The sequence below is a fragment of the Burkholderia aenigmatica genome (assembly GCF_902499175.1).
Taxonomy (GTDB): domain Bacteria; phylum Pseudomonadota; class Gammaproteobacteria; order Burkholderiales; family Burkholderiaceae; genus Burkholderia; species Burkholderia aenigmatica.
Window position 1 is genome coordinate 1 of sequence record NZ_CABVQC010000004.1, and the last position, 57671, is coordinate 57671.

Consider the following 57671-nt stretch of genomic DNA (forward strand, 5'->3'; position numbering starts at 1 on the left):
TCAAAACGTATACGCGCTCGACCGATATAGAGCCATTGGCAGCATGACCGAGACGACAACTAGCTTGACTCGCGCCGGTCGATGACCGGACGGCTTACGGTCAGGGCTTGGCCGACGAAGTGGAAAAGGCTGTCAAGGCGTCAGGCGGCGTGGTCGTGGACCGTGAATACGGTACGGACAAGACAACTAACTGGATGGCTGTTCTTACCACCATCAAGAACCACACACCCTCAGCCATCATGTTCTCCGGCGGGGACACGCAGGCCGCTGCATTTGCACAGCAGGCTCGCAAGCTTGGAATCAAGGCAAAACTGATTGCTGGCGATGAGGCATGCACCCCGCAGTTCATCACACTTGCAGGCGCAGCGATGAACGAGGATGTGTACTGCACGCTTGCGGGCGTGCCACGTGCTCGCATGCCGCAGGGGGAGGCATTCTTCAAACGCTACCAGCAGCGCTTCGGCGTGCCGGTTCAGTTGTATGCGCCGTATTCATACGATGCGACGATGGCACTCGCGAACGCGATGCAACTGGCGGAATCGACTGACCCGAAGGCGTATTTACCCAAGCTCCGCGAACTTCGGATGGACGGCGTTACCGGGGCGATTCAATTTGACGCGAGCGGCGATATTCGTAATGGCGCGATCACTGTCCGTCGGTACGGTAATGGTGAGTGGCGCGATCAGAGCGTCGTAAGGTAAGCGCAAATCTCAAGTTTGGAGAGCGCTCAAACGGAGGGGACCACGCGAACTTGCCGGCGTGCACAATCCTCTCCGTCCTGTACTGTTCCCTGGGACCTCATGCTCACGATCGTGAGAGGGTAACCCTCTTGGAGGTGAGGATGGCCGTGTACGCGATCAACAACGTTCGCATTGGCCAGCCGGCGCAATCGGCGGGTGGGTGGGGCGAAATTTCCTTGCAAATCTACGCTAAAAAACGCGCCAAAATTCAGTGGGTTTCGAAATATTATTTTCACGGAGACGGTGCATCAGCAGAACTCCCCACCGTGCATTGTCAAGATGAATATGTCCCCGTGCATGTGCCCGGCACGATCCGTTGATTTCGGATCGGAGCGGCCCACGGGCGACTCCCGAACTGCCGTCACCGAAGCAACTGATGATCGCCGTGGTTAGGGCAAGTTTGATTTCGAATTCCAAGGATATTGTGAGTATGGAAAGCACACTGCAATCAAAATTGAAGCATTGGAGACATCACTTTCATCACAACCCCGAGACCGGGTTTGAAGAAGTAGCGACCTCGGACTACGTTGCCAACCTGCTAGAGAGCTTCGGCCTCGAGGTCCACCAAGGCATAGGTGGAACCGGCGTCGTGGCGAACCTCAAAGTCGGGGACGGGACGCGTGCGATCGGCCTGAGAGCAGATATGGACGCGCTGAACATTAAGGAGAACGCACCCGGGCGTGCCTATGCGTCGTGCATTCATGGGAAGATGCACGCATGCGGGCATGATGGGCATATGGCGATGGTGCTTGGAGCAGCGCGCTTGCTATCGGAACAGCGCGATTTCGACGGTACCGTACGATTCATCTTCCAACCGGCTGAAGAGCATGGCAAGGGCGCAAAGGCGATGATGGACGATGGCCTGTTCGAGCGTTTCCCCGTCGACGCAATCTTTGGCGCCCACAACATGCCCGGTATGCCCGCAGGGTCATTCTCGACGCGGCCTGGCGGCATCATGGCCAGTGAAGACAACTTCGTCATTCATATCAAGGCGCGTGGCACGCATGCGGCCCGTCCGCATATGGGAGTCGACCCGATCGTGCTCGCCGCGCAGATCGTGCTTGGCTTGCAGACGATCGTTTCACGCAATCTTGATCCGAGCTTGCCGGCAGTGATTTCGTGCACGGAGATCATTACTGATGGCTTGCGGAATGTGATTCCGTCTAATGTGACTATCAAAGGTGACACGCGCAGCTATTCGCCGGACGTGCAGAAACTGCTCGCGACGCGCATGCGTGAAGTCAGCGAGGGAGTTTGCCGAATGCACGGAGTTGAATGCGACTTCGAGTACACACACGAGTTCGCACCGACCGTGAATTCACCCGAGTACGTTGATGTCGCAGTGGCGGCCGCGACCAAAGTCGCCGGCATCCAAAATGTCGATCCGAACGTTCAACCGATGATGATCTCGGAAGACTTCGGCGCATTCCTTCAGGCTGTTCCGGGTAATTTCATCTTCATCGGCAACGGCGGTACGGGCGAAAAGGGCGGGGTGCCTCTGCACAACGCGACTTACGACTTCAACGACGATATTCTGCCTATCGGGGCTCGGTATTTTGCTGAAGTTGCACGCCTGGCACTCGCCGGTGTCTGACCAAGAGAAGTGAAAAGCCGAGACAGCGTCCCGGCAATGGCGACGTGGCCAGCATTCGACGCATGGAAAGTGAGAGTCCAATGAGTGATGTGACTGGTACCCGTGAAGGTGCGATAGCGGCCGCACTTGCGTGTTTCGATTCGGGTCAATTCCGTCGAGACCTGGATCGCCGCGTAGGTTTCCGGACTGAGAGTCAGGAACCGTCGGGCGCTGCGCAGCTGCATGGATACTTGATCGATGAAATCGCTCCTACACTGCAGCGACTCGGATTTGCGTGCAGGATCGTCTCGAATCCGTCCGGGATTGACGCACCGGTGCTGCTTGCGGTTCGCCAAGAGGGCGACGATCTTCCCACCGTTGTCACGTATGGTCACGCGGATGTTGTGCGCGGCTACGACGAACAATGGGATTCCGGTCTTGAACCGTGGAAAATCGTCGTGGTCGGGGACCGCTGGTATGGTCGAGGAATCGCCGACAACAAGGGGCCACATTCGGTCAATCTTGCAGCACTCGAGGCGGTGATTGACGCACGTGGCGGCAAGCTCGGCTACAACGTGAAGGTGATTTTCGAGGCTGGCGAAGAGATCGATTCGCCAGGCCTGGACCAGCTCTGCGCGGCGGAGAAAGCATATCTGGCCGGCGACCTCTTTCTGGCGTCCGACGGGCCGCGCGTTTCAGCGGAACGACCGACGATTTTTCTCGGGTCTCGCGGTGAATTGAACTTCGATCTCGAAGTGAACCTGCGTGACGGCGGACATCACTCCGGCAACTGGGGAGGCGTGTTGCGCAATCCGGCGGTCGAACTTGCGCACGCGATAGCGAGCTTTGTGGGAAAAGACGGTCGTATCCAGGTTGACGGACTGCTTCCGCCCCCGGTGTCGCCTGCTGTGCGCGAGGCACTCGCCGACATCGAATTGGGCACGGACGACAATGCACCTGCAATCGACGCCACATGGGGCGAACCAGGTCTTACACCGGCCGAACGTGTACTAGCATGGAACGCTATCGAGGTGCTCGCGTTCAAGTCCGGCAATCCGGATGCTCCGGTAAACGCTATCCCGCCGACGGCACGGGCTCATTGCCAACTGCGCTTTGTCGTCGGAACCGACTGGGAAAATGCACAGCACTATCTTGAGTCTCACCTAAGCCGGCACGGCTTCGCGAACGTGAAGGTGTTCGTCAAGCCAGGTGTCGCGGCTACACGGCTTGACCTCGACAATCCTTGGGTGAAGTGGGCCTTGGTGTCGATACACAGTACCTCCGGAAAGACGCCCGCGCTCATTCCCAATCTGGGAGGCACGGTGCCCAACGCAGTATTTGCGAAGACGCTTGGTTTGCCGACGGTCTGGGTCCCACATTCGTATCCTGCGTGCTCGCAACACGCACCGAATGAACACTTCCTTGGTTCGTTGGGGCGAGAGGCGTTGGCTATCATGGCCGGCTTGTGGTGGGACCTCGGCGAGGACGGGGCTCGAATTGCCTCGACGCTTCGCCAATAGGGTATTGCGGGAGACAACGCAGACGTGATATCTGTCGACAATGCCCTGCATTCAATCGCGTATCGACATGCGCATTGGACGGACACCGTGCATCGCGCGCGATGTCCCGCCGGCATGAACGGCTGGACGCGAATGAGCGGAGATTTAGCGCAGCTGGACCACGCTATGGCTTACCCGGCACGATTCGTGTCAGATTCCGGGGGCCAGTGAGTTGCCGCCTGGCCCCCGTAGTCGCGGGCGCTTAGCTACCTTGCAGCCGGATATCGCGCGACGACGCGCCTACATACACAGTGCCGCCCGGCACGACCTTCCAGCCGTTGCGCGACGTATCCCACACGCTCTGCATCCGCGGCAACACGGTCACGTGGACGTGCCGCGCCTCGCCCGGGTTCAGCTGGATCTTCTCCCAGCCCACCAGCCGCTTCGGCGGTTCGTCCTTGTACGGCACGCCGAGATAGACTTGCGGTGTTTCCGCGCCTGCGACTCGCCCGTCATTGCGCACGGTAAACGCGACGTTCAGCGAGCCGTCACCTTGCCGCGACACCGACAGCCCCGAATACGCGAAGTGCGTATACGACAGCCCGTAGCCGAACTCGAACATCGGCTTGATGTTGCGCGCGTCGTACCAGCGATAGCCCATGTTCAGCTTCTCGGCGTAGACGGGATCGTTCTCGAACGCGCCGTTCTGCCCCCAGGTCGGCGTATCCTGGTCGCGCGCCGGGAACGTGACGGGCAGCTTGCCGGACGGATTGACCGCGCCGAACAGCACATTCGCGATCGCCTTGCCACCGGCCTCGCCCGGATACCACGCCTCGACGATTGCCGACACGTTGTCCTTCCACGGCATCAGCACCGGATTGCCGCTTTGGACGACGACGATCGTGTGCGGATTGGCACGCGCAACCGCTTCAACGAGCGCGTCCTGGTTCGACGGATTCGCGAGGCTCAGGCTTTGCAGATCGCCAAATTCCTCGCCAGCCGGTTGCGCGACCACGACGACCGCGACGTCCGAGCGGCCCGCGAGCGCCGCGGCCTGGTCGATTTCCTGCTGCGTGTATGCGCGGAACGGCGACTGCTGGTCGCTGTTGCCGGAGAACGTGACCTGCGCGGCCGGCGCGAGCGCGCGGATCGCCGACACGATCGGCACGTCGACCTTGAGCCACGGATTGCGCCACCAGCTGCAGCCCGTAGACGAACCGAATGTCAGGCCGCCACAGCCCGCGAACGAACCTGATACTGGAACGCGCGTATTACCGGAGCCGCCGCCGGACAGCACGGCCGCATCGGCGTGGCCGCCGATCACGGCGATGCGCGACAGCGCCGACGCCGCCAGCGGCAACTGGTTGCCGTCGTTTTTCAGCAGCACGATCGACTGCTCGGCGACGCCCTGCGCAAACCGGTTCGCGGCCGCGAAATCGATCGTGCCGCCGCCCTTGGCCGGATCGTCCATCACGCCGACACGGATCATCACTGAGAGCTTGCGGCGCACCATGTCGTCGAGGCGCGCGGTCGAGACCGAGCCGTTCGCAATCGCCTGCTTCACGGCGGCCGGCGTGAAGTACGTGCTTGGCGCGACGTCTTCTTCCTCGTCGAGCCCGGCGTTGATCGCGGCAGCGGTGCTGTGCGTTGCACCCCAGTCGGACTGCACCTGGCCCTGGAAGCCCCATTCGTTCTTCAGCACGTCGTTCAACAGGTGGGGGTTCTCGCACGCGTACGCGCCGTTCAGGCGGTTGTAGCTGCACATCACGCTGCCCGGCTGCCCGCGCTTCGCGGCGATCTCGAATGGCATCAGGTAGAGCTCGCGCAGCGTACGTTCGTCGATCTGGCTATTGCCGCCGTAACGGTTATGTTCCTGTTCGTTGCCGGCATAGTGCTTGATGGTTGCGATGACTTTTTGTCGCTGAGTGGACCGGATCCGCTCCGAGAGCAAGTCGCCGGCAAGCAGTGGATCCTCGCCGAGATATTCGAACAGCCGACCGCCGCGCGGCTCGCGCGCGAGGTTGGTGCCGCCGCCGAGACCCATGCCGAACCCTTGCGCGCGCAACTGGATCGCGACCTGCTTGCCGTAGTCGTACGACAGGCGGCGATCCCAACTCGCGGCGACGGCGATCGTCGCGGGGAACGTCGAGCTGGTTTGCCAGCCGCTACCGGAGCCGATTGCCGAATCGACCATATCGAGATCGGGAATGCCGAGCCGCGGCACGCCCTGGATGTAGCCTGCACCACCTCCGGGAACCTGAAACATTCCGTATTTCGAATGGATGAATTGAAGTTTCTCGTCTAATGTCATTTTTCGCACGAGCAGGTCGGCGCGTTGCTGCGCGGCGGACGACGCGAACGCGTCGGTGACATCGCCCTGTGAGTTGAATTCAGCGTTGGCCGCGTAGGCGTTGGTGCAGAGGATCGCTGCCAGCACGGCGGCCGGCCAGAGTTTGTCCCGCATATTTCTCTCCGTATTGATGTTGCTCGTTGTTCGTTGTTCGAATGAGGTTCTGGAGTTGCACGCGTCTGATGGATTCGCATCGAACGCATTCGGCTGACAATGCGGGGTGATGTGGCGTCGGCATGCCAGATCAGGCGAGGAGCCGCTACGGCCGGTTAAGTCCGAACGGTTGATGCGGGTGCCTACGTACGGGCCGCCCGGCGTTGCCGAATCGGATGTAGCGATTCTCTGCAGTGGCCAATGGTAGGTGTGTAGTCTCGCTACGGCAATGGTATTTCTACTGACGAGTAGGTTTTTTATTTTTCGTGGTGGACCGACGAAAAAATGACGGTCGTCGTTTCCGATTACGTCGCGTGGAAGAGTAAGAAGTACCCGTGCAGGACTCTCTTCGGAAGTATGCCGGTGCACAACGCTAACTTACTGTATGCGCGAGACCAGTACCGTCTAGGAACGTTCGATGACGACGCCGGCGTGCTGCAGGCCGACGCGTTTGCAGCTACGCTGAGTTGTACCGCGACGACTGCGTCCAAGAAGCTGCCTGCATGGCGCACGCGCGTCGTAAGAGCCACGACCTGCATGCCGTGCGTCCCAACGACGTGACGGAAGAGGCTCTGCGCCGGATCTGCGTGCTCTACAAGATCGAAGAGCAGATCCGCGGCAAGAGCCACCTGATGAACGACTTAGCGTGCACCAGGCGCGAGTGGTGCCGCTGCTTGACGACATGAAGCGGTGGTTTGAAGCGATGCTCGCCACGCTCTCTGCGAAATCCGACACGACTAAGGCGATTCGGTACGCGCTGAAACGCTGGCCATCGTTCATCTACTACTGAAGCGACGGGCGTGCGGAGATTGACAACCTGATCGCCGAGCGAGCACGGCGCGGCGTCGCCCTCGGCAGGCGGAATTACTTGCTCGCGGCGCCGACTCCGATGGCGAGCGTGCCGCCGCAATGTATAGCTCGATCGGCCCGGCATGGCTGAACGGTCTCGATCCCGAGGCGTATCTCGCCTATGTGCTCGAGCGCATCGCCGACCATGCGATCTACCGCATTGACGAGTTGTTGCCGTGGAACGCGGCGCCGTCGTTGCGGTCCACTGCTCACGCCGAGCTCATCCGCTAGCATCGCGATTCTCCTGCCGTCAACGACCTACGCTACGGCGCTGATCGAGTGCTTACGAGGTGTCTTGGATCGCTGCGAAAGTGGATGGGGCTTGTTTCTTGACTATCGGCGCAGAGGGCCATGGATATTCACAAAGTGGCTATCGCACGTCTGTATTCTTATTTGAATGGGGTGGAAGACATGCTCTGATACGCTCGCGGCCAACCCGCTATCGAGAACACGTGTTCAGCGCTCCCGCGCGGTGAGATGTAGCGAGTACTGCTGATATACAGCCTGCGCCACGGCCAACAGTTTCGGGCGTGCCAGTGGCCCGGATACTGCAAACCCAAGGCCCTGGTCTACCCAATAGAACGCCATAGGGCGTGGCCGATCAATCTCAGAAAATGCTGCGACCCGGACTCCGATGTCCGGCGGCAACATCTCGACACGGAAGGCGGTGTCTCGGTCATTCGGCATGCGGCGCAACTGGACCGAGATGCGTGTGCCGGTTTTGTCTTCATACATTAGCATGGCCGCCGGGGCATCGGCTGCCACAGTCTGGCGCCCCCCGATTAATCGGTAACCCAGCGGAGCCAGATCGGGAATATACAAGTGGGCATCAAGTCGCTTCGACAACCATGCGACTAAATGAGCTTCGTCACCAGCCGGAACTTCCACCATGTGTTTGCGTTCTGGCGCATATACAACGTGAGATACGAGCGCATCATTTGCAAAACGCTGCATCGGTACTGACTCATTTAGGGCGCCTCTCCCCACCCAACCTGCGCCGATACCGACAACAAGACACCCGATACTCATTGCCAATATCCTCAGCCTGCTTTGAACGTTGGCATTGCTGGACCACCGCGCCTTCCGTGCCGCCACGAGGATTGATGGTGGTATGAGATGCTGTGGAAGGGGCTCGTTCAGGAGCGGATCGAGTTCACTACGCAGGAGTGCATCGTTCCGACGCCAGGCTGCTACGTGGGTGGCGGCATCAGGGTTCGCCGCAAGATATGCTTCGATCGCTTGCCGGCGCGCGGCCGGCAAGCGACCGTCTGCATATGCGTTGAGATCGTCGACGTGAACAGAAGTAGCGGGCATGATCGAACTCATTTTACGCGACGTAATATGCTGCGACCGCTTGATGGCACTGGCGTACCTTCAAGCGCCGCCCTCATGCGTTCGCGTGCTCGTGACAATCGCGACATCACCGTACCTAGCGGTACTCCCAAAACCACGGCAGCCTCACGATAAGCAAGTTGCTCGAGTCCCACCAGCAGCAGCACCTTTCGTTGATCATCAGGCAGTGATGCGAGTGCGCGCAGGAGATCGCGGCGTATGCTTGGATCGTCGTCCACAGCGATCTCAGGCGGCATGTCTGTAGTCTCCACTCGGTCTGGACGACGCACTGCGCTCAGATGCAGACGATGCATGATCGTCAATAGCCACCGGAACAGTCCGTCGTTATCGTTCTGGGCACCGAGTGTCGACGATAGCTGGAAGCGTAAGCGAAAGCGCCAGGCGCGTTCCAGCGTGTCCTGGGTGAGGTCGTCGGCGCGGGCGGCATCGCCCGTCAGACCGCGCGCATACCGCCGAAGTCTTGGAGAGAGCGCGATCAAGCGCTCAGCGAGGTCTGACATTGATGGGCGACGTGTGCTTACGGCTTTGCGGTATGCCAGACGTTCATGAAACCATCGCCCGTGACCTGACCAGGCGCCTTATCCAGCGACCAGAGATAGAGCGGCTTACCGTGATAGGCCCATTGCTTCTTACCGTCGTCGCGGACGATAAGGGTGTAATCACCCCCAGCCTTGGCGGTATCATCGGCTGTCAGCGGAGGCCACTTGATTGCGCAGTTGCCGCTGCATGCACTCTTGCCAGCGACCGTATCGCGATCGAAGGTATACAGCGTCATTCCGTGAGCGTCCGTCAGGACACCATCAGCCGTTTTGACCGACATTGGGGCCGACGACATCTCGACGTTGTGGCTTGCGCAACCGCTGAGAGTCAGGGCGGCTGCTGTTGCGCCGACGGCAATCAACTGCCGTGCGATCGAGAGGGGACAGGACTTGCGTTGGCTCACTTCTTCTCCTTGGCAGTGGGGCGTATCGATCACGCCGAATCACGCAGTAAACGCGCGGCAGAGCGCATTTATTCCACTCCTTCTATTTTTTTACTCCAGGCGAGACGCTACGCCGGCCGCTTGTATCGCTGACTGTAGTTGACGCGAATTTCTCAGTATTCGGCGCTCCCTTCAGCCAACCTCCGCCTGTCGTGTGTGGTCTCGAACGCGTTCTCGGCTGTGCAGGATGCCCAGATCACGTGAGCATCCTGGGGCCTTGAGGGTGAGCACTCAGGGGAAACGTGAGGCTGCGCATGGCGATAGGTAGTCCGCCGGGACATGCGGAAGAAGACGAACTGCACGGATTAAATGCGATGGGACCGGTCCCGTTTGCCCCGCTCGAAGCGGGACATCCTGATCGAAGTTATTGCATCATGAACGCGGGACGCGGCGAGGTTCCGTTCACCACGAAACTCGGGCTTGGTTACTCAACCGCCCTGCAGCCGGATATCGCGCGACGACGCGCCGACATAGACTGTTCCGCCCGGCACGACCTTCCAGCCGTTGCGCGACGTATCCCACACGCCCTGCATCCGCGGCGACACGGTCAACTGACAACAGTCACTGGATGTAGAGGTGGATATGGCGGGGTTCGGCCCAGCAACCGCGATTGCTCAGCGGCTACGACTTCATCGTGCTCGCAGGCCATTCAACAAGATGGAAGTGGCTTGGCGAGCGATCTCTTCTGCGGTCATTTCTCCGTCTTCACGATACCAGCGGCCAATCCAGCTCAGCGCGCCTGCGACAACGAAGCCACCAAGCTTGGGCTCGATAGGGGCGAAGGCTTTCTCCTCTATGGCCTTCTCGAGAAGAATCCGGAACTCGTGATCGATGTCTGCCTTGAGCCTGCGAAGCTTGACCCGGTTCTCCGGAATCAAGGATTCTTCGCCGGTGCGAATCACGCACATACCGAAATCCATCGTGACGATCTTGGCGTATTCGAGCATGGCCGCTTCAAACTTCTCGACTGCGCTGCCCCCCGTCACCGTGATATTGCGGATCGCCTGTTGCATCATGTCCAGACCCATGCGTACGCATTCGAACAGGATTTCGTCCTTGTTCTTTGCATAGTAATAGACCGTCGGCTTCGTTATGTGGAGCCGCTCGGCGACCTCATCCAGAGACGATGCATGAAACCCCTTTTCATTGAAAAGACGTGCGGCGGTTCGAAGAACGGCTAGCCGTTTTCGTTCTCTCTCGCTTTCGCGAGCTTCAGCCTTCTTCCACGGTGAAGCGGTAGCGCCCATGAAGACTCCCTCAGATCCGTCGTCTCCGCCTCCGTGACTGTCTGCCTTGCACAAGGCAAGAGCAGATCGAAACACGGTGACGGTAGCCGCAGTATGCGAATGGCGGATACTACCATGACGTCGAATCTATACTTTCGGGTAGTACTGGACTCAGTGAGTCTTCCCGGGCGAGGTTTTGCCTGCCCGGCATCACGTGGCATGGGCTTCGGTGAGGCGCTGTTGCGAGTGCGAGCTCGTTATCCAGGTGGTCACCCGGATAACGAACCAATTGGTGTCTTACTCGGTGACGAATGTGGCAACCTGATCCAGCGGGGCCCTTTCGGTTCGAAATGCATTCGCGGGATGCGAAGGATCAGCGTAACCGAAGGAGATGCCGCAGACCACGCGTCGCTCCGGCGGGATGGACAGGATCTCGCGCAGGACGTGCGCTTTGGACGCAAGGGCGGCTTGCGCGATCGCAGACACACCAAGGCTTGCTGCAGCGAGCATGAAGTTGTTCACGTATGCGCCGCAATCGAGAACACCGTAGGTTCCGAGCAGCGCTTCGGTCGTGATGACGGCCACGTGTGGCGCGCCAAACAGCCTGAAATTCTCTTCGGCTTGGCGAGCGGAAGCCTCCCGGTCTCCCGCGGCGATACCGACGCTCTCATACAACTGCAACCCGCAGGTGCGCCTGCGATCGCGGTACACGCCACGGTATTCCGCAGGCGGCGCGATTTCCCACTGATCGTTGGGTAACGCGGATGCTGCCTGTAACGCGGAGCGAAGCCGATTCGTGGCGGCGGGCCGGGTGACGATGATGTGCCACGGCTGAGAATTGCACCAGGACGGCGTGCGTTGTGCGATCGAGAGAATCGCGTCGATCGTTTCGGCGGGCACCTCCTGGGAGAGATAGCCGCGGCAACTGAATCGAGCGTCGAGAACGGATTGCAGAGCGTCGAAAAGGGGCGTGTCTGTCATGGACTCTATCGCGCATGCGCGCGTGTGTTCGTGTCGGGGAATCTCATTGGCCTTTGAAGACCGGTCTGCGTTTCTCGAGGAAAGCAGCAATACCTTCTTTCGCGTCGTCGGTTTCGAGCACTCGCCGCATCCGTGTGGCCTCTCTGTCCATCCCGGCCTGGTCGGCAGAGCCGTCGGTCGCGGGAAGGCTGTCGAGGATGCTTTGATACGCGATGGTGCTGAACCCTGCCACCTCGGTTCCTAGCGTGATCGCATGGTCCAGCAGGGCAGTGCGGTCTTCTTTTACGTAGCTCACGAGCCCCCACATCAGGGCTTCCTGAGCATCCAGCACTCGTCCGGTCAGCATCAATTCGGCGGCGCGTGAGCGACCGACGACGGCCGGCAGGAATTGAGTCCCGCCGTAGGTCGGCATCACGCCCAAGCGAATTTCTGGCATCGCGAATGTGGCATTTTTCACCGCGGTCCGAACGGTGCACGCAAGGGCGAGTTCCAGTCCTCCGCCGAACGCCGTACCATTCATCGCAGCGATAGTGAACAATGGTGATTGAGAAAGGCGCAGCAGCAAATTGCGAACGCGGTCGTTCTTCTTGGCTTGCTGATCCCACGTCTCGATAGCGTTGTCTTTCAGATCGCTACCGGCGCTGAAGGCACGTTCTCCTTCGGCGGTAATCAGCAGAAATCGCGTGCCATCCAGTTCCGCTGCGTCGAGACAAGACTCCAGTCCGTCCCAGACGACTCGATTGAGTGCATTCAACCGATTGGGGCGGGTAATGGTGAAGACGGCACCGGACTCGATGCGCTCAAATCGAAAATCCAAAGTTGCTCTCCGCGGAGCGGGCGCCGCCGGACGGCGCCCGCGAAACACCAGCGACGTTACTTGCCGCTGCCGAACACGCCGGCCATGAGCTCGTAGCGCGTTCCGTTGAATTGCATCAACTGCAGCTTCTTGATCGGATAGGCGTCCGTCGGCGACGTCTGCACATTGATCCCGGGTTGAAGCATCGGCAGGGTCACGTTCAGGCTCAGCGCCTGCTTCATCACATTCTCTCGCGTGAGGTTGTCGCCCGCCTGCTTCAAGGTTTGCACCAGCGTCTGGGCAATCGAATAGCCGAGCACGTTCAGCGTGTCCGACACATCGCCCGCAGGGTAGTACTGCTTCATGAAGGCCGCGTAATCCTGATACTCCTTCGTTGCCTTCGTGGCCGGATCCGTCGGATCCCTCAGATAGGTCGCACTGATCACGCCCTTGGACGCACCAAAGCCAGCCGGCTTGAGAACCGTGCCCACGGAACTGGCGGAACTGACGACATACCGAGTCGGTTGCCAACCGATTTCAGCCGCCTTCTTGATCGCCATGGCCGAGAACTTCGGCGTGGTCAGCAGAATCAGCGTATCGGCGCCCGAGCCCTTCATCGACACGATCTGGCTGTCGACCGTAGGATCGGTCGTCTCGTACGTCTGGTACGAGACCACCATCGACTTGGCCTTGTTTCCCAGGCCGTCGACGATGCCTTGGTAATAGTCCTTACCGAAGTCGTCGTTCTGCATCAGGATCGCGACCTTGGCATTCGGCTGGGTTTGCAGGATGTGCTGTGCGTATGCGACGGCCTCGGCGTGGTTGGTGGGCTGCCAGCCGATGGTCCACGGGTTCTGCTTGACTTCACCGAAGCGGGTGGCACCCGAGCCGACGAAGAGTTGCGGTACCTTCTTGATCGTCAGGTATTTCTGAATCGCGAGGTTGTTGGCCGTCCCGAGCGGCAGGAAGATCGCGAGTACTTGATCCTGTTCGACTAGCTTACGAGCCTGCTCGACCGTCTTGGATGGCGTATAGGCATCGTCAACCGAGACGAAATTGATCTTGCGGCCATTGACACCGCCTTCGGCGTTGATCTTTGCGAAATAGGCGGCAGCCGATTTGCCGATCGTGCCATAGGCCGATACGGGGCCCGAGTAGGGCAGGATGTTGCCGATCTTGATCTCGGTATCGGTGGCGCCGGGATCGTATTTCTTTTGCGCGTAGGTTTCGGTCGTGGCCAGCATCAGTGAAGCGGCGGCCAGGCCTGCGATAAACGTTCTGCGGTCGATTCGGACGGTCATGGTGTCTCCTGGGATGCACGGTGCGGATGCACCTGGGTTTTTTCTGCTAGTAGTCCCTTGGCATCCTAGGCGCGGCGCAGCCGGCACCCCATCGTCGGAAGCGACGAATTGCACGTCCGCTGACAAGCTGCTCAGCGGACGATGCCCAACCGGCGCGCGATCGCCACAGCCTGCGTGCGGCTGCGGCTGTTGAGCTTGGTGTTGATGTTGCGAAGATGTGTGCGTACGGTACTGTCGGAAATGAACAGCTTTTCGGCCATCGCAGTATTGGAGTAGCCCTCAGCGAGCAGTTGGAGAACGCGAATCTCCTTGCGCGTAAGCGGTTCGGCGGGCCCGGATTCAGCGTGGCCGGTGTCGGCTTCGTCGTCGGTGCCGACCGGGCCCAAGCGGTCGGCCAGACGCTGGACGTACTCCTGCAGGATCGGGTCTTGAACGGAGTCCACCGAACCCGATTGCATGCGATGCAGGAGCGGCGCCACGATGGGGCCTTCATCCAGCAGCAAGCGGACGAATCCCTCGCGACAGGTTTCCTGCAGGAGCGGATTCGCCCAGTTCATCGCTCGACCCACGTCACCATTGCGAAAGAAGGCCAGCGCCAGAAACAGGCGGAGCTTGAGGGCGCGATGCTGGCGGCCGGACTGCTGGGCAAGTCGCAACTGGGCTTCTAGGGGCTGCACCAAGGCATTGGGATCGCCAGCATGGAGATCAAGCCGCATCTGTGCGATGAATGAATCATCGACGTCTTGTGCGGGCTTCGTATCGGAATTGAGGGCGTCCAGCGCTAGGGCCCGCGCCAGTTCCTCGCGCGCTGCAACAGCATGGCCTTGTAACGTCAGAAGTCTCGAACGCTCCAGCTTTGCGCTGGCAGTGACGCGTGGCAACTGGCGCTGATGGCCCAGGTATTCGAGCTCTGTCAACGTGAGGAACGCGGTGTCTACTTCGCCGCGCAAGAACGCAAGGCGCGCGCGCAAGCGGTGACTGGAGATCATGTGGTCGGGCAGCCCGACATCCCTCGCCAAGGGCAGGTAGACGTTCAGCAGGCGTTCGGCCGCCACGAGGTCGTCGGCTTCGTAAAGCGCCCCCGCATAGGGTACGCCGGCCCATGCATTGCCATGTGCGTAGTTGTAGGCAGAGGTGCTCGACGTAGCGGTGACCGCCATGCGAAAGCGAGCCGTAGCCTGGCGCAGGTGACCTTCGCGCAGGTCCAGCATTCCCCCAACGGTCTCGGTGTACATCCGGTTGAAGGCTCCGTCTGCCTGGGCATGGCGAGCGTCCTCGAGGAAGCGGTGCGCTTCCTTCCGCTCGCCGATGACCGACAGGATATGGGCCATCGCATTGAGCAGGACGCTGTCGACGAACGCATTGCCGGTCGGTAGTCGAGCCAGGCCGGAATGTCCCGCTTCATGGGCCTCTTCGTAGCGATCCATCATCGCCAGCAGCACCGGAAGGAGTGCCCGGACATGGGCCTGAACCTGCGGATCGTCGCTTTCCTGACAGCCTGATTCTTCGAGCCACTTCATCGCGGTCCACGGGCCCTGACTGAAGCAGCGTGCCCATACCGCGATCACCTGCAGCCGCGGTCGAGCGCGCAACAATTCGGGCGTAATCGTGGTAAACCAGCGATCGAGCAGGCGCATGCGGCCTTGTTCGAGGAGTCCGTGCGCATGGTGCTCGAGCAGTTCCAGCGCGTGCGGATAGTCGCCACCGGCAATGGCGTGGTCGATTGCGGGCACGGGCCGCTGCTGCGACTCGTACCAGCCGGAGGCGGACAGGTGCAGGCGCGCGGCATCGTCGGGGCGTTCCCGCTCGAGCTGACGGCGCAGGAAGTCCGCGAACAGGCTGTGGTATCTGAACAGATCGGGCGCATCCTCCACCGGGATAAGAAAAACATTGCCGCGGTGCAGCGACTGCAGCATGGCATCGCAATCGATCTGTGGAAGCAGCGCTTGACACACGGGCGCGCTAAGGTGATGCAGCACGCTCGTGCGAAGCAGAAACTCCCGAACTACGGGCTCTTGCTGAGAGAACACCTCTTCGGTGAGATAGTCGGCCACATCGCGGTCCGATGCGGACAGTCGCGCGACGACATCCGAGGATTGGTCTGAACGTTGCAGCGCCAGCGATAGCAGCCAAAGGGCCGCTACCCAGCCTTCCGTCTTCCCAAGGACGCGGTCCAGGGTTTCCAGTGATAGTTCGGCCCCTCGCAGCCTGAAGAACTCTGCGGCCTCCGAAGGCGAGAAACGCAACGAATCCGTTTCGAGTTCCAGTAGCAGGCCCCGCGCGCGCAAACGACCGACGCCGAGGTCGGGCAGGTTGCGCGAGCCGATGATCACTTGCCCGTTGCGCGGCAACTGCTCCAGCAACTCTCGCACCAGGCCGAGCACGCCGCCTTCCCGGATAACCTCGAAATCGTCCAGGAATAACGCGTACGGGGTTTGTTCCGATACCAGTTGAGCCAGCGGATCCTGCGCAGAGGCACCTCGCTCGAGGCCCATTTGGCCGAGTGCGGCTGACAAGCCGGCCAGAAAACGCGGTACGTCGTTGTCGGCTGCATCCAGCGTCAGCCAGGCTGTCGCCAACCCGCGATCTTCGAGGGCTTCACGGATCTGGACCATTGCCATGGTTTTGCCAAATCCGGCGGGGGCACGAACGAGGATCAACTTGACCGCGCTGGCGTTAGCCAGTCGGCCGGCGACGCCGGCGCGCTTCACCTCAGCCGCGCGTTGCACCAAGGGTGCCAGCTTGGCCAGTGAAATCATCGGTGTGGTCTGGTGGGGGAGATTGGCAGACACTGGGGGCGCAGAAGTGGATCGCATACTGGGATGTGTCGAATTGTTGCTTGTGAAGGTCCGGCGTGCACTCGTCTCTTCCGACGATGGTAACGCACCAAGTGCGTCCCTAGACTACGAAGCGCAGTGGACGGATGGCCGTCCAGCAGACATTGCTCTCACTATGCATCTTGATTCTTCTATTGCCGCCGTCGTAACCGGTGGCGCTTCCGGCCTTGGGGCTGCAACGGCCCGTCGTCTGGCGACCAGCGGCGTCAAGGTCGCCTTATTCGATCTCAACGCCCAACTGGGTGAAGCGTTGGCCAATGAGATCGGCGGAATCTACTGCTCCGTGGACGTCACATCCGACGAGCAGGTGGACGCTGCTTTCGTCAAAGCGCGTGCTGCACACGGTCAGGAACGCATCATGATCAACTGCGCCGGTATCGGCCACCCCGCGAAGACGGCGAGTCGCGACAAGACCACCGGTACCGGGCGACATTTTCCGATGAAGGATTTCGAGCGGGTCATTCAAATCAACCTGCTAGGGACCTTTCGCTGTGCAGCAAAGTCTGCAGCAGGAATGCTCGGTTTGCCCCCGGGCCCGGACGGAGAGCGCGGCGTAATTGTGAACACCGCGTCAGTCGCCGCGCAGGATGGCCAGATGGGGCAAGTGGCATACGCTGCGTCGAAAGCAGCGATCGTAGGCATGACGCTGCCGATCGCCCGGGACCTGATGGACGACGGTATCCGTGTCAACACCATCCTCCCCGGTATCTTCGACACGCCGCTGATGCAGGCCGCACCCGACAAGGTGAAGGACGCACTTGCCGCTTCGGTTCCGTTCCCCAAACGGTTCGGTTCGCCGACCGAGTTCGCCCAGATGGTCGAAATCACGATTACCAATGGATACCTCAATGGCGAGTGCGTCCGCCTCGACGGCGCGATTCGCATGGCGCCCCGCTGACCAATTCCTTTATTACCGTTGGAGAAGCATTCATGGCTGAAGCATATATCGTCGCTGCCCGCCGCACCGCAGGCGGCCGTCGCAATGGCCGCCTGTCGGGCTGGCATCCTGCCGACCTGGCGTCCGTCGTCCTGGACACCCTGGTGGCGGACACCGGGATCGATCCGGCCGCAGTCGAGGACGTTATCATGGGCTGCGTCGGTCAGGCCGGCGAGCAGTCGATGAACATTGCCCGCAACGCCGTGCTGGCATCCACGCTGCCGAATGCGGTGCCTGCGACGTCGATCGACCGGCAGTGCGGTTCATCGCAGCAGGCCCTGCATTTCGCGGCGCAGGCCGTGATGTCGGGCACCATGGACTGTGTGATCGCAGCGGGCGTCGAGAGCATGACCCGCGTACCGATGTTCACGCCCAGTGAACTTCCGCGGAAGGCTGGCCTGGGCGTGTACAACAGCCCGCGCATGGACGAGCGATTCCCCGGCGTCCAGTTCAGCCAATTCTCCGGCGCCGAGATGATCGCCCGGAAGTACGAACTGACCAAGCGGCAACTGGACGAGTATTCGCTCGAGAGCCACCGCCGTGCCGCCGTGGCAACGCGAGAGGGGCGTTTTGAGCGCGAGATCATCGCGCTGGAAGCCCGTACCAAGGAAAGCGGTGCCACGGGTGAAATGCATGCTGCAGACGAGGGCATCCGCTTCGATGCAACCGTCGAAGCCATCGCTGGTGTGAAGCTGCTGCAGGAAGGCGGCGTCATCACGGCGGCCAATGCCAGCCAGATCTGCGATGGTGCGGCTGGCGTCCTGGTCGTCAGCGAGCGTGCCCTCAAGACCTTCGGGCTCAAACCCATCGCACGCGTGCATCACATGTCGGTGATGGGCCACGATCCGGTCATCATGCTCGAGGCGCCCATTCCCGCGACCGAGATTGCCTTGCGCAAGGCCGGTCTGAAAATTCAGGACATCGATGCCTACGAGGTTAACGAAGCATTTGCTCCGGTGCCTTTGGCCTGGCTGCAAGCGATCGGTGCGGATCCCCATCGACTGAACGTCAATGGCGGCGCGATCGCGCTGGGCCACCCGTTGGGCGCGTCGGGAGCCAAGTTGATGACGACGCTGATCAACGTCCTTCAACAGCGCGGCGGTCGCTACGGCCTTCAGACCATGTGCGAAGGCGGTGGTATGGCGAACGTCACGATCGTCGAGCGCCTCTGATACAGCGCCGCGGGCCGGGCAGGCCCACCCATGGAGACTGGGATGCAACAAAGACAAGAACGCGCGGAGGCGCCTTTGCTCACGGTGGACAGTGTGTCCGTGCGCTTCGGTGGGATCGTGGCACTGGACCGTGTCAGTTTCGATGTGCGTCGGGGTGAAGTTCGTGGCTTGATTGGCCCGAACGGTGCAGGCAAGAGCACTTTGTTCAATTGCCTGTCCCGACTCTATCGCTGCGACAGCGGCACGATCGACTTCGATGGCCATGTGTTGTCCCGAATGCCGAGACATCGCATTGCAAAGCTGGGCGTGGGTAGAACCTTCCAGAATTTGGCGTTGTTTCGGACCATGACGGTGCGTGACAACGTACTGGTCGGCGTCCATTCGCATCACCACAACGGTTTCCTTGCGGACGCGTTTCGACTGCCGGGGGCTGTCGTCACCGAACGCGCGGCCCAAGCACGCGTGGATGAAGCACTGGAACTCGTCGGATTGCAGGCGTTTTCCCATAGGATTGTCGCCGACCTGCCGTTCGGAACACAAAAGCGGGTCGAACTGGCGCGTGCTCTTGCAAGCGAGCCGTCGTTGCTATTGCTGGATGAGCCGGCGTGCGGCCTGAACCATGAGGAGCTCAGCGGTCTCGGCGAACTCATTCTGGACATTCGCAAGCGCCTGAACCTGACGGTGTTGCTGGTGGAGCACCACATGGGTCTGATCATGGGGGTATGCGACCGAATCGTCGCGTTGAACTTCGGGCGCAAGATCGCCGACGGGAGCCCTGAGCATGTGCGCAACCACCCCGACGTGATTCGGGCCTATCTCGGACCGGAAGAAGAGGGGGCAGCATGACTCGGCTCTTGGAAATCCGCGATCTGCGGGCAAGCTATAACGCGTCGGAAGTCTTGCACGGCATCGACATGAACGTGGAAGCTGGTCAAGTGACGGCTCTGCTCGGCGCGAACGGAGCGGGCAAGACGACCACGTTGCGCGCGATCTGCCGCTTCATGGCGCGTACAAGCGGCAAGGTCACGTTTCGTGGGCAGCAGATCGAAGACCGTTCGACCGAACAGATTGCTGTGCTTGGCGTCGGGCATGTGCCTGATGGCCGTGGGACGTTCCTGGGGCTGACGACCAAGGAAAACCTGTACCTCGGGTGTCATGCGCGCAAGGACCGGCGAGCAGTCGAGCAAGACGTGGAGCGCATGTACGACTACTTTCCCCGTTTGAAGGAGCGTCGCGCGCAGCAGGCCGGCACGCTTTCCGGTGGGGAGCAGCAAATGCTGGCGATCGCGCGCGCGCTTATGGCCCGCCCCGCGCTGCTGTTGCTGGATGAGCCCTCCTTCGGTCTGGCGCCGATGATGGTGCGGGACATTTTCGCCATCATGCGCCGCATTCGTGACGAGCAGCAGGTTGCCATCCTGCTGGTGGAACAGAACGCGCGGATCGCGCTGGAGCTGGCAAACACAGCCTATCTGCTCGAGTCGGGCCGCATCGTCAAGCACGGCACCAGCGAGTCGATGCGCGGCGACGATGCCGTGCGTCGCGCCTACCTCGGAGAGTGAGCATGGAGTCCTTCATTCAACAACTGGTAACCGGCCTGTCGACAGGCGGTATCTATGCCTGCCTGGCGCTCGCGCTCGTCATGATCTACCAGGCGACACATCAAGTGAACTTTGCGCAAGGCGAGATGGCGATGTTCTCGACCTTCATTGCGTGGGCGTTGATTCAGGCAGGTGTGCCGTACTGGGGGGCATTCTTCCTCACGATCGTGTTGTCTTTCGCGATGGGGGCGGCACTGGAGTTCATCGTGATACGACCGTTGCACAAGGCGCCCGAATTGAGCGTTGTGGTGGTATTTATCGGACTCCTGGTGATCTTCCACAGCCTGGCCGGTTGGCTGTTCGGCAGCCAGATCAAGGCGTTTCCGAGTCCGTTTCCGAAAGATGCGTGGTTCGGAAGTGAGCTGATGTCGGCTCATCAGGTCGGGACGATCTTCGTTGCGCTGTGCATCGTTGCCGCACTGTTCACCTTCTTCCGCTTTACCACGCTGGGTCTCGCAATGCGCGCCGCTGCGCAAAACCCAGGGTCATCTCGCCTGCTGGGTATTCGTGTGGGCCGGATGCTCATGCTCGGGTGGGGCCTGGCTGGTGCCATCGGCGCGGTTGCCGGAATGATGGTCGCGCCGGTGGTTTTCCTTGACCCCAGCATGATGAGCGGCGTCCTGATCTACGCGTTCGCGGGGGCGCTCATCGGGGGTATCGACAACCCGGTTGGTGCCGTGATCGGCGGGTTCTTGGTTGGGGTGCTTGAAAACTTGATCGGTACCTACGTTGTGGGCACTGAACTCAAGCTTTCGGTGGCTCTGGTTCTTATCGTCGTCGTCCTCATCGTACGGCCCGCGGGTCTGATGGGTCGTCGCATCGTACAACGTGTCTAAGCCATGAATCTGAAGTCCATGACCTCTCATCCCGCTCCCTTTTCGGGACCCGCGCGTAGTCAGCGTGCCCGATTGCCGCGAAGTCTGGTTCTGCTGGCCCTCGCGATCGTCCCCATGTTCATCGCTCATGGGTATGTCCTGTTCCAGATCACCATGGTGCTTTCGTATGCTGTCGCACTGGTCGGACTGAACATGCTGACCGGTTACAACGGCCAGATATCCTTGGGACATGGTGCCTTCTATGCGATCGGTGCCTATACCGTTGCCATCCTGATGGACAAGGCCTCGGTTCCCTACTGGCTTTGCATTCCTGCCGCCGGTCTGGTCTGCTTGCTGGTCGGATACCTGTTCGGTCGCCCGGCGCTGAAGTTGCAAGGGCTCTACCTAGCGCTCGCGACCTTTGCTCTGGGTGTGGTGACGCCGCAGTTGCTGAAGTACAAGTACCTGGAACCGTGGACCGGCGGTGTAGGCGGTATCGTCTTGACCAAGCCGGATGCGCCGTTCGGTCTTCCGCTCGACTCTGATCAGTATCTCTACCTCTTTGCGCTCATCGTGGCAGTGGTGGTTTTCGTACTGGCCCGGAACATGATTGACAGCGGGACGGGGCGGGCCCTGCGTGCCATTCGCGACCACGAGATCGCCGCCGAGTCCATGGGGATTGACAACCGACACTACAAATCCATGACCTTCGGCGTGTCCGCTGCGTTCACCGGTATCGGAGGTGGCCTGTCTGCGCTGGCCGTTCAATTCGTTTCACCGGATTCTTTCACGATGTTCCTGTCCATCTCGCTGCTGGTCGGCGTGGTTGTCGGCGGTATCGGTACGCTTTGGGGTGCGATGTTCGGGGCCGCCTTCATCATGTTCGTACCGAGCGTTGCCGAGACGATTTCCAAAGATGCGGCTTGGGGAATCTACGGTTTGGTATTGATCCTCTTCGTCTTTGTTCTGCCAGGCGGCGTGATGGGGCTGATCACACGCGTGCGCACACGTCTGCAGGGACAAGGGGAGGAGCAAGCATGAGCCACAACCTCGAGTTCGATGCAGGTGTCCTTGCCGACTATCTGCAGACCTGTATGCCGGAGCTTCGCGGCCGGATGGAACTGCAACGCATTGGAGGCGGTCAGTCCAATCCGACGTTCTTCGTCACTTTCGAAAATGGTCCGCGCCTGGTCCTTCGCAAGCAGCCGCCGGGGGAACTGCTCAAGTCGGCGCATGCGGTCGATCGAGAGTTTCGTATCTTGCGCGCGTTGCGTAAGACTGACGTCCCGGTACCCAATGCACTCTTGTACTGCGAGGACCGAGAAATCATCGGAACTCCGTTTTATGTGATGGAGCGTCTTGAAGGTCGGGTCATGAGTAACTACGCGATGCCCGAAATTGACCCGGGTCAACGGCGCAGCTATCTGTTTGCTCTGGCCGAAACGCTGGCTCAACTGCACGCAGTCGATTGGGCCAGTGTAGGTTTGGCCGACTACGGAAAGCCGGGCAATTTCTTCGCGCGTCAAATTGATCGCTGGACTCGCCAGTGGCAAGCGTCCAAGACACAGGACAACTCGGATATCGAACGTCTGATTGAATGGCTGCCGAGCCATATTCCGCCAGGCGACGAAACGACGATTGCCCACGGAGACTTCCGCCTTGGCAACGTGATGTTCCATCCGACCGAACCGCGCGTGATCGCGGTGCTGGACTGGGAACTCTCGACACTGGGCCACCCCTTGGCGGACGCTGCGTACAGCAGTTTGCCATGGCTGACCGAGCCGGACGTGTTCGAAGGCGTCAAGGGCCTCGATCTGCAGACATTGCATCTGCCCGCCCAGCAGGAGTACCTCGCAGCCTACTTGGCCGCTAGCGGCCGAGGGGACGCTGTTCGCCCCTTCCATCATGCGTTTTCGCTTTTCCGCTTTGCCGTGATTCTGGAGGGCATCACGGCACGAGCGAAGGCTGGGAACGCCGTCGGCGATGACGCCGTGGCGGTCGGTCGTTTGTCGTCTCGCTTCGCGCGTTATGCGGCGGAATTGATCGCAATCGATAAGGGAGAGGAATAATGGCTGGCCCCCTTGCAGGATTGAAGGTTGTGGAATTCGCGGGGATCGGCCCGGGTCCCTTCTGCGCCATGGTATTGGGTGACCTGGGTGCAGACGTGGTGCGCATCGCACGGCCCGGCCAGTCACCTGACGCGCGCGATGTGACTACTCGCAACAGACGCACAGTACAACTGGACCTGCGTGCCGCTGGCTCGCAGGAACAAGTCATGTCATTGATCGGTGCGGCAGATTGCCTGATCGAGGGATTCCGGCCCGGCGTGATGGAGAGATTGGGCCTAGGGCCGCAGGACTGCCTTGAAGCCAATCTTCGACTGGTCTATGGCCGGATGACAGGTTGGGGTCAACACGGGCCTTTGTCACAGGCGGCTGGGCACGACATCAATTACATCGCCATCTCTGGTGCACTCAACGCGATCGGTCGGCCCGACGAGGCGCCACCGCCGCCATTGAATTACGTGGGCGATTTTGGTGGGGGCGGCATGCTGTTGGCCGTTGGACTGCTGGCGGCATTGCTGGAGGCGAAGAACTCCGGTCGCGGTCAGGTCGTCGATGCAGCGATGACGGATGGTACGGCGCTGCTGTCAGCTTTCCTGTACGGTCTCAGGGCCATGGGGCAATGGGGAAACCAGCGTGGTGAAAACCTGCTCGACGGTGGCGCCCATTTCTACGATACGTATGCTTGCGCCGACGGCAAGTTCATCGCGATTGGTGCGATCGAGCCACAGTTCTACGCGGAACTGCGCGCAATTTGTGGAATTGATGACCCGTTGTTCGACGGGCAAATGGACGCAGCACGGTGGCCGCTATTAAAGCTGCGCTTGGCAAACGTATTCCGTACACGGACTCGACAAGAGTGGTGCGAGATGCTTGAAGGTACTGACGCCTGTTTTGCACCGGTGCTGGATTGGGATGAGGCGCTGGAGCACCCTCACAACGTTGCCCGCGAGACCTATCTGACTGTAGACGGTGTGGCTCAGCCGGCACCGGCGCCACGATTCTCAAGGACCGTCAACGCGACACCGCAGCCAACTCGGTCTGTGTCGATACAAGAGGCATTGGCAACTTGGAGTGTCAACGCGTTTCCGGGTGCAGCGTGACCGGCGCCGTGCATGAAACCGTCAAATTGTGATGGTGAAATTGCGAGTTCTTGATCTCCATTCCTTGCGGTGCCTTTCGCCTCTCATTTTTTGAGGGGCGGCTTTTTTTGTGGAGAACGATTTGGAGTGCGACTGATTGAGGTGGTTGTCAGGTGGATTTGTCGATCGAGTGGAGTCATTGGTGTGATGAAGTTGTAACCATTGCAGTCGTCTGCCACGGAAGCTGGCCCGGTGCCAGCAGATACCATAGTCATTGGATGAGCTAGATGCATGTCTTAAGCACGATGGCCGTATGCATCGTCTCTTTTCTGCCCGATTCAGTGGTGGCCAGAATTTCGCATCGCTTCTTTGCGGGTGACACGCTGGAGGATGCGGTAAGGCATGTTCGTTTGCTTAACGCTGAAGGCTTTTCCGCGACGCTCGACTATTTTGGTGATGCTCCTGCGATGGGGTATGAGGTTCGCACTTCGGCTGAACCTTACTTCGAGTTGATCGACGCTATCGAGCGTAATAGTCTGGACGCGGAAGCAGCGATCAAGCCGTCAAGTCTCAGCGAAAAGGCAGGGGAAACCAGATCGACAGAACTGGTTGAATCCATCATCGCACGGGCAGGTCGAGCCAACGTCGTCGTACGGATCGACGTCGAAGACGTACGTGTCGCTCATAGGGGGGGCGATGTCACGGATCTGTGGCTGGGTAGGCAACGAAATGTGAGCTTCGCATTGCGTGCCAGTGTTCCTCGCACGGATTCCGACCTCGCGTCGCTTGCAAGGCAACGATTGGACGCAGGAATAAACAATGTGATGCACCGTGAAAGTCCAATCCGCCTTGTTGCGGGTGCGGTTGGCAGTCGAGCCGAACTTGCATCACATTTTCTGCGTCACGTTGAGCGCTGCTTCGAAGCGGATCTGTTTGTCACGATTGCGACCCACGATGAAAAGCTGATCGATGACGTTGTCGCACATGTTCTGCGACGCGGGGTCGATCGGGCTCGCTTCGAGTTTCAGGTGGTGCTCGGCGTGCGCGAAGATCTGCGCGACAGGCTGAGGCAAATGGGATTTCGCGTGCGAGTCTACGTTCCATTTGGCAAGAATCGGTATGGCTACAGTACCCGACTCTTCAACGAGCACCCTGATGCGATGTGGCGCGGGATTGGATCTCTATTCCTCAATCCAGCGCGTGTCGAATACAACCGATGATCTACCGATGCGTCGATCCGGCTGCCGTTCGTCCGGGCAACGTCTTGCGCCACCCTGCCAAACGTGAGAGCGGTGTTCGCAGCCTCAAAATATTCCTCTCGAAAAATTCAAGTCTGAAATTGTCGTTCCAGTTTTGGAATGCTGTCTTGTTTTGGGGAACGCGTGTCCTTTGTGCAGCAAGGCCTCGTCTGTGCAGGGACCCCTGGCCCACTTTTTGCATTAGAGGATGCAAATATCCGCGGCTCCCTTTTGCGATATCCGACTCTCGGACGAGTTGGTTCATTGCGTTGCAGGGGCGTATATCGACTTCAAGTCTGTGAGGTGTTGCAATGAATGTACGCAGTAAGTGGCATGAAACTCGGCAGGATCCGAAAGAGGCTTGTACATATGAGGGTGGGCGGGGTGCTCCAGGACCTGCAACAGGGCATGCCCCGGAATGGGTTCAACGCAATCAACCAAACTGGCCGTGGGCAGGCGCGAGTGTTGCATATGACTGGATGGATCACGCGCCACTTTTCGATATTCGGGACTAACACGGTCTCGTTGCATTAGCGCTTCGTGTCCGTATCGGCGACCGACCAGTCGGTTTCACATTCGGACATCAGGAACTCGGTTGAACACTGTTCGTCTTGATGGCGATACTCAAGCGGCATGATGAGAATGCTGATAGCCGGCGACGGACACGAAGTAACCGCGAACGACGACGCGAGTTTGGCGTATCGGCCAGCAGGCAACTCTGGCGGCGGACAGATCGCGTCGACAGGCCTCATCCAACACTAACGATTCATGGCTGCTGTGACTCCCACCCCCATCCAATCCATCCTGATCGCGAACCGCTCGGAAATCTCGATTCGCGTGATGCGTGCCGCCGCCGAACTGAACATGCGTACGGTCGCGGTGTATTCGAAGGAAGACCGCCTCGCGCTGCATCGCTTCAAGGCAGACGAAAGCTACCTGATCGGCGAAGGCAAGAAGCCGCTCGCCGCGTACCTCGACATCGACGACATCCTGCGCGTCGCGCGGCAGGCGAACGTTGACGCGATCCACCCCGGCTACGGCTTCCTGTCCGAGAACCCCGATTTCGCGCAGGCCGTGATTGACGCCGGCATCCGCTGGATCGGCCCGTCGCCCGACGTGATGCGCACGCTCGGCAACAAGGTGGCCGCACGCAATGCGGCGATCGCGGCCGGCGTGCCCGTGATGCCCGCGACCGCGCCGCTGCCGGACGATCTAGACGCGTGCCGCGCGCTGGCCGCGGAAGTCGGCTATCCGCTGATGCTGAAGGCGAGCTGGGGCGGCGGCGGACGGGGGATGCGCGTGCTCGAGAACGAACGCGACCTCGAGACGCTGCTGCCCGTCGCACGGCGCGAGGCGCTCGCCGCATTCGGCAACGACGAGGTGTATGTCGAGAAGCTCGTGCGCAATGCGCGGCACGTCGAGGTGCAGGTGCTCGGCGACCTGCACGGCACGGTCGTGCATCTGTACGAGCGCGACTGCACGGTGCAGCGACGCAACCAGAAGGTCGTCGAACGCGCGCCGGCGCCGTACCTCGATCACGACGGCCGTCACGCGCTGTGCGAATCGGCGCTGCGCCTGATGCGCGCGGTCGGTTACACGCACGCGGGCACCGTCGAATTCCTGATGGATGCCGACACCGGCCAGTTCTACTTCATCGAAGTGAATCCGCGCATCCAGGTCGAGCACACGGTTACCGAGATGATCACCGGGATCGACATCGTGAAGGCGCAGATCCGCATCACCGAAGGCGGCCGGATCGGCCTCGCCGATGACGCGACGGATGCCGATGGCGCACTCGTCGCGCGTGCGGCCGGCGTGCCGGAACAGCACGCGATTCCGCTGAACGGCAACGCGCTGCAATGCCGGATCACGACCGAGGATCCGGAGAACGACTTCCTGCCCGACTACGGGCGGCTCACTGCCTATCGCAGCGCGGCGGGCTTCGGCGTCCGACTCGACGCCGGCACCGCCTATGGCGGCGCGGTGATCACGCCGTACTACGACTCGTTGCTGGTGAAGGTGACGACCTGGGCGCCGACGGCGGCCGAATCGATTCACCGGATGGATCGCGCGCTGCGCGAGTTCCGGATTCGCGGCGTCACGTCGAACCTGCAGTTCCTCGAGAACGTGATCAATCATCCGGCCTTCATCGCGGGCGACGTGACGACGCGCTTCATCGACAAGACGCCGGAGCTGCTCGCATTCGCGAAGCGCGGCGACCGCGCGACGAAGCTGCTGCGCTATCTCGGCGAGCTGAACGTGAACGGCAACGCGGAGATGAAGGGGCGCACGCTGCCAGCGCTGCCGTTGTCGAAACCCGTGCTGCCGAAGATCGATACGGCGGTGGCGATTCCGGCCGGCACGCGCGATCGCCTGCGCGAGCTCGGCCCCGAGAAGTTCGCGAGCTGGATGCTCGACCAGAAGCAGGTGCTGCTGACCGACACGACGATGCGCGACGCGCACCAGTCGCTGTTCGCGACGCGTATGCGCACGGCCGACATGCTGCCGATCGCGCCGTTCTACGCGCGCGAGCTGTCGCAACTGTTCTCGCTCGAATGCTGGGGCGGCGCGACGTTCGACGTCGCGCTGCGCTTCCTGAAGGAAGATCCGTGGGAGCGGCTCGCGCTGCTGCGCGAGCGTGTGCCGAACATCCTGTTCCAGATGCTGCTGCGCGGCTCGAATGCGGTCGGCTATACGAACTACGCGGACAACGTCGTGCGCTTCTTCGTGCAGCAGGCCGCGAGCGCGGGCGTCGACGTGTTCCGCGTGTTCGACTCGCTGAACTGGGTGCGCAACATGCGCGTGGCGATCGATGCGGTCGGCGAGAGCGGGATGCTGTGCGAAGGCGCGATCTGCTACACCGGTGACCTGTTCGACACGTCACGCTCGAAGTACGACCTCAAGTATTACGTCGGCATCGCGCGCGAGCTGCAGCAGGCCGGCGTGCACGTGCTCGGCATCAAGGACATGGCCGGTATCTGCCGCCCGCAGGCGGTCGCGACGCTCGTGAAGGCGCTCAAGGAAGAAACCGGGTTGCCCGTGCATTTCCATACGCACGATACGAGCGGGATCGCCGCGGCGTCGGTGCTCGCGGCGGTCGGTGCGGGCTGCGACGCGGTGGACGGTGCGCTCGATGCGATGAGCGGCCTCACGTCGCAGCCGAACCTGTCGAGCATCGCGGCCGCGTTGGCCGGTGGCGCACGCGATCCCGGGCTCGATGCCGATCGCCTGCACGAAGCGTCGATGTACTGGGAAGGCGTGCGCCGCTATTACGCGCCGTTCGAATCGGAGATCCGCGCGGGCACGGCCGACGTCTACCGGCACGAGATGCCCGGCGGCCAGTACACGAACCTGCGCGAGCAGGCGCGTTCGCTCGGCATCGATCATCGCTGGACCGAGGTGTCGCGCGCGTATGCGGACGTCAACCGCCTGTTCGGCGACATCGTGAAGGTCACGCCGACGTCGAAGGTGGTCGGCGACATGGCGCTGATGATGGTCGCGAACGATCTCGCCGTGGACGACGTGCGCAACCCGGACAAGGACATCACGTTCCCCGAGTCGGTCGTGTCGCTGTTCAAGGGCGAGCTGGGTTTTCCGCCCGATGGCTTCCCGGCGGATCTGTCGCGCAAGGTGCTCAAGAGCGAACCGCCGGCGCCGTATCGCCCTGGCGACCAGATTCCGCCGGCCGATCTCGACGCCGTGCGCAAGCAGGCCGAGGCCGCGTGCGAGCAGCCGCTCGACGACCGGCAACTGGCGTCGTACCTGATGTATCCGAAGCAGACGGTCGACTACTACGCACACGTGCGTGCCTACAGCGACACGTCGGTCGTGCCGACGCCCGCATTTCTCTACGGACTGCAGCCGCAGGAGGAAGTGGCGATCGACATCGAGCCGGGCAAGACGCTGCTCGTGTCGTTGCAGGGTCAGCATGCCGATGCGCAGGATGGCATCGTGAAGGTGCTGTTCGAACTGAACGGCCAGTCGCGTTCGGCGCTCGTCGAGCAGAAGAGCGTCGTGCAGGCTGGCAAGGAGCAGCATGGCCTGCAGCGCGCCGATCCGGCGAATCCGCTGCATATCGCTGCGCCGATGCCGGGGTCGGTAGTCACGGTAGCGGTGCAGCCGGGCCAGCGCGTGGCGGCCGGCACGACGCTGCTCGCGCTCGAGGCGATGAAGATGGAAACGCACATCGCGGCGGAGCGTGACTGTGAGATCGCAGCCGTGCACGTGAAGCCCGGCGAGCGGGTCGCGGCGAAGGATCTGCTGATCGAGTTGAAAGGAGCGGAGTGAGGCCCGTGGGGCTCTCTTGTGGCACCACTAGTGTAGTGCTCGGTTAAGAGTCGCGTGATTACAAGGCAGATGACGCTGCCCGCCAGACGGGCCGTCATCCGCCGTTACATTGTGTCGGTGAAAGCGAAAGCCGGTACGCACGACCTCTACGATGAAAGACACCGGTGCACTGAAGAAGGCCGTTCAAGAATGCATGCTGACAATGCAAGAAAATTCCACAACGCCCATTCAATTCGCACCAAAATATCCCATGATGTGAAATATTATTCTGTCTCGATGAGGCCCGGCAAACGTCGCCGACTACGCCACGTCATGGAGACAATCAATGAATATTGCTGCATCGTCATCCCCGCATGTGCAACTTGATGGCGCACTGCTTATCAAGCAGTTGCGTGAACTCGGCGAAGTGGGGGCCGACTCGGACGTGGGCGGGCGGACACGCATCGCGCTGACCGACGACGAGCGCGCCGGGCGCGACCTGGTCGTCACGTGGATGCGTGAACTCGATCTCGACGTTCGAATCGATCGCATCGGCAACATTTTCGGCACACTTCGCTCCGAATCCGATGAGGGCAATCGGCGCCCGCTGATGATCGGTTCCCATATCGACTCCGTGAAGAATGCTGGGGCGCTCGACGGCTGTTACGGCGTACTGGCTGGTCTCGCCGTTGCGCGTGCGTTCCGTCACGCGGGCATTAAACCGAGCCGTTCGATCACCGTTGCCGCATTCACTAACGAAGAAGGCGTTCGCTATCAGCCGGACATGATGGGTTCGCTCGTCTATGCGGGCGGCTTGTCCGTCGACACGGCGTTGGATACGGTCGGCATCGACGGCACGCGCCTCGGTGACGAACTTGCTCGCATCGGCTATGCAGGTGATCTGGAGCCGGGCGCCATCGTGCCACACGAATACCTTGAGCTGCATATCGAACAAGGGCCGATTCTCGAGGCGGAAAACGTTCGTATCGGTGTGGTCGAGAATCTGCAAGGTATCTCGTGGCAGCAAATCACGGTGCAGGGGAACGCCAATCATGCAGGCACGACGCCGATGCGCCTGCGCCATGATGCGGGGTGGGTAGCGGCCGCAGTCGCCACGTTCCTGCGTGAGCTGGCGGTCACGACCGGCACGACGCTGGCGACGATCGGCATGCTGCGGATCGAGCCGAACGTTATCAATGTGATTCCGCGCAAGGCAGTGTTCACGGTGGATCTGAGAGATCCGGACGAACTGCGCCTGCAGGACGCGGAGCAGCGCCTGGCACGATTTCTGGTCGAAATCGCGGAAAAGGAAGGCGTCAAGATCTCAACAGAGCGCCTCGTCCGATTCGAGCCTGTCGTATTCGATTCGGGCCTCGCAGATGCAATCGAGTCGTCTGCCGAGCAGATGGGTTTCACACATCGGCGGATGACGTCCGGTGCAGGGCACGATGCACAGATGATCGCGCGTATCGCCCCCGCGGCGATGATCTTCGTACCGAGCCGTGGGGGGGTCAGTCACAACCCGCGTGAGCACACGGACGATGATCAACTCGTCGACGGTGCAAACGTCTTGCTGGATGTCGTGCTCAAACGCCTTTCGGCGAATTGACCACTAATTGCATCCCTATCACTTTCCATTTCTGTTGGAGCATCACGCCCATGTTGACTGCTAATCCGCGCGTCACGCGCACCGATTACCCCGCCGAATTGAAAGCAATCATGAGCATCGAAAAGGCTGAGGAAAGCCGTGCTTGGCTTTTCGGCTGGGACAAGATTGCACCCGAAGCAACGCCACTGCACGAACTGCCGGGTCTGGCGGCAAAGCTGGGTGTCGGCAGCATCAGCGTCAAGGACGAGTCTGCCCGCTCTGTTCTGGGCAGCTTCAAGGCGTTGGGTGCACCGATTGCACTGGTGCGCTTGATCTTGCGCTTGTGGCCCGATCACAATCTTGACCCGCGAGCACTGTTTGCAGGCGATTACCGCGAGTTGCTCACGCACTTCACGGTCGTCAGCGCAACTGACGGAAACCACGGGAAAGGTCTGGCAGCTGCAGCCCAGGCACTGGGTTGTCGTTGCGTGATCGTGCTGCACGCGAATGTAAGCGTTGAGCGCGAAGCGGCGATTGCAGCCTATGGTGCTGAGATCGTGCGCATCACCGGCAATTACGATGAATCGGTCGAAGAGGCGGCACGACTTGCGACCGAGAACGCTTGGCATGTTGTGTCGGACACGTCTTACGACGGCTACGAAGATATCCCGCGCGATGTTATGCAGGGGTACGGAACCATCGCAGCAGAAGTCGTTGAGCAGAGCGATAGCCGGCCGGGCCATCCGGCATTCACCCATGTATTCCTGCAAGGCGGTGTTGGTGGACTTGCCGCGGGGCTGGCGAGCTATCTGTGGGAATTCCACGGGACGCATCGCCCACGTTTTGTCGTCGTGGAGCCGAAGCAGGCGGATTGCCTGTATCAAAGCGCGCTTGAGGGCCGTGCCGCGCGTGCAACGGGCTCGGTTGATTCCGTCATGGCTGGTCTGGCATGTGGCGAAACTTCCCCCCTCGCGTGGAAGTTTCTGCAACCGTGCATTGACGAGTTCATGACGATCAGTGACGACGACGCCGTCAGCGCAATGCGCGTTTTGGCGTCTGGAAGCGAGGGCGACTCACCGATCGTTGCCGGCGAATCGGGCGTGGCTGGTCTCGCTGGCCTTTCCGTATTGTTGCAGGAGCCGGATCTGGCGCGGAAGGTTGGCCTTGATAGCACGTCTCACGTGTTGGTGATCAATACCGAAGGCGCGACTGCACCGGCGACTTACCGTGATTTGGTCGGAGAGACGGCCGAATCGGTACTCGAGCGTCAAGCGGCTTGGCGCGCCAGCACTATTGCCTAAGAGGCGTGCTCGATGCGTCGTTCAATCGCTAACGCGATGGCGGCGCTTCACTCCTCATACCAACAAGATCGGAAGCGCTGCGGTGGCGAAAACTACGCCCCGCGCGCGTCCCCGGAGACAAACATGAAGGAATCCGTCAGCCGAAGTATCGGCCCCATTTCCCTGCTTTTTACCGGGCTCGGCTCAATCATCGGCTCCGGCTGGCTGTTCGGCGCCTGGCATGCGTCGAAGATTGCGGGGCCGGCCGCTGTCGTCGCCTGGATCATTGGCGCCGTCGTCGTAATGGCCATCGCGCTGGCCTACTCGGAGCTGGGGACAACGTTTCCTGAGTCTGGAGGCATGGTCCGGTATGCGCGCTACTCGCACGGTGCGCTCGTCGGCTTCATTGCGGCATGGGCGAACTGGATATCGATTGTTTCGGTCATTCCTATCGAAGCAATAGCTTCAGTTCAATACATGGCGTCGTGGCCTTATCAATGGGCACACGCACTGATGGTCGGCGAAGATTTGACCACACACGGATTGTTTGTCAGCGCACTGCTCGTCATCGTGTACTTCATGCTCAACTACTGGGGCGTGAAGCTGTTTGTGAAAACCAATACAGCAATTACGGTGTTCAAATTTCTGGTTCCAGGTGCGACCATCGTGGGCCTCATCTGGAGCGGCTTTCATCGGGACAATTTCGCGCTGGGCGCAGGCGCTCATTTCGCTCCCTACGGTTGGTCCTCGGTGCTGACGGCCGTCGCGACGAGTGGCATCGTATTCAGCTTCAATGGATTCCAGAGCCCGGTCAGTCTCGCGGGCGAAGCAAGAAATCCGTCGCGAAGCATTCCTTTTGCGCTCGTCGGGTCGATTTTGCTAGCGTTAGTGATCTATGTTCTGCTGCAAGTTGCGTTTATCGGGGCAGTGAGTCCATCCAGCATTGCGGCCGGATGGCATGGTCTGAATTTCTCCTCGCCGTTCGCCGAACTTGCGATTGCGGTCAATTTGAATTGGCTCGCCATGCTTCTGTACGTGGATGCATTCGTTAGTCCTTCGGGAACGGGTTCGATCTACACGGCAACAACCGCGCGAATGATTTACGCGATGGAGCGCAACGGTACGATGCCTCGCGTGTTCGGCACCATTCATCCGCTGTATGGAGTGCCGCGAGCGGCAATGTGGTTCAATCTTGGCGTTTCGTTCGTCTTCATGTTCTTCTTTCGCGGATGGGGCACGCTTGCTGCTGTGATTTCGGTGGCAACCGTGATCTCGTTCCTGACGGGACCAGTGAGCCTGATGGCGCTGCGCAAACATGCCGCCGATTTGCCGCGACCGCTTCGTATTCCAGGCATGTCGATCATTGCACCATTCGCGTTCATCTGTGCATCGCTGGTGCTCTATTGGGCGCGCTGGCCACTGACCGGACAAATCATTCTGCTGATCGTGGCAGCGCTGCCGATTTATCTCTATTACCAGTCGAGAGCGGGTTGGAAGCAATTTCGACTGGAACTTCGATCGGCCTGGTGGATGGTGGCGTACTTGCCGGTGATGGCTCTGCTGTCGGTGTGCGGCGGACGAGAATTCGGCGGATACGGGATCATTCCTGACGGATGGGACCTGATTGTGGTCGCAGTAGTCGCGCTTGTATTCTATTACTGGGGTGTCGCAAGTGGGCAGCGTACGGCATATCTTCGTGAGCATTCATCTGCACAAACAGATGGAACCCAGGATGAGTACGTTCCCCTTCAGGTAGAGCAGGCCGGATGACGGGTGCTCGGTCAACCACGCCAACAGTATTGGCATGGCGATGGGCGACTGAGCAAGATTCGCACTCTAAGTAGCTGGTAAGCCTCACGTGCCTGGTTGGGACGCCAATACAACGACGGACAACGAACCCAGTCAAGGATGGGGCGGTGTCGCCGCTCCGGCTCCAGGCTAGGGCGGGGTCCAAGCGCAGTCGGAACATGCGACACTTTCCGGCTGCGCCGTCGACCGGGCGCGTTGCACTACCTCACACGGTCGGCTGAAGCGGTATGCCCACCCCAACTTTGACCCGACTCATACTGACAAGCGTCTTGAAGCGTTTGACGTTGTTGTTGGCGAAGAAGAGTTTTCTCGTCAGATCGTTGTACTCCTCCATGTGCCGAACCGAGAAAATCAGCACGAAATCCCACTCTCCAGCGACGTAATAGCACTGCTGGATTTGCGGGCAGTGCTCGAAGGTATGCTTCATTGCGTCGAGTAGGTCGATTTGCTCGCTTTCGACCTCGATCATGCTCACGATCGTAAGAGGGTAGCCAACTTTTTCCGGAGTCAGAATGGCCGTATAGCGGTCGATCACGCCATCATCGACCAGCCGACGCAATCGACGATTGACAGCCGCAGGGGACAAGTTCACACGGGTAGCCAGTTCACTTTGCGGAGTATGAGCGTCACGTTGTATTTCCCTCAGCAACTTGAGGTCGTAGTCATCGAGTGTGGTCGCCATAAGGGTGTCAGTCGTGAATTGAGTGAGTTCAATTTCGGATAGTTGCCGAAACATAGGGTGTTTCAGTCGGTGTACGAAACATTATTTCCTGCTAACAGTCAGTCGTCAACGGGCACTTCGTCATCGTCTACTCGATCAGGGGGATACTCACTCCGTGCCGGCTGTAAGGAAATGACAAACCGCACAAGCAAGCATCAGTGGCTCCTGTTTTGTGGCGAGAAGCGCGAGCAGTCCGACACGGGTTTCGAACAGACAGGTGTTGTTCAGTACAAGCTGGTCAAGTACGCGTGCGCGTTCTTCGATCTCGGTATCAAGGTCACACAGGCGCTGGCGCGCATCATTCCCCGTGGGCTGCTTACGGAAACGGCGATGGCTTAGTTCATTACCAGCAGGTATCGGTACGGGGATGCCACTGTGCCATCAAGGAACACTGATGCCGTGCTTCGGCTGCGACATCTCGCCACACATACTGGCTGCAGCGTGGTTGGGATCGGGCTGGCCATGCTGCCGGGTGATCAACGTGCTGTGCGAGGCTCTGCGCGAATCTGACCTGACCGTGTACGAGTTCTGCAATGGCACCGCCCACGATTACCGGCTTGTGTGTCTCGGACTTCGGGCGCACGTGCGCCGCGGCTTCATTAAGGCCGAGGAGTCCGTGCCGGAGGCTGCATGCTCGGATACGAGCGGTGCCGGTGGGGACACTTCGCTCGTGAAGCATTCGCCGGTATCGTGCTCGTTACCGAAGGCAACATAGACATACCCAGGACGACTCGAAAGCCGTTTGTGCCTTCCGCCGATTGACACGATGCTCTCAATCAGCGGAACGAGTTAGGTGACGCCGTTCCGATCGGCGCCAGTCGGGATTTCCACGATTGGCGTTCCCTTGACATCGGTGACGAGGTGGAACTTGAATTCGAGGCGTGCTTGATCGGTGGGGTTCGGGCCAGCTTTTTTTTCGCCTGCTCCAATCGCTCGAATCGAGGATGAATCCACGACCACGCGCAAGAAGTCGATCTTACCCACCGATAGCAAATCGTCCAGAAGCACTTCGTGAGTGATTCTCCTAGGCTTGCCTGTTGCCTATCGCATATCCGTAGCGCGGGTCGAGCCAGTACGACAAGGCCGAGAAGATCGTCACCGACAACCGCGTGCTGTTCCACCGGGTCGCGAACACGCTGAATTACCTCGACATCAAGACGGTGGTCGTGTCGTGCGGCACCTGCTACGACCAGCTCGCGGGTTACGAGTTCGACAAGATCTTCCCGGGCTGCCAGATCATCGACATCCACGAATTCCTGCTCGAAAAGGAGATGAAGCTCGATGGCGTGACGGGCACGCGCTACATGTATCACGATCCGTGCCACACGCCGATCAAGACGATGGACCCGGTGAAGCTCGTCAACGAGTTGATGGGCGCGGAGAAGGACGGCTACAAGATCGAGAAGAACGAGCGCTGCTGCGGCAAATCGTGCACGCTTGCGGTCACGCGCCCGGACATCTCGACGCAGGTCCGCTTCCGTAAGGAAGAGGAGATTCGCAAGGGTGCCGCGAAGCTGCGCGCGATCCCGGTCGTGGCCGGCGCCGGCCGCCGCGGCCGCGAAGGGCCCGGACGTGAAGATCCTGACGAGTTGCCCGTCGTACCTGCAGGGCCTGTGTAAGCGTCCGAGCCGCACCGTAGTGCAGGTTGTTGACCACGCAGATCCGCGCCGCTTTCGGATGCGCTCGGCGCGAGAAGTAGACGGCAGCGACGGCGCCACGTGCCACTTGCCACGGCAGCAGCTCGTCGCGACCACGCCGGAGTCGGCGAGTGGCCATGAGAAGCGCTCTTTCTCGAGGCGCTTTGAGAGCAGGCAAAGACCACCGTCGCACCATCACAAGCACTTCAGAAAATCACCGCGCTCGCCCCGGAACACGAACAGGTACTCGAGTTGTGCGGACCGCTCAAGGTACCCGACTGCAAGCCTCCCAAGAAGTCCCTGGATACCACGACTGCTTCGCCGCTTCCAGGCGACATCGCGGCTCTCGCCGAGGGTACACGCGCCGCGCCGGCTGCCGAGACGGGTGGCCGGCAGATCGAACTGCTTGCGGCAACCGCGCGTGGTGCGCCAAACGTGGCGGAACTGCAGGTCCTGAAGGCGGAATGACTGGGCATCAAGGAATACGATGACATGTACGTCGGCCTGCATCTCGCGCAGGCGCAACGACTGGTCTATGGCAACGAGCAGCCGAAGACCACGTCGATCGCCGTACAGTTGCGCCACACTGCAGATTTGCCTGCCGTGAATGCCCAGCTCGAGACGCTGCTGAACACGAAATTCGCCGGTACGGACACGGAAGTCGTGGATTGCACGGTACTGAATCCATTCTATGGTCAGGCGCTTGCGATGTTCGCCACGCTGTTTGGTTTTGTCGCACTGCTGATCGGTGCGATCGTGCTGTTCACCGTCGGCAACACGATGAGCACGGCGGTGCTCGAGCGCACGGTCGAAATCGGAACGCTGCGCGCGATGGGATTGCGCCGCGCTGCCGTGCGTCGTCTTTTCCGGTGCGAAGAGTTGCTGCTCGGCGTGATTGACGCGGTGCTCGGCGTTGCCAGCGCGGCGTTGCTCGCCGGTGTCATCAACGTCAGCGGTCTGACGTGGACGCCGCCGGGTCGCTCGCCGGTGCCTCTGATCATTCGCGTCTGGGGCGAGAGCGACCTGATCGTCGGGACCGCGATCGGTCTGCTCCTGGTGCCAATGCTTTCCGCGTTGCTACCCGCGCGCCGCGCGTCGCGAATGGAGATCGTCGATGCACTTCGCTATGCATGATCGAACGACCGGATCGGAAACGAATGAAATATCGGTGAAATTGATTCGTCGGCTAATTGTCATGTTAGCCTTCGCCGGGAGTTGCACCGCCATGCTCGCGGCATGCGGTGCACCGACCGAGCAATCGGTTCCCGCCGCTTTGAATCTGTCGTTAACGCAAGCGACCGCGTCAGGTGCGTACGTCGTGACGCTCGAACCGCCAACGACACCGCCGCCGCTGAACCAGATGCATGTCTGGACCGTCAAGGTGAACGGTGCGTCGGGCGAACCCGTGCGCGGTGCGCGCATCGATGTGAGCGGCGGGATGCCTCAGCACGGGCACGGTTTTCCGACGCGCCCTCGCGTGGTCGCGGGCGACGGAAACGGTGTGTATCGGCTGCAAGGGATGAAGTTCAGCATGCCCGGGTGGTGGACAATCACGCTGAAGGTCCGGGACGCGCAGCGCGACGACGACGTGACGTTCAACGTCGTGTTGCCGCCGGCGGTGGCGTCATGACGGTCGACACGGGTGCCATGCTTGATTACGGGATGAATTCCATTCACGGAGAAGCTTCAATGCGTAGAGTCATGCTGTACTGGATGATGTTGCTACTCGCACCGTTTGCGTCGGGTATCGCGAGCATGGCGCATGCGGGGCCGGCGAGTGAAGCCTCGGTACCCGTCGCGGCCGCGCCCGCCTCGGCACGCGCAGACCGGCTGCCCGCTTATCAGCCGCGATTCGGGCGCACGCGCCCGGTCGTCGCCGTCGTCGGCGAAAACTACTATACCGAGCTGACCGATTACGTCGTTCCCTATGGCATCGTTGCCGAATCGGGCGCCTCGGATCTCGTCGCACTTGCCACGAAGCCGGGTCCCATCCGGATGTTCCCGGCACCGATGAACGTCATTCCCGACGAAACGACCGCTCAGTTCGACCAGCGCGTGCCCGAAGGGGCGGACTATGTGATAGTGCCAGCCGTGCATCGCGACAGCGATCCGGCGCTGCTTGCATGGGTTGCCAAGCAGGCGAAGAAGGGGGCGACAATCATCGGCGTGTGCGATGGCGTCTGGGTCGTTGCACGCGCTGGGTTGCTGGAAGGCCGCCGCGCAACCGGGCACTGGTACTCGATGAGCGATCTCCGCAAGAAGTTCACCGATACGCGCTGGGTCGATGGCAAGCGTTACGTTGCCGATGGCAAGGTCGTCACTACGACCGGCGTCACTGCGACGATTCCAGTGTCGCTTGCGCTCGTCGAAGCGCTCGCCGGGCACGAACGCGCGCTGCAGGTTGCCGAACGACTCGGACGCCCTGCTTGGTCGTCCGAGATCGCGAGCGACCGCTTCAACCTCGGATTGCCGGCGATGGCGACGATCGCAACCAATTACGTGTCGTTCTGGTCGCATGAGGATTTCGGTATCCCGATCGCGCCGGGTGTCGACGAAATTGCGCTCGTACTCGAGGCTGACGCCTATTCGACGACGTTCCGCTCGACCGCCTACACGGTTGCCGCGAACCGCGAACCCGTGCGCACCCGGCGCGGGCTGACGATCGTTCCCGATCGCGTGGCCGGTGTCGATGCTCCTTCTCGGATGTTGTCCGCGCCGGTCACACGCTATCCGTTGCATGCGCTCGACGCCTCGCTGAATGCGATCTCGTCGGAATTCGGCAAGCGCACGGCCGCATGGGTCGCACTGCAGATGCAGTATCCGGGCTACTGAGCTGCGCATCGCAGCGTCAACCCGTTCCCCCCAAGCCTGTCGGTTCTCCGCCCGTTCCGGGCGGGAACCAAGCTCGCCCCTGTCATTCCGTATTTGCTCCGGAGATTTCGATGCAGATGCATTCGATGGCGCGCTTGGCCGCCGCCGCGATCCTGGCACTCGCATGCTGTGCCGCACAAGCAGCGCCAGATCCGCAGCGCATCCTCGCTGCGAGCGATGCCGTTCGCAACCCGAGCGAACCATTCACGCTGAATGTCACGCTGACCCAATACACCGACGGCAAGCAAACGGATTCCAATGCGCTGACCGCATAACCGCGGATCAACCCGACAAGCGATCAGTTTCGTAGCCTGATTCGATTTGCCGCGCCGGCACGCGACGTGAACAAGCTGATGCTCAAGAGTGGCAATAACCTGTGGTATTTCGACCCTGCGAGCAAGGCGACGATCCGCATTTCGCCGCAGCAACGGTTGCTCGGGCAGGCGTCGAATGGCGATGTGGTCACGGTCGATTATGCGCAGGGATATCGTGCTCAGGTCGAGGCCGAGGAGGACGTGCAGGATGGCGAGGGCCAGATGCGTCATGCATACCGGTTGAAGCTCGTCCAGAGCGTAACCGACATGACGTATCACTCGATCGAAATGTGGATCGATACGACGGATTCGCGTCCTGTGAAGGCACGTTTCTTCAGAGAAAGCGGCAAGCTCCTCAAGACCGCATTAGATCGACGTTTTCAACAGCAGCTCGGCGCGTTGCGGCCACCGAGATTGTGATCACTGATGGGCTCAATGCGAATCTCATAAGCGTGATGCGTTATGCGGACTATGTTGCGAGAGAGATTCCGGATGCCTGATTTCGGTCCGATTTCATGGCGCGTTTTTAGTCTGAATGATGAAGCGAATCAGCATCGCCCGTATCGCGTTGGCCGGCATGTCGGGCGTATGCCATGCAAACGACGCGGCAGAGGCCGGACCGGCGCTTGCTGACGAGACGCCGGTGCAAAAGGTTGATGTGTCGAGATACACATTGGGTCGATACGCGCACTGTCGCGCGCAAGCGTCGACGTGATGGACAGTGCCGCGCGCGAGGATGAAGTACACATCGGGAAGATCGAACGCCGCGCGCTCGAGCAGATCGGGATGCGAATACACAAACTCGAGTGCCGGGCTGGTCGGACCCACGTGCAGAAGGACCGGCAAGCGATCGGCGCGAGAAATTTGTACAGCGGGTAAAGGCGCTTGCCGCTCGGGCTGTAGCCGCAGGGCGGATAGAGTTTCAATCCGGAGAAGCCGTACTCGACCACGCCTTTCTCGAACAACGCGACACCATCCGCTCCCCAACGCGGATCGATTCCGCCGAATACGTGAAAGCGCTCGCCGTGACGCAACAGAATCGCATGGCGCTCGGCGTACATCTCGGCGATCGCGAGATCGCTTTTCATCACGTACGTGAAATCGTGCAGATGCAGCACGGTCTGTTCGATGCCGGCCGACGTTATGTCGGCCGCGAGTGCATCGCCGAAGTGGTTCTGACTCTGCGCGAGATAAGTGTCGAGCAGTTCCGGTCGCGATTTCCGTACGCCATGGCGACGAGTCGAACATAAACGTTGGCGCAGAAGCCGTCGAGGGACGCGGTCGGGATAAGGCGCGCAGACGGCCTTCGAGTCGTCATGGGCGCGTCTACGTTGACTGCAGAACGATCACGACCAACACCGGCGCATGGTTCACGAGCGAGGTATCGCCACCTGGCACCGCCCGCCGTGGTCACCCGCTCGGCGGCGAACTTGGGAAAGTCAGTAGGGTTGTCGAGCATACACATGCCTCGTTTTGTCATTTCCGTCATCTACGAATTCGCTTCGAATGCCACGCTGACGTTCACGAAGCGTTCCTCAAGCTCGGCTGTTGCTTGATCTGCTGGCACACTCTTCAGCCGGTGAAGAGGTCTCAATGAAACTGTCTCCAAGTCCACGACCGACAGAAGACAGAAGTACCCGTGCTGCCGCTGTTCACGGCCACCATCGTTGATGGGCGAGATCAAAGTGTATTGGTGTCGACGGATACACAGGGCAGGCACGACTCGATTCGCTGTACATGTCATCTCACAATTTGGACAAAAACAATTCGCTCTGTGTGACACGGCTAACGACGTTCGGCGCCGACACCGCGTCACCGCTTTAGCCGATTGCTACGGATTACCTCCCAGAAGAGAGCACACATGAAGAGAAGCCATTTGTCCGCGGCGATTGCTGTGGCATTGTCTGCATCTTGCCTAACGGCGGTTGCAGAGGTTGTGAAGATCGGCGTCGCCGGCCCGCTGACTGGCGGTCAATCGAACTTCGGCAAGGACGACGAGCGCGGTGTCCGGCTCGCGGTCGAGGACCTGAACAAGAACCCGATCGTTGTGAACGGTCAGCCGGTGACCTTCCAGGTAATCTCCGAAGACGACGCGGCCGATCCGAAGACCGGTGTGTCGGTCGCGCAGAAGCTGGTCGACAGCGGTGTCAAGGCGGTGCTCGGTCACTACAACTCGGGCGTGACGATACCAGCATCGCGCATCTACAACAGCGCGAAAGTGCCGATGATCACGGGCGCGGCCTCCAATCCGGCGATCACGCAACAGAACTTTCCATACATCTTCCGTCTCGCAGCCAATGACAACGTGATGGGTGCACGCATCGCTGACTTTGCAGCGAACGTGCTGCATGCGAAGCGGGTGGCGGTCATCGACGATCGCACGGCGTACGGTTCGGGTGTGGCCGACGTGTTCGTGGCAACGGCCAAGAAGAACGGCGTGAACGTCGTGGCACGCGAGTATTCGAACGATAAGGCGACCGATTTCAACGCGATCCTCACGCACATCAAGGCGACGCGTCCCGACGCGATCTTCTACGGTGGCTACTATTCGCAGGCGGCGTCGATCGGCCGGCAGTCGAAGCAGTTGGGCCTGAACGTGCCCGTGCTCGGCGGCGACGGCATCTGTTCGGTTGACATGCCGAAGCTCGCCGCAGGCGCGCTCGACGGTCGCGGCTTCTGTGCGGAAGGCGGCGCGCCGCTGGCGACGTTGAAGGGCGGCCCGGAATTCGCGACGCGATACGAAAAGACGTTCGGCGTGAAAAACGACGTCTACTCACCGGCCTTCTACTCGGCCACGATGGTGGTAGCCCAGGCGATGAAGACGGCGAACTCCACCGACCCGCAAAAGTTCGTCGAAGTGCTGCGCAAGACACAGTTCGCGACGCTGGTCGGCAAGGTTCGCTTCGACCGGACGGGCGAATGGATCGACGCGCCCGTGACGGTCTATAAGGTGTCCGGTGACAACCTGGCGCCGCTTCAGTGATCGACGGGTCGGGATGACGGTGCGCGAACCGGCGCACCGTCGGACCGGCCTACTTGTCCAACGGGTAGACCACTGGAATCTGCGCGGTCAGGTTCCGGTCGAGGTACTGCATGAAACGCCCCTTGAACTGCACCGCGTGCTGGTGCGCGCTTGCCTCGGCCCGATCCGCGTCGCCCGCTTCGAGCGCCAGCACCATCTCGGTGTGGTCGCTTGCCATTTGCTCGGCCGTGATATCTGGGTCTCTGGCTTCGAACTCTGTATAGAGGTGAAGCATGCGACGTCCTTCTTCGAGCAAGCGGCGGTACAGGTCCGCGAAATACGTGTTTCTGCCCGCTCGGGCAATCGCCATGTGGAACTCGTAGTTCTTCTCGATGAGATCGATGCTGTCGCCGGTCTTGATCGCCTTTGCCGCGGCCTTCACATATGCGCGTTGCGCGGTGTGAATCAGACCGAGGTCACTGTCGGTGCGATGCAGCGCCGCGAGGCGCGTCGTCACGCGCTGAAGCAGGTCCAGCGCATCGAGGAACTCGGGCACCCTCGCCAGTTCCATCGGCGTGACGACGTTGCCGCGATTCGGCAAGATCGTCACCAGTCCCTCCGCGGACAGTCGCACGAGCGCTTCGCGTACGGGCGAGCGCGACACGTTAAAGCGTTCCGCCACCCCGAGTTCATCAAGATGCGTGCCCGGAGCGATCTTCAACGTCAGGATTTCATTTCTCAGTGTCGTGTAGACACGGGCCGTGCCGGTTTCCTTGCCGGACTGGATGTCTGTTGCCGCTCCCGCTGCCATTCGTGGGTTCTCCGTGCGCTTGCCACTCCTGGTTCGTCGAACCGGAGCCTGTGAAATGTGCCGCCGTAATGCCGGCAGTGTACTACCTGAGCGCACGGGATCCGGGCTGCCACGGCGGGCGAGGCGACGCAGCGTGCTAGGTCCCGTCGGCGGCATCGGCCACGAGACGACCGCCGACCGCCCAGCTCGTGCGCGGCACCTCGCTGAAAACGATCTGGATATCTTCCGACGGACACTTTGCGATACGCGACGTCTCGCGCGTCAGCACCTCCGCCAACTCGGATTTCTGTTCGCGTGAACGACCCGCAAGCATTTCTACATGGATGACCGGCATCGGGATGACCTAACTCGAAGTAAGGGGCGGGCAATCTCGTAGCCCGGACAAAGGAGCGAATGAATAACTCTATTCAGCGACCTCTTAAATGTCGATCGCATGTCGACAATCGTTCCATTTTGGCTGGTCAAAGTCAAGTAATCACAGCTATTTCGGGGCATCGATGTATACCCTCATGTCGCCCGAATCCCTTTATTCACGGGGTTCTCGGCGCGGCTATCGCACGGTTTCATTTTTTTGCGTTGACATTGTCGGCATTTGATCGACAATGCGATTCATGGATTCGATACGCGATGCGACGCACGACGACGGCCACGAAGCAGTGCTGAACGGTCGGGCGAAGTCGTCGCGAGTCATCCACTCCATGCGTCGCGGGACGCACCGTCGTACCGCCGCGCCGGCAGCAGAGTCGATTGGGCAGGCAGTCATTTGGGTAATCCGGGCCACCGTTCGCATAACGCAGCGAAGCGGGCCCGAGAACGATCGGGAAACGATATGGCAAGCGCGAGAATTGGCGTCGACATTGGCGGCACCTTCACGGACCTTGTTCTGCTGGACGACAAGGGCTATGTGACCTTCACCAAGGTGTCTTCGACGCCGGCAGCTCCAGAGGAAGCGGTTTTGACAGGAGTCGAACGCATTCTCGAGCAGGCCGGCCTCAAGACGTCCGATGTCACCGAAGTGCTGCACGGCACGACGGTCGGATCGAACACGATGCTTCAGAAGGTCGGCGCCAAGTGCGGCCTGATCACGACGAAGGGCTTCCGGGACGTGCTCGAAATCGGCCGCGTCCGCACGCCGACGATGTTCGACCTGTCGTGGGACAAGCCCGTGCCGCTGGTGGAGCGTCGCTACCGACGAGAGATCGACGAGCGTGTGCTGGCGTCGGGCGACATCCTGCGCCCGACGCCGGTCGACCAGGTTCTCGAAGCAGGCCGGTTTTTCCAGAGCGAGGGCGTCGAGTCTGTCGCGATCTGCTTCATCAATTCGTACAAGAACGCGGCGAACGAAAAGGCCGCGCTCGACGCCTTCCAGCAGGCCTTCCCCGACATCAGCGTGACGGCATCGATCTCGGTATTGCCAGAGTTGCGCGAGTACGAGCGCACGTCGACGACGGTCGTCAACGCATATGTGCTGCCCGCGCTGCGCACCTATCTCCAGCGCCTCGAGTCTGGTCTCAAGCGGATCGGCGTCGGCGCGCCGCTGTTGGTGAGCAACTCGAACGGCGGCCTGTCGAGCGCCCGGATTGCACAGGACACGCCCGTGTTCTTCATCTCGTCCGGTCGCTCCGCCGGCGTCGTCGGTGCGGGACGGCTCGGCGCGGCGCGCGACGAGCAGGAGCTGGTGGTGTTCGACATGGGCGGCACGACAGCGTCCGCGTCGCTGATTCACGAAGGCCAACTGGCGCGCACCAACGAGTATGAATTCCGCGCGGGCATCTCCACGCCGAGCCGCTTCATCAAGGCGGGCGGCTACATGATGCGCGTGCCGACGATCGACGTCGCGGAAGTGGGGAGCGGGGCGGGTTCCATCGCGTGGATCGACGCGGGCGGCCTGCTCAGCGTCGGCCCGGTTTCGGCCGGTGCGTTCCCGGGGCCGGTGTGCTATGGCATCGGCGGCCAGAAGCCGACGGTGACCGATGCGAATGCGATTCTCGGTTTCCTGCCGCAGCGCCTGGCGGGCGGCACGATGGAACTCCACATTCAGGCCGCACGCGACGCTGTCGACACGTTGCTCGCAAAACCGCTGGGCATTGGTGTCGAAGAGGCCGCCGTTGGGATCCGCGAGGTCGTGAACGTCAACATGGCGCGCACGATCAAGGCGGTGACGGTCGAGCGCGGCGTCGACCCACGCGACTTCGCACTGGTGGCGTTCGGCGGCTCCGGTCCGGTGCATGCGTGCGATCTCGCGCGCGCGCTCGACATGAAGCGCGTCGTGTTCCCGGCCGCACCGGGCGTGTTCACGGCAATGGGCATGCTGGCCGGCGCGGTGGAGCGCTACTTCGTTCGCCCGGCGCTGAGCCTGCTCGACACGCTCGATCTCGATGCGCTCGGCCACGCCATCGCGTCGATGCGCGACGACGCGCGCAATGCGCTCGCGGAAGAGGGCTATTCGGCCGATCGCATCGAGTACGTGTTCGATCTCGACATGCGCTTTCGCGGGCAGGACTACGAAATTCCCGTGCGCATTCCCGGGCATCTCGGCGAAGACGCGCGAGAGACGTTGCGTCAGGGGTTCCGCGACGCGTATGCGGCGATCTACGGCTACGCATCGAACGACGCGATCGAATGCGCAAACGTCCGTTTGCTGGCCCGCGGCATTGCCTCCAGCACGCTGGACTTCAACGATATTCGCAGTGCGAAGTCGGCGGGCGGCAACGAGACCGTGTCGACCCGCAAGGTCTACTTCGACCGGCAGACCGGCTGGATCGACACGCCGATCGTCCCGCGCGCGAAGCTCGACAAATCGATCGAAGGCCCGGTGATCCTCGAAAGCGCCGACACCACGATCGTGATTCCGCCGCGCTGGCGCGTGAGCACCGACAAGGTAGGCAGTGTGATCGCCTCGCTCGACTGAACAACAGGAACAGCCATGACCCAACGAAACGTTGACCCGATCACCTTCGCGATTGTCAAGAATGCGCTCGACACGATTGTCGACGATATGGCCTTCGCCGTGATGCGGACCGCCCGCTCGCCGATCATTCGCGACGTCCTCGATTATTCGGTGACGATGTGCGATGCCGGCGGCCGCATTCTCGCGCAGGCCAAGACCGTCGCGCTGCATCTGGGCGCGGTGCCGGACGCCGTCGATGTCGTGATCAGGAAGTTCGCATCGAACGTCGAACCCGGCGACGTGATCGTGCTGAACGATCCGTACGAAGGCGGGATGCACCTGCCGGACATCTTCATGTTCAAGCCGATCTTTTTCGAGAACCGGCTGCAGGGCTTCTCGGTCGTGATCGCGCACCACTGCGACGTAGGCGGCCGCGTGCCGGGCTCGAACGCCGCGGACTCCACGGAGATCTTCCAGGAAGGCTTGCGGATTCCGCCGACCAAGCTGTACGTGCGCGGTGAGCCGAACGAGACGCTGATCAACATCATCCGCAAGAACGTGCGCCTGCCGGATCTCGTACTCGGTGACCTGGATGCGCAGCTCGCCACCTGCAATATCGGCGAACGCGAATTGCTGCGCATGATCGGGCGTTACGGCGAAGAGAACCTGCAAGGCTACTTCGACGAACTGCTCGACTATGGCGAGCGTCTGACCCGTCAGGCGATCGAGGCCTGGCCTGACGGCGTATATATGTTCACCGACTACATCGACGACGACGGCTTCAGCGACGACGCGATCCCCATCAAGTGCGAAATCACGGTCGCGGGATCGTCCGTCAAGGTGGACTTCACCGGTTCGTCACCGCAGGTGCGCGGCGCAATCAACTCCACGCTGTCCTTCGTCAAGTCGGCGACGTACCTCAGTGTGCGATGCGCGCTCGATGCCGACGTGCCGAACAACGCCGGCGTGTATCGCTGCATCGAAATCACCGCGCCGGAAGGGTCGATCCTGAATCCACGCATGCCGGCGCCGGTGGCGGCGCGGGCGCTCACCGGGTATCGCGTGGTCGATTGCGTGTTCGGAGCGCTGGCGCAGATCGCACCGAAGAAAGTGATGGCGGCGGGCGAGGGCGGCAACACCGTGATCGCGCTGAGCGGCTACGACAAGGAGGCGAGCGAACCGTTCATCCTCGTCGACATGATCAACGGCGCATGGGGCGGCCGCTTCAACAAGGACGGCATTGAGGGTGTGACCAACCCGTCGCAGAACATGTCGAACATGCCGATCGAAACGCTCGAAGCGCGCTATCCGATCGTGATGGAGGAATACGGCTTCGCGCCGGATTCGGGCGGTGCAGGGCGGTATCGCGGCGGCTTGGGGCTCGTCCGCGAATACCGGATCGAAGCGGAGGAAGTCGTCGCGCAGATCCGATCGGATCGGGCGGCTCATGCCCCTTACGGTCTGTTCGGCGGCGCCGAGGGTGCGCGTTCGGCGAACTACCTGCGCACCGACGACGGCCTGTCGCCGCTGCCGAGCAAGTTCACCCGCACGCTGCAGCGTGGCGCAATCATCCGCCACGAGCAGGCCGGCGGCGGCGGATACGGCGCACCTGCCGATCGCGCGATCGAACTGATCGAAGCCGATCTGGCGAACGGCAAGATCACGCGCGATTACGCCGAGCGCCACCATCGCGTCGTCTTCGACGGCGATCGCATCGACCGCGAGCGCACGGCTGCAGCACGGCCGATGAAGTAATCGCTACATCACCCAACAGCACGCACAAGGAGCGCAGTCATGACACTGGATCTCAAGGCCCGACTCAAGGAGCTGGACATCGACCTGCCCGAGTCCGCGCCGAAGCCGGGTGCCAATTTCCTCCCGGTCAAACGCGTAGGCAACCTGCTGTACGTGTCGGGGCAAGTCCCGGTGCGTGACGGCGTCGATCAGTATGTCGGCAAGGTGGGGCTCGACGTGACGATCGAAGACGGGCAGGCAGCGGCGCGTCTTTGTGCAGTCAACATGCTCGCGCAGGTGAACCGCGCCGTCGACGGTGATTTCAGCCGGATCGCCGGATGCGTGCGGCTCGGCGGTTTCGTCAATGCGGCAGATGACTTTACCGAGCATCCGAAAGTGATCAACGGCGCGTCCGACCTCATGGTCGCCGTGCTCGGCGACGCGGGACGCCATACGCGCGCGGCGGTCGGATGCATCTCGCTGCCTCGCGGCGTCGCGGTCGAACTCGAAGGCATCTTCGAACTCGCCTGAGCGGCAGCCGTGCAATCTCGTCCGGCGACGCAACCGTGTCGCCGCGGATCGCACGTGCAGGGGTGGAAACAGTTTCTGATGTGCAGCAAACAGGCTCCAGCTACCGGAGCGGAGCCGGGCAGTGCGTGACGACGCCGTCCTGTCCGTGTCACGGCGGCAGGACAGCAACCCAACTCAAATGTAAAGAGGTTCCCCATGCTTCGGATGGCTCACATTCTCGCTCGCTCGCTGGTCGGTGCGACTGCATTCGGTTTTCTGATGAGCAGCCCGGCGGCGCACGCGCAGGATGCGTCAACGTGGCAAAGCGTGCGCAAGGCCGGCGTCTTGCGCTGCGGTATCGCCACGTCGCCGCCGTACACGATGAAGGACCCGAAAACCGGTGCATACAGCGGCGTGTTTCCGGATCTGTGCCGTGATTTCGGCGAGAAGGTGCTGAAGGTGAAAGTCGAATACGTCGACACGACGTGGGACAACATTGTCGCGGGCCTGCAGTCGGACAAATGGGACATTTCGCTGTCGCTGAACAACACGCCGGAGCGGCAAAAGGCGATCGCGTTCTCCCAGCCAGTGACGGACTACAGCGTGACGTTCAGCTTCAACAAGAACAACCCGAAGCTGAAGTCGGTTCATTCGATCGCGGATATCGACAAGCCGGGCTATACGGTGACGGTCATGTCCGGTACGGCAGGCGACAAGGCAATCTCGCCGCTGCTCAGGCAAGCCACGATCATGCGCCTGCCAGGCTTTGACGAAACGCGTCTCGCATTGATGTCCAAGCGTGCCGATGTATTGGCGGACGACAACATGGCGAACATCCTGCTGAGCCGTGCACATCCGGATTGGGCCGAGATCTTCAAGCCCAACCCGCTGCTGGCGCCGCAAGGCATCTGCTTCGGTCTGCGCAAGGACACGCCTGCAGCCGACATCGCCGTGCTGAACCAGTTCATCGACCAGCAGATAAAGTCCGGCGCCGTGAACAAGCTGATCGAAGCGTCGGTAAAGCAGACGCTTGAGCTGTCGAAGTAACGCCTGTCGTACCGGCAGCGCGACCGTCGGTTTGCGCTGCCGTCGAGACCACGCGACGAGACGACCTCCGATCGGATCGTCGACCGAATGGATATTGTGTTGAGCAGCCCCCGCTGCGCATCGCTGGAGAACGGTTCCCATGTTGCTATCCCAGACACAGTCAGGTCCGGTGGCCAAGCTGACCGGTACGGAGACTCTGTCGCCGCAGTCGACGACATCCGCGAACTTCGTGCAACTGCACGACGTGTACAAATCGTATGGCGAAAATCTCGTCGTGATGGACCGCATGAGCCTCGACATGCGTGCCGACGACCGGCTCGTCGTCATCGGCCCGAGCGGGAGTGGCAAGAGTTCGTTGTTGCGGGTGCTGATGGGGCTTGAGGGCATCCAGGGCGGTGACATTGCCTTCCAGGGACGTCCATACATCAAGGCCTCGGGCGCGCGAAGCCCGGCGAAGATCGAGGCGACGCTGCAGCGTCAGATCGGCATGGTATTTCAACACTACACGCTGTTTCCGCATCTGTCCGTGCTCGGCAACCTGATCCTCGCGCCGGTGAAGGTCGGCGGGCTGTCAAAGGCACGGGCGACCGAGCGCGCACGCATGTATCTCGACCGTCTTGGGCTCGAGAGCAAGCTGCACGCTTACCCGAGCCAGTTGTCGGGAGGCCAGAAACAGCGTGTTGCGATTGCTCGCGCTCTGATGCTCGAACCAAAGCTGATGCTGTTCGACGAAGTCACCTCCGCGCTCGATCCGGAAATGGTCATTGAGGTGCAGAACGTGATGCTGCAGCTTGCTGACCAGAAGATGGCGATGATCATTGTGACGCACGACATGCAATTCGCGCGCGATATCGCCACCCGCGTTGTGTTCTGTGCCAGCGGCAAGGTGGTTGAGCAGGGCGCGCCAGCTGAAATCTTCAAATGTCCCAGGGAAGCGCGTACTCGTGAGTTTCTCGAGAAAGTCCTTCACCTGGACTAGAGATGACACCATGAGCTATCACTTCGATTTCAGTTTTCTGACAGGAAGTGTCGGTCCGCTGCTTCAGGGCCTGAAGGTCACCGTTGAACTCGCGCTTGCCGCGAACGCGATGGGGCTCGTGCTGGGCTTCCTGCTCTGCCTGCTTGTCATGAGCCGATGGGCGATCGTCCGCTGGCCGGCCCAGCTGTTCATCGAGTTCTTTCGCTGCACGCCGGCGCTGTTGCAGATTGTGTGGTTCTTTTACTGCATTCCAATGATGGCGGACGTGTTCATCGACCCAATCGTGATGGGTGTGCTCGCGCTTGGCCTGAACCTGACGGCGTTCAATGCGGAGGCGTATCGCGCCGGCGTGCAGGCGGTGCCGAAGGAGCATCTCGATGCGTGCGTCGCGCTCGGTCTCAAGCCGTGGCAACGCACGCTGTTCGTGGTGCTCCCACAGGCGCTGCGCACCGCGTTGCCGGTGCTGATGACCAACGGCATCGGTACACTTCAACAAAGTGCGCTCGTCGCGATCGTCGCCGTCGCCGACCTGATGTATGTCGCGAAGAGCCTCGCGACGGAGGCGTACCGGCCGCTCGAGACGTATTCGGTGGTCGCGCTGATCTACTTCGCGTTGTCACTACCGATCTCGCGCCTCGTCCATGTCATCGAACGCCGCCAGGATGCGGCCGTACAACGCTAGAGGGTGAGCATGACTTTCGACGTCTCCGTTATCGCATCCTACTGGCTGGTCCTCCTCAAGGGATTGGGATTGACCGTGGCCATCACAGGTGGGTGTGCGCTGCTGGGCAGCCTGCTCGGATTCGCGCTGAGCCTGATACGCATGTCGCCGTCGCGCGTAGTGAAGGCGATCACCACGCTCTATGTCGAGTTCTTTCGCGGCACGCCGCTGCTGATCCAGCTCTTCTGGGTGTTCTTCTGCTTCCCTGTGGTGTTCAACCTTCCGCTGCCTCCGTACCTGTCGGTGATCATCTCGCTGACCCTGTACATGACGGCGATCACCAGCGAGACGTTTCGCGGTGCGCTCAAGTCGATCTCGTCCGAGCAGCACGACGCGTGCATTGCGCTGAGCCTGTCGCCACGCGTGAAGATCGTTCACGTGATTTTTCCGCAGGCGCTACTGCGCGCGATTCCGCCGCTGCTGTCGAACATCATCAGTCTCTTCAAGGAAAGCGCACTGATCTCGTCGGTCGGTGTCGCCGACCTCATGTACGTCGGGCAGAGCATTTCGAACGCAACCGCCAAGCCGCTGGAATTTCTGACCACGGTGGGCGCCATCTATTTCATCGTGGCATTTCCGCTGACGCGGCTGGTCGGGGTGATCGAAACGCGCTTCCTCCGACGCTTCGCCTACTGACCGCGGCTGCCTGTTTCGCACGACCTGTATTACGGACAAGACATGAATTCCGACTCGCTTCAGAACCTCACCCGGTCGGCCAGCGCAGGCGATGCCGCGCGGCAGGCCGTCGTCGTTGGCGGCGGCATCGTTGGTACGTGCTGCGCGCTCTATCTGCAGCGCGAAGGTTTTTCCGTCACGCTCGTCGATCCCGCCGCGCCGGGCGACAGCACGGCCAAGTGGAGTTGCGGGCAGATCTCGGTCGGCGAAGTCATTCCGCTGTCCAAGCCCGGCATTCTGATGAAAGTGCCCGGCTGGCTGATGGACCAGAACGGTCCGCTGGCCATGCGGCCCGGCGCGCTTCCGGGCATCATCCCGTGGCTGCTGCGCTTCATGGCTTGTGCGCGCCAATCGCGCATCGCCACGATCGCGGGCTCGATGGCGACGCTGACGAATCACGTGTTCGCGGACTACGCGACGCTGCTCGACGCCTGCGACGAAAAGGACCTGATTCGCCAGCGGCCGGTGATGCAGGTGTTCGACGGGCCGCAGGGCGTGGAGCACGAGCGGCCGCTCAACGTGTTGCGACGGTCGCTGGGGTTCGACTCGCAGGTCCTCACCGCTGCGGAAATCGGTGACCTCGAGCCGGCGCTCGCCGGACGTTTCTCGTACGGCATCCTGCTGCCACAGTGGCGCTTCGTGAGCGATACAGAGGGATTTATCGCCGCATTGACCGACAGTTTCGTGAAGCAGGGCGGACACCGGATTTGCGGCAACGTGACGACGATCAATGAAGACCGCGGGCAAGCAACCGGTGTCACGTTGACCAATGGTGAGCGGATTGCCGCCGCCCACTTGGTCGTCGCGGCAGGTGCAGGTGCCCGGCGGTTTTTCGCGCCGCTGGGTATCGACGTGCCGCTCGAAGGCGTGGCGGGATATCAGGTGTTATTGCCCGATCCCGGCGTCGAGTTCCGGAACTCTGTCATCTACGGCGACGGCGGCTTCTGCTTTACGCCGATGCGTCGGGGCCTGCAGATCGGCGGCACAATCGAATTCGCGCGCCGCGGCGCGTCACCCAATTTCAGGCGGGCCGAGATCATTCTCGAGAAGGCCTGTCGTGTCTTGCCACAACTGAACGTGCAGACGTACGAGTTCGGTGTCGGCTATCGACCGTTCCTGCCTGATACGAAACCCATCATCGATCGGTCGAAGCGGCTGCCCAATGTCCTGATGGCGATCGGCCACGGGCAACTGGGGCTGACGCTCGGTGCGACGACGGGGCGGCTGATCGCCGAGATGGCGACGGGGCGTACGTCGAGTACCGACCTGTCGCCTTTCAGTGCGTATCGTTTTTGATTCACGATGTTCAATACCCGGCGCGCTGGGGCCCATGAAAATTCAATCCGCATGGCGGATCCACTCAGGAAGGTGAGGTAATCATGCGCTGGAAAAAGACCCTGCAACTCGTGGGCGTGCACTGCGAGGGCGAGATCGGGAAGGTGATCACCGGAGGCGTGGTGAACATTCCCGGCGAAACTATGCTCGACAAGATGAACTACCTCAACGAGGTCGACGACAGCCTGCGCAAGCTCGTCGTCCTCGAGCCGCGCGGTTGTCTGCAGATGTCCGTGAACCTGCTGCTTCCGCCGACGCGAGCGGAAGCGCATGCCGGCTTCATCGTGCTGCAGGCCGACAAGGCGCATCCGATGTCGGGCAGCAACGCGATCTGCGTCGTGACGACGCTGCTGGAAATGGGCATCGTGCCGATGCAGGAACCCGAGACGACCGTCGTGCTCGATACGCCGGCAGGGCTCGTGACGGCGCGCGCCACCTGTCGGGACGGACGTTGCGTGGCCGTGTCGCTCGATATGGTGCCGGCCTTCGTCGAGCATCTCGATCTGCCGATCGACGCCGGGGAACTCGGCACGGTGAAGGTCGATATCGCGTTCGGCGGCGTCTACTACGCGCTGGTCGACGTCGATCAGTTGCACACGACGATCGCGCCGGAGAACGCGCGCCAGCTCGCCGATCTTGGCGTGAAGCTGCGCAGCATCATCAACGATCAGGTGCGCATCCAGCATCCACTGTATCCGGAGATCAACCGGATCGCATACGTGATGTTCCGCAATCGCGTGAACGACGCGGAGTATCAGACCTGCACGACGCTGCCGCCGGGCCGGATTGACCGCTCGCCGTGCGGAACCGGCAGCTCGGCGAACCTGGCCACGCTCGCTGCGCGCGGCAAGGTCGAGGTCGGCAGCCGGCTGAAGTCGCGCTCGACGATCGGCAGCGAATTCGACATTGAACTACTCGGCCACACGGAAGTGGGCGGCAAACCGGCGGTGCTGCCGCGCGTACGCGGACGCGCATGGATCTACGGCATCGAGCAGCTTGGCGTGGATCCCGACGATCCGCTGTCGGCCGGCTTCATGCTCAGCGATACCTGGGGCGAGGGCTTCCCCGGGAAGTAAGGGTCCGGTCGGGGCGTCGCGGGAAGCGGCGCTCCGAAAAGCGGTCGGCCAGAACCGGCCGAAATCACTTAACTTAGTCGTGCGAAAAACAGAGGATAGTATGATAACCGGAAAGACCGGCGTCTTCTTCATGGTGGCAGATCCGATCGAACAGGTGCGTACGCCGGAAATCTTCAACCAGATTTTTCCGATGTGCGGCGTCGACGCGGTGATGGTGCCGTTGCAAGTTGCGCCCCAGCATCTGGAAGCGACCGTGCGCGCGCTCTTTCAATCGACGACGACGCGCGGCATGGTGCTGTCGATCCCGCATAAGACGGCTGCCGCCGCGATCGTGGACAGGATCTCGACGGGCGCGCAGACGGCCAACGCCGTCAACGCGATTCGCCGCAACGACGACGGCTCGCTCGAAGGCGAGCTGTTCGACGGCCTCGGCTTCGTCAAGTCGATGGACCGTTACGCGATGCCGTATCGCGGCAAGTCCGCCTTCCTGGTGGGCGCCGGGGGGGCGGCGAGCGCGATCGCCGCCGCGCTCGCGGAAGGCAAGGTGTCGCGCATCGGCATCTACGATCCCGATACCGCGAAGGCGGAGCAACTCGCGAAATCGATCGAAGGGCACTACAACCTGCAGGCCGAGGTCAAGGGCGACAACGATCCGGCCGGCTTCGACATCGTGATCAATGCGTCGCCGCTAGGCCTGAAGACCAGCGATCCGCTGCCGGTGCCGACCGAGCGTCTGGATCCGTCCGCGCAGGTCTGCGACATCCTGATGAAGAACCAGCCGACACCGCTGCTGAAGGCGGCGATGGGGCAAGGCAAGACCGTATTGCCGGGGTTCGACATGCTGATTCTCCAGTCGCCGCTGTTCCTCGACTTCTTCGGCGTGCCTGATGCAGCCAACGCGTTGCGGGAAGACGACTCGATCGCACGCGACATGCTGTTTCCGGTGGAACTCCGCAGCCTCGTCAAGCGCGCGGCCTGACGTAACCGGCCCGGCGCATTGCGCCGTCGCCGCCTTCCTGTCGTTCATCCATTGAAGTCGTCGAGGTAGAAGCAGCGGCACACATGGAACTGGCCCCGCATATCGAAGCGACATGCGGGGCCAGCGTCGTTTTTGCCCGGGCGTGTGCGTCGGCGCGTTACGCCTGGCTCGGTTTGTCCCACAGATTCAGCGACTGGCCGATCCCATTGGCCAACGCATTCTTGTACAGCTCGTAGCCCCAGCTGATGTCAAACACCGCCATCCCGCACGCGATGAAGATGACGCGGTCCTTGTCGTGCTCGCGTCCCGGCTTCACGCCGTTGACCACGTCGCCGAGACCGGTGGAATCCTTCAGCACGGGCAGCTTGCCGGCATCGATCAGCCGATAGAACGGGCCGCCGATCACGCCGCTGTAATACGCGTCCTTGTTGCCGGAAGCGATCGCATCTTCGACATAGGCTTCCTGAAGCGGCGTGTGGTCGAACACGATCTTCGCGCTGGTGAGGAATGATTCGTCGGTGTTGAACGGGCCGGAAATCAGCAGCGTTGCGCCTTCGTCGATCCATTCGTCCTTGAAATACAGCGGCTTCAGGCGCGATGCGGCCACCGTGATCACGTCGGCGCCGCGGAAGCCCTGTTCCGCCTCGTCGACGCCGACCGCCTCGATGTCGTACGTGTCGCTGACCCAGCGCGCGAACTCGTTCGCCTTGTCGAGGAACACGTCGAAGCAGACCACCTTCTTCACGTCCTTGAGCTGCGTGATGATCGCCGTGAAGCAGGCTTTGTTGATCGGCCCGCAGCCGATCACGGAAACGGTCCTGGCGTGCTTGTTCGCGAGATGCTTTGCCGCCACGCCCGGTACCGCGCCGGTGCGGGCCGCACTCAGCAGGTTCGCGGACATCATCGCGAGCGGGGCTCCCGTGTCCTTGTCGTTCAGCATCATCGTGAGGATCGAGCGCGGCAGGCCTTTCTCGACGTTCGCGTGATTCGAGCCGTACCACTTGTTGCCACACACGTCGAAGCGTCCGCCGAGATAACCGGGCATCGCGGCGAAGCGGCGGTCCGGGCCGGCCACCGGCATGTTAGGGAACGGCGTTTCCTTCGGAAACACGATGTTCATGCCGTGGTTGTTGTGGTTGGCGCCGCCCATCAGGTAATCGCCCTTGCCGAGCAGGCTGAAGGTTTCTTCGCAGACGGTGACGCAGCGCGCGGCGTCCAGTACGCCGGCGGCGATGGTGTCGGGTTCGGACAGGTACACAAAGTCGATCTTCGGATACATGGTGGTGACCTTTTCAGAAAGGATGGCGATGACAGACGAACTATTGAACGATGAAGCAGGAGACTAGAACCGCAGAAGCGGCGCGATGTCGTAGAGGCGGCAGCCGGGGCTGCGCGCATTGGCGCGCATCAGGAAGTTGAGCTTCTCGATGCGCTCGCCCGAGCGCGGCGCGCCGTTCTTCTGGAACGGGACTTCGAGCCCGACGGAAAAATCCATCACGACGTCGTCCACCACGCCACCGGAGCGGCCGGACGGTACGGCGATCATTCCGTGCGCCTCGGCAAAGCGATAGGCATCCAGCGCCTCGGTGATAGTGCCGACCTGATTGGGCTTGAGGACGAAACCGTCGACCGCGTGCGTGTCGTGCGCTTTGCGTAGCAGTTCGAGGTTCGTCACCGTGAGATCGTCGCCGAGCACGATCGTCCGCCCGAGTTCCCGCACGGCCTTGCTATAGCCGATCCAGTCGTTTTCATCGAGGAGATCTTCGATGAAAACGAAATTGAATCTTTCGGTCAGGTATTTCGCATATGCGATCAGCTCGTCGGCCGACACGTGTTCCCCTTTGAGGAGATAGCGGCCCGTTTGCTTGTCGTACATTTCGCTCGATGCACAATCCAGTGCGAATGCGATGCGGCCGGTATA

49 protein-coding genes and 4 pseudogenes (1 of these 53 running past the window's edge) are annotated in these 57671 nt (G+C 61.1%); 36 read left to right on the forward strand and 17 right to left on the reverse strand.

The features are described from left to right. Window positions 1-95 precede the first annotated feature (95 nt). From BDO18943_RS04020 to BDO18943_RS04035, 4 genes and pseudogenes are all read left to right on the forward strand, one after another. Window positions 96-701: pseudogene (locus BDO18943_RS04020) on the forward strand (branched-chain amino acid ABC transporter substrate-binding protein); the annotation flags it as partial. A gap of 140 nt (window positions 702-841) precedes the next feature. Then, window positions 842-1060: a hypothetical protein gene (locus tag BDO18943_RS04025; RefSeq protein WP_175021327.1), complete on the forward strand. Its 219-nt coding sequence runs from the start codon at window positions 842-844 to the stop codon at window positions 1058-1060. A 110-nt stretch (window positions 1061-1170) separates the two neighbouring features. Next, window positions 1171-2334 (forward strand): M20 aminoacylase family protein, encoded by a 1164-nt coding sequence (locus BDO18943_RS04030; RefSeq protein ID WP_175021328.1) that lies wholly within the window; start codon window positions 1171-1173, stop codon window positions 2332-2334. An 80-nt stretch (window positions 2335-2414) separates the two neighbouring features. Further along, window positions 2415-3833, forward strand: a complete 1419-nt coding sequence (locus BDO18943_RS04035) for a M20 family metallopeptidase (RefSeq protein WP_175021329.1) — start codon at window positions 2415-2417, stop codon at window positions 3831-3833. A 241-nt stretch (window positions 3834-4074) separates the two neighbouring features. Here BDO18943_RS04035 and BDO18943_RS04040 read toward each other — a convergent pair whose 3' ends face one another. Further along, window positions 4075-6276, reverse strand: coding sequence for a glycoside hydrolase family 3 C-terminal domain-containing protein (locus BDO18943_RS04040; RefSeq protein WP_175021330.1), 2202 nt, complete (start codon window positions 6274-6276; stop codon window positions 4075-4077). Window positions 6277-6735: 459 nt separating this feature from the next. Between BDO18943_RS04040 and BDO18943_RS04045 the strand changes: the two are divergent. Then, window positions 6736-7395, forward strand: a pseudogene (locus BDO18943_RS04045) (IS66 family transposase); the annotation flags it as partial. Between the two features lie 225 nt (window positions 7396-7620). Here the strand turns inward: BDO18943_RS04045 and BDO18943_RS04050 are convergent. The 9 genes from BDO18943_RS04050 to BDO18943_RS04085 form a co-directional block, all read right to left on the reverse strand. Then, entirely contained in the window at window positions 7621-8478 is an 858-nt protein-coding gene (locus tag BDO18943_RS04050; RefSeq protein WP_175021331.1) for an anti-sigma factor family protein, read from the reverse strand. Between the two features lie 8 nt (window positions 8479-8486). Beyond that, on the reverse strand, window positions 8487-9017 hold the full coding sequence (locus BDO18943_RS04055) for an RNA polymerase sigma factor (RefSeq protein ID WP_175021332.1): 531 nt from the start codon (window positions 9015-9017) through the stop codon (window positions 8487-8489). Window positions 9018-9034: 17 nt separating this feature from the next. After that, complete coding sequence (locus tag BDO18943_RS04060) at window positions 9035-9460, reverse strand: COG4315 family predicted lipoprotein (protein ID WP_175021333.1); 426 nt, start codon at window positions 9458-9460, stop codon at window positions 9035-9037. A gap of 467 nt (window positions 9461-9927) precedes the next feature. Beyond that, window positions 9928-10050: a hypothetical protein gene (locus tag BDO18943_RS42940; RefSeq protein WP_265328596.1), complete on the reverse strand. Its 123-nt coding sequence runs from the start codon at window positions 10048-10050 to the stop codon at window positions 9928-9930. Between the two features lie 78 nt (window positions 10051-10128). Further along, the gene (locus BDO18943_RS04065) at window positions 10129-10746 is read right to left on the reverse strand and encodes a TetR/AcrR family transcriptional regulator (protein ID WP_175021334.1); all 618 of its coding nucleotides are present in this window, start codon (window positions 10744-10746) and stop codon (window positions 10129-10131) included. A 276-nt stretch (window positions 10747-11022) separates the two neighbouring features. Next, on the reverse strand, window positions 11023-11706 hold the full coding sequence (locus BDO18943_RS04070) for a nitroreductase (protein ID WP_175021335.1): 684 nt from the start codon (window positions 11704-11706) through the stop codon (window positions 11023-11025). 43 nt (window positions 11707-11749) lie between these two features. Continuing rightward, complete coding sequence (locus tag BDO18943_RS04075; RefSeq protein ID WP_175021336.1) at window positions 11750-12523, reverse strand: enoyl-CoA hydratase/isomerase family protein; 774 nt, start codon at window positions 12521-12523, stop codon at window positions 11750-11752. A 56-nt stretch (window positions 12524-12579) separates the two neighbouring features. Next, a complete protein-coding gene (locus tag BDO18943_RS04080; protein WP_175021337.1) occupies window positions 12580-13803 on the reverse strand; it encodes an ABC transporter substrate-binding protein in 1224 nt (407 codons plus the stop codon). A gap of 131 nt (window positions 13804-13934) precedes the next feature. Then, a complete protein-coding gene (locus tag BDO18943_RS04085) occupies window positions 13935-16562 on the reverse strand; it encodes a LuxR C-terminal-related transcriptional regulator (RefSeq protein ID WP_175021338.1) in 2628 nt (875 codons plus the stop codon). Window positions 16563-16755: 193 nt separating this feature from the next. Between BDO18943_RS04085 and BDO18943_RS04090 the strand changes: the two genes are divergently transcribed. From BDO18943_RS04090 to BDO18943_RS04150, 13 genes are all read left to right on the forward strand, one after another. Beyond that, complete coding sequence (locus tag BDO18943_RS04090) at window positions 16756-17538, forward strand: SDR family NAD(P)-dependent oxidoreductase (RefSeq protein WP_175021508.1); 783 nt, start codon at window positions 16756-16758, stop codon at window positions 17536-17538. A 32-nt stretch (window positions 17539-17570) separates the two neighbouring features. Further along, a complete protein-coding gene (locus BDO18943_RS04095) occupies window positions 17571-18749 on the forward strand; it encodes an acetyl-CoA C-acetyltransferase (protein WP_175021339.1) in 1179 nt (392 codons plus the stop codon). A gap of 42 nt (window positions 18750-18791) precedes the next feature. After that, window positions 18792-19595 carry an ABC transporter ATP-binding protein gene (locus tag BDO18943_RS04100; RefSeq protein ID WP_175021340.1) on the forward strand — a complete coding sequence of 268 codons (804 nt, stop codon included), beginning with the start codon at window positions 18792-18794 and terminating at the stop codon, window positions 19593-19595. Beyond that, window positions 19592-20308 (forward strand): ABC transporter ATP-binding protein, encoded by a 717-nt coding sequence (locus BDO18943_RS04105; protein WP_175021341.1) that lies wholly within the window; start codon window positions 19592-19594, stop codon window positions 20306-20308. Before BDO18943_RS04100 ends, BDO18943_RS04105 begins: the two co-directional genes overlap by 4 nt. A gap of 2 nt (window positions 20309-20310) precedes the next feature. After that, window positions 20311-21183, forward strand: a complete 873-nt coding sequence (locus tag BDO18943_RS04110) for a branched-chain amino acid ABC transporter permease (protein WP_175021342.1) — start codon at window positions 20311-20313, stop codon at window positions 21181-21183. 3 nt (window positions 21184-21186) lie between these two features. After that, a complete protein-coding gene (locus BDO18943_RS04115) occupies window positions 21187-22203 on the forward strand; it encodes a branched-chain amino acid ABC transporter permease (RefSeq protein ID WP_175021343.1) in 1017 nt (338 codons plus the stop codon). Beyond that, the gene (locus tag BDO18943_RS04120; RefSeq protein WP_175021344.1) at window positions 22200-23231 is read left to right on the forward strand and encodes a phosphotransferase family protein; all 1032 of its coding nucleotides are present in this window, start codon (window positions 22200-22202) and stop codon (window positions 23229-23231) included. Before BDO18943_RS04115 ends, BDO18943_RS04120 begins: the two co-directional genes overlap by 4 nt. Continuing rightward, complete coding sequence (locus tag BDO18943_RS04125; protein WP_175021345.1) at window positions 23231-24328, forward strand: CaiB/BaiF CoA transferase family protein; 1098 nt, start codon at window positions 23231-23233, stop codon at window positions 24326-24328. Before BDO18943_RS04120 ends, BDO18943_RS04125 begins: the two co-directional genes overlap by 1 nt. Before the next feature lie 266 nt (window positions 24329-24594). Beyond that, complete coding sequence (locus tag BDO18943_RS04130) at window positions 24595-25527, forward strand: proline dehydrogenase family protein (RefSeq protein WP_175021346.1); 933 nt, start codon at window positions 24595-24597, stop codon at window positions 25525-25527. Window positions 25528-26313: 786 nt separating this feature from the next. Then, on the forward strand, window positions 26314-29832 hold the full coding sequence (locus BDO18943_RS04135; RefSeq protein ID WP_175021347.1) for a pyruvate carboxylase: 3519 nt from the start codon (window positions 26314-26316) through the stop codon (window positions 29830-29832). A 325-nt stretch (window positions 29833-30157) separates the two neighbouring features. Further along, window positions 30158-31420 carry a Zn-dependent hydrolase gene (locus BDO18943_RS04140; RefSeq protein WP_175021348.1) on the forward strand — a complete coding sequence of 421 codons (1263 nt, stop codon included), beginning with the start codon at window positions 30158-30160 and terminating at the stop codon, window positions 31418-31420. Window positions 31421-31470: 50 nt separating this feature from the next. Continuing rightward, window positions 31471-32700 (forward strand): diaminopropionate ammonia-lyase, encoded by a 1230-nt coding sequence (locus BDO18943_RS04145; RefSeq protein WP_175021349.1) that lies wholly within the window; start codon window positions 31471-31473, stop codon window positions 32698-32700. Window positions 32701-32823: 123 nt separating this feature from the next. After that, window positions 32824-34449: an APC family permease gene (locus BDO18943_RS04150; protein ID WP_175021350.1), complete on the forward strand. Its 1626-nt coding sequence runs from the start codon at window positions 32824-32826 to the stop codon at window positions 34447-34449. A gap of 244 nt (window positions 34450-34693) precedes the next feature. Here the strand turns inward: BDO18943_RS04150 and BDO18943_RS04155 are convergent, their stop codons facing one another. Then, window positions 34694-35170: an Lrp/AsnC family transcriptional regulator gene (locus BDO18943_RS04155; RefSeq protein ID WP_175021351.1), complete on the reverse strand. Its 477-nt coding sequence runs from the start codon at window positions 35168-35170 to the stop codon at window positions 34694-34696. A 171-nt stretch (window positions 35171-35341) separates the two neighbouring features. Between BDO18943_RS04155 and BDO18943_RS04160 the strand changes: the two genes are divergently transcribed. Then, on the forward strand, window positions 35342-35548 hold the full coding sequence (locus BDO18943_RS04160; RefSeq protein ID WP_175021352.1) for a hypothetical protein: 207 nt from the start codon (window positions 35342-35344) through the stop codon (window positions 35546-35548). A 450-nt stretch (window positions 35549-35998) separates the two neighbouring features. On the opposite strand, the gene BDO18943_RS04165 is transcribed toward BDO18943_RS04160, so the two are convergent. Beyond that, a complete protein-coding gene (locus tag BDO18943_RS04165; protein ID WP_175021353.1) occupies window positions 35999-36193 on the reverse strand; it encodes a hypothetical protein in 195 nt (64 codons plus the stop codon). A 74-nt stretch (window positions 36194-36267) separates the two neighbouring features. Here BDO18943_RS04165 and BDO18943_RS04170 point away from each other — a divergent pair. From BDO18943_RS04170 to BDO18943_RS04190, 5 genes and pseudogenes are all read left to right on the forward strand, one after another. Next, window positions 36268-36829 (forward strand): annotated as a pseudogene (locus tag BDO18943_RS04170) (heterodisulfide reductase-related iron-sulfur binding cluster); the annotation flags it as partial. A gap of 509 nt (window positions 36830-37338) precedes the next feature. Next, a complete protein-coding gene (locus BDO18943_RS04175) occupies window positions 37339-37980 on the forward strand; it encodes an ABC transporter permease (protein ID WP_175021354.1) in 642 nt (213 codons plus the stop codon). Then, window positions 37961-38476, forward strand: a complete 516-nt coding sequence (locus tag BDO18943_RS04180; protein WP_175021355.1) for a FixH family protein — start codon at window positions 37961-37963, stop codon at window positions 38474-38476. The genes BDO18943_RS04175 and BDO18943_RS04180 overlap by 20 nt, the downstream gene beginning before the upstream one ends. A 59-nt stretch (window positions 38477-38535) precedes the next feature. Continuing rightward, on the forward strand, window positions 38536-39678 hold the full coding sequence (locus BDO18943_RS04185) for a DJ-1/PfpI family protein (RefSeq protein WP_175021356.1): 1143 nt from the start codon (window positions 38536-38538) through the stop codon (window positions 39676-39678). Between the two features lie 110 nt (window positions 39679-39788). Next, window positions 39789-40531, forward strand: a pseudogene (locus BDO18943_RS04190) (outer membrane lipoprotein-sorting protein). A gap of 13 nt (window positions 40532-40544) precedes the next feature. On the opposite strand, the gene BDO18943_RS04195 reads toward BDO18943_RS04190, so the two are convergent. After that, window positions 40545-40829 (reverse strand): hypothetical protein, encoded by a 285-nt coding sequence (locus tag BDO18943_RS04195; RefSeq protein WP_175021357.1) that lies wholly within the window; start codon window positions 40827-40829, stop codon window positions 40545-40547. 8 nt (window positions 40830-40837) lie between these two features. Here BDO18943_RS04195 and BDO18943_RS04200 point away from each other — a divergent pair, with 8 nt between their 5' ends. Both BDO18943_RS04200 and BDO18943_RS04205 read left to right on the forward strand, forming a co-directional pair. Continuing rightward, window positions 40838-41281 carry a hypothetical protein gene (locus BDO18943_RS04200; protein WP_175021358.1) on the forward strand — a complete coding sequence of 148 codons (444 nt, stop codon included), beginning with the start codon at window positions 40838-40840 and terminating at the stop codon, window positions 41279-41281. A 686-nt stretch (window positions 41282-41967) separates the two neighbouring features. After that, the gene (locus BDO18943_RS04205; protein ID WP_235995806.1) at window positions 41968-43014 is read left to right on the forward strand and encodes a branched-chain amino acid ABC transporter substrate-binding protein; all 1047 of its coding nucleotides are present in this window, start codon (window positions 41968-41970) and stop codon (window positions 43012-43014) included. Between the two features lie 49 nt (window positions 43015-43063). On the opposite strand, the gene BDO18943_RS04210 is transcribed toward BDO18943_RS04205, so the two are convergent. Both BDO18943_RS04210 and BDO18943_RS04215 read right to left on the reverse strand, forming a co-directional pair. Beyond that, window positions 43064-43804 (reverse strand): GntR family transcriptional regulator, encoded by a 741-nt coding sequence (locus BDO18943_RS04210; protein ID WP_175021360.1) that lies wholly within the window; start codon window positions 43802-43804, stop codon window positions 43064-43066. Window positions 43805-43940: 136 nt separating this feature from the next. Then, a complete protein-coding gene (locus BDO18943_RS04215; protein ID WP_175021361.1) occupies window positions 43941-44138 on the reverse strand; it encodes a tautomerase family protein in 198 nt (65 codons plus the stop codon). Between the two features lie 495 nt (window positions 44139-44633). Here BDO18943_RS04215 and BDO18943_RS04220 point away from each other — a divergent pair, with 495 nt between their 5' ends. From BDO18943_RS04220 to BDO18943_RS04265, 10 genes are all read left to right on the forward strand, one after another. Continuing rightward, window positions 44634-46715: a hydantoinase/oxoprolinase family protein gene (locus BDO18943_RS04220; RefSeq protein ID WP_175021362.1), complete on the forward strand. Its 2082-nt coding sequence runs from the start codon at window positions 44634-44636 to the stop codon at window positions 46713-46715. A 15-nt stretch (window positions 46716-46730) separates the two neighbouring features. Then, a complete protein-coding gene (locus BDO18943_RS04225; protein ID WP_175021363.1) occupies window positions 46731-48449 on the forward strand; it encodes a hydantoinase B/oxoprolinase family protein in 1719 nt (572 codons plus the stop codon). 39 nt (window positions 48450-48488) lie between these two features. After that, window positions 48489-48959, forward strand: coding sequence for a RidA family protein (locus BDO18943_RS04230; protein WP_175021364.1), 471 nt, complete (start codon window positions 48489-48491; stop codon window positions 48957-48959). A gap of 195 nt (window positions 48960-49154) precedes the next feature. Further along, the gene (locus BDO18943_RS04235) at window positions 49155-49985 is read left to right on the forward strand and encodes a transporter substrate-binding domain-containing protein (protein WP_175021365.1); all 831 of its coding nucleotides are present in this window, start codon (window positions 49155-49157) and stop codon (window positions 49983-49985) included. Window positions 49986-50124: 139 nt separating this feature from the next. Continuing rightward, window positions 50125-50964, forward strand: coding sequence for an amino acid ABC transporter ATP-binding protein (locus BDO18943_RS04240; RefSeq protein WP_175021366.1), 840 nt, complete (start codon window positions 50125-50127; stop codon window positions 50962-50964). 10 nt (window positions 50965-50974) lie between these two features. Continuing rightward, on the forward strand, window positions 50975-51646 hold the full coding sequence (locus BDO18943_RS04245) for an amino acid ABC transporter permease (protein ID WP_175021367.1): 672 nt from the start codon (window positions 50975-50977) through the stop codon (window positions 51644-51646). 9 nt (window positions 51647-51655) lie between these two features. Next, complete coding sequence (locus tag BDO18943_RS04250; protein ID WP_175021368.1) at window positions 51656-52321, forward strand: amino acid ABC transporter permease; 666 nt, start codon at window positions 51656-51658, stop codon at window positions 52319-52321. 42 nt (window positions 52322-52363) lie between these two features. Further along, a complete protein-coding gene (locus BDO18943_RS04255) occupies window positions 52364-53656 on the forward strand; it encodes an NAD(P)/FAD-dependent oxidoreductase (protein WP_175021369.1) in 1293 nt (430 codons plus the stop codon). Between the two features lie 83 nt (window positions 53657-53739). After that, window positions 53740-54771 (forward strand): proline racemase family protein, encoded by a 1032-nt coding sequence (locus tag BDO18943_RS04260; RefSeq protein WP_175021370.1) that lies wholly within the window; start codon window positions 53740-53742, stop codon window positions 54769-54771. Window positions 54772-54871: 100 nt separating this feature from the next. Then, complete coding sequence (locus BDO18943_RS04265; protein WP_175021371.1) at window positions 54872-55750, forward strand: shikimate dehydrogenase family protein; 879 nt, start codon at window positions 54872-54874, stop codon at window positions 55748-55750. 157 nt (window positions 55751-55907) lie between these two features. On the opposite strand, the gene BDO18943_RS04270 is transcribed toward BDO18943_RS04265, so the two are convergent. Both BDO18943_RS04270 and eno read right to left on the reverse strand, forming a co-directional pair. Further along, the gene (locus BDO18943_RS04270; RefSeq protein ID WP_175021372.1) at window positions 55908-57029 is read right to left on the reverse strand and encodes a tyramine oxidase subunit B; all 1122 of its coding nucleotides are present in this window, start codon (window positions 57027-57029) and stop codon (window positions 55908-55910) included. A gap of 63 nt (window positions 57030-57092) precedes the next feature. Further along, window positions 57093-57671 carry the end of a phosphopyruvate hydratase gene (gene eno, locus BDO18943_RS04275; protein WP_175021373.1) on the reverse strand. Its footprint extends 696 nt past the window's final position, so only the last 579 of its 1275 coding nucleotides appear in the window; its start codon lies off the right edge, out of view; its stop codon occupies window positions 57093-57095.

Coding starts and splice junctions, on each gene's coding strand:
- BDO18943_RS04025 (WP_175021327.1), top strand. CDS start 842: ATGGCCGTGTACGCGATCAACAACGTTCGCATTGGCCAGCCGGCGCAA.
- BDO18943_RS04030 (WP_175021328.1), top strand. CDS start 1,171: ATGGAAAGCACACTGCAATCAAAATTGAAGCATTGGAGACATCACTTT.
- BDO18943_RS04035 (WP_175021329.1), top strand. CDS start 2,415: ATGAGTGATGTGACTGGTACCCGTGAAGGTGCGATAGCGGCCGCACTT.
- BDO18943_RS04040 (WP_175021330.1), bottom strand. CDS start 6,276: ATGCGGGACAAACTCTGGCCGGCCGCCGTGCTGGCAGCGATCCTCTGC.
- BDO18943_RS04050 (WP_175021331.1), bottom strand. CDS start 8,478: ATGCCCGCTACTTCTGTTCACGTCGACGATCTCAACGCATATGCAGAC.
- BDO18943_RS04055 (WP_175021332.1), bottom strand. CDS start 9,017: ATGTCAGACCTCGCTGAGCGCTTGATCGCGCTCTCTCCAAGACTTCGG.
- BDO18943_RS04065 (WP_175021334.1), bottom strand. CDS start 10,746: ATGGGCGCTACCGCTTCACCGTGGAAGAAGGCTGAAGCTCGCGAAAGC.
- BDO18943_RS04070 (WP_175021335.1), bottom strand. CDS start 11,706: ATGACAGACACGCCCCTTTTCGACGCTCTGCAATCCGTTCTCGACGCT.
- BDO18943_RS04080 (WP_175021337.1), bottom strand. CDS start 13,803: ATGACCGTCCGAATCGACCGCAGAACGTTTATCGCAGGCCTGGCCGCC.
- BDO18943_RS04085 (WP_175021338.1), bottom strand. CDS start 16,562: ATGATTTCACTGGCCAAGCTGGCACCCTTGGTGCAACGCGCGGCTGAG.
- BDO18943_RS04090 (WP_175021508.1), top strand. CDS start 16,756: ATGCATCTTGATTCTTCTATTGCCGCCGTCGTAACCGGTGGCGCTTCC.
- BDO18943_RS04095 (WP_175021339.1), top strand. CDS start 17,571: ATGGCTGAAGCATATATCGTCGCTGCCCGCCGCACCGCAGGCGGCCGT.
- BDO18943_RS04100 (WP_175021340.1), top strand. CDS start 18,792: ATGCAACAAAGACAAGAACGCGCGGAGGCGCCTTTGCTCACGGTGGAC.
- BDO18943_RS04105 (WP_175021341.1), top strand. CDS start 19,592: ATGACTCGGCTCTTGGAAATCCGCGATCTGCGGGCAAGCTATAACGCG.
- BDO18943_RS04110 (WP_175021342.1), top strand. CDS start 20,311: ATGGAGTCCTTCATTCAACAACTGGTAACCGGCCTGTCGACAGGCGGT.
- BDO18943_RS04115 (WP_175021343.1), top strand. CDS start 21,187: ATGAATCTGAAGTCCATGACCTCTCATCCCGCTCCCTTTTCGGGACCC.
- BDO18943_RS04120 (WP_175021344.1), top strand. CDS start 22,200: ATGAGCCACAACCTCGAGTTCGATGCAGGTGTCCTTGCCGACTATCTG.
- BDO18943_RS04125 (WP_175021345.1), top strand. CDS start 23,231: ATGGCTGGCCCCCTTGCAGGATTGAAGGTTGTGGAATTCGCGGGGATC.
- BDO18943_RS04130 (WP_175021346.1), top strand. CDS start 24,595: ATGCATGTCTTAAGCACGATGGCCGTATGCATCGTCTCTTTTCTGCCC.
- BDO18943_RS04135 (WP_175021347.1), top strand. CDS start 26,314: ATGGCTGCTGTGACTCCCACCCCCATCCAATCCATCCTGATCGCGAAC.
- BDO18943_RS04140 (WP_175021348.1), top strand. CDS start 30,158: ATGAATATTGCTGCATCGTCATCCCCGCATGTGCAACTTGATGGCGCA.
- BDO18943_RS04145 (WP_175021349.1), top strand. CDS start 31,471: ATGTTGACTGCTAATCCGCGCGTCACGCGCACCGATTACCCCGCCGAA.
- BDO18943_RS04150 (WP_175021350.1), top strand. CDS start 32,824: ATGAAGGAATCCGTCAGCCGAAGTATCGGCCCCATTTCCCTGCTTTTT.
- BDO18943_RS04155 (WP_175021351.1), bottom strand. CDS start 35,170: ATGGCGACCACACTCGATGACTACGACCTCAAGTTGCTGAGGGAAATA.
- BDO18943_RS04160 (WP_175021352.1), top strand. CDS start 35,342: ATGACAAACCGCACAAGCAAGCATCAGTGGCTCCTGTTTTGTGGCGAG.
- BDO18943_RS04175 (WP_175021354.1), top strand. CDS start 37,339: ATGTACGTCGGCCTGCATCTCGCGCAGGCGCAACGACTGGTCTATGGC.
- BDO18943_RS04180 (WP_175021355.1), top strand. CDS start 37,961: ATGCACTTCGCTATGCATGATCGAACGACCGGATCGGAAACGAATGAA.
- BDO18943_RS04185 (WP_175021356.1), top strand. CDS start 38,536: ATGCGTAGAGTCATGCTGTACTGGATGATGTTGCTACTCGCACCGTTT.
- BDO18943_RS04210 (WP_175021360.1), bottom strand. CDS start 43,804: ATGGCAGCGGGAGCGGCAACAGACATCCAGTCCGGCAAGGAAACCGGC.
- BDO18943_RS04215 (WP_175021361.1), bottom strand. CDS start 44,138: ATGCCGGTCATCCATGTAGAAATGCTTGCGGGTCGTTCACGCGAACAG.
- BDO18943_RS04220 (WP_175021362.1), top strand. CDS start 44,634: ATGGCAAGCGCGAGAATTGGCGTCGACATTGGCGGCACCTTCACGGAC.
- BDO18943_RS04225 (WP_175021363.1), top strand. CDS start 46,731: ATGACCCAACGAAACGTTGACCCGATCACCTTCGCGATTGTCAAGAAT.
- BDO18943_RS04230 (WP_175021364.1), top strand. CDS start 48,489: ATGACACTGGATCTCAAGGCCCGACTCAAGGAGCTGGACATCGACCTG.
- BDO18943_RS04235 (WP_175021365.1), top strand. CDS start 49,155: ATGCTTCGGATGGCTCACATTCTCGCTCGCTCGCTGGTCGGTGCGACT.
- BDO18943_RS04240 (WP_175021366.1), top strand. CDS start 50,125: ATGTTGCTATCCCAGACACAGTCAGGTCCGGTGGCCAAGCTGACCGGT.
- BDO18943_RS04245 (WP_175021367.1), top strand. CDS start 50,975: ATGAGCTATCACTTCGATTTCAGTTTTCTGACAGGAAGTGTCGGTCCG.
- BDO18943_RS04250 (WP_175021368.1), top strand. CDS start 51,656: ATGACTTTCGACGTCTCCGTTATCGCATCCTACTGGCTGGTCCTCCTC.
- BDO18943_RS04255 (WP_175021369.1), top strand. CDS start 52,364: ATGAATTCCGACTCGCTTCAGAACCTCACCCGGTCGGCCAGCGCAGGC.
- BDO18943_RS04260 (WP_175021370.1), top strand. CDS start 53,740: ATGCGCTGGAAAAAGACCCTGCAACTCGTGGGCGTGCACTGCGAGGGC.
- BDO18943_RS04265 (WP_175021371.1), top strand. CDS start 54,872: ATGATAACCGGAAAGACCGGCGTCTTCTTCATGGTGGCAGATCCGATC.
- BDO18943_RS04270 (WP_175021372.1), bottom strand. CDS start 57,029: ATGTATCCGAAGATCGACTTTGTGTACCTGTCCGAACCCGACACCATC.